A 45,437-nucleotide genomic window follows, 5' to 3' on the forward strand; every position below is an offset into this window, starting at 1 on the left:
CGATAGCTGCGACGGGTGTTGTCACGGGTGGCGGCTTGCAGGTAGCGATCCAGATCGGTCATGGGCTCTGTGCTCGAAAACGTACCGCGTTGGCGATTGAAAACCCGGTCTACAGCTCATCACACGGGGTAATACCAGTATATCCCGCATTAGTTATCACAAGTTTTTAACTTTATTCACGGCATGGTACATTGCTCATATTAGTGGTACGTACCACAGTATCAAATCGTAGGAGAACACATGGCACGTGGCGGCGTAAACAAGGCACTGGTGCAAGCGGCACGCTCGGCAATCCTCGCCCGGGGCGAACACCCGAGCATCGACGCAGTGCGGATCGAAATGGGCAATACCGGCTCGAAAACCACGATCCATCGCTATCTGAAAGAGCTCGATGACGGCGCCGAACCCGCGCCAGCACCTTCCAAACCGATCGATGATGAGCTGACAGCGCTGGTGGCGCGGCTGGCGCAACGCCTGAAAGAACAGGCGCAAGAACCCATCGACCAGGCACGCGCACAGTTCGAGCAACAACGAAAAGAGCTGGAAACCCAGCTGCACGAGGCCCGCGAGGCCAATACCGAACTGCAGCAGCAATACGAAATTCAAAGCCTGGCACTGACCCAGGAATCGGCGGAACTGCACGACACCCGCTCGATGCTGCAAACCGAGCAAACCCGCAACGCCGGGCTGAACCAGGCACTGGCCGATTTCGAATTGCGCTTGCAGGACAAGGACGAGCAGATCCGCTCACTGGAAGAAAAACACCTGCACGCCCGTGAAGCACTGGAGCACTACCGCAACGCCGTCAAAGACCAGCGCGAGCAGGAACAGCGACGCCACGAAGGCCAGGTGCAGCAGATTCAGATGGAGTTGCGTCAGGCCCAGCAAAGCGCACTGGTACGCCAGGATGAAATCACCCAACTGCATCGCGACAATGAGCGTCTGCTGACCGAAAACCGGGGCACGCTGCGGGAGTTGAGTCTGTTGCAGGAGCAACTCAAGCACACCAACAGCCGACAGGATCAGTTACTGGAACAGGTCACCCGCATCGACAGCGAACGCACCCTCCTCCAGGAACGCTTGCGCATTGCCTTGCTGGAAAGCCAGTCGCTCAAGCAGAACATTGACGAGCAGTCGCACATCAACAAAGCGCTGGAAGTTGAACTGATCAAGTTGCAGGCAAGCCTGGATGAAAGCGTGCGCCTGGCCGCTGTCGTTGCGACAGCGCCAGACGCATCAGCGCCACAGAAGAACGATTAACCCGCGACTGGCGTGCGCATGGTGACGAACTCTTCGGCGGCTGTCGGATGCACGCCGATGGTTTCGTCGAAGTCGCGCTTGGTCGCGCCCGCTTTCAGGGCAATCGCCAACCCTTGCACGATCTCGCCGGCATCCGGGCCGACCATGTGGCAACCCAGGACCTTGTCGGTCTTGGCGTCCACCACCAGTTTCATCAAGGTGCGTTCCTGACATTCGGTCAGGGTCAGCTTCATCGGCCGGAAACGGCTTTCGAAGATCACCACATCGTGCCCCGCCTCGCGCGCCTCTTCTTCAGTCAGCCCGACAGTGCCGATGTTCGGCAAGCTGAACACGGCGGTCGGGATCATCTTGTAATCCACCGGGCGATATTGCTCAGGTTTGAACAAGCGCCGCGCCACGGCCATGCCTTCGGCCAGAGCAACCGGCGTGAGTTGTACCCGACCAATCACATCACCGAGGGCCAGGATTGACGGTTCAGCGGTTTGATACTGTTCATCCACCTCGACAAAACCTTTCTTGTCGAGTTTGACCCCAGTGTTTTCCAGCCCCAGGTTGTCGAGCATCGGACGCCGACCGGTGGCGTAGAACACGCAATCCGCCTCCAGCTCACGACCATCCTTGAGCGTCGCCTTCAGGCTGCCATCGGCCTGTTTGTCGATACGCTCGATATCGGCATTGAATTGCAGGTCCATGCCGCGCTTGGTCAGCTCTTCCTGCAAATGTTTGCGCACTGCGCCGTCGAAGCCACGCAGAAACAGATCACCGCGATACAGCAGCGTGGTCTCAGCGCCCAGCCCGTGGAAAATCCCGGCAAACTCCACCGCAATGTAACCACCACCGACCACCAGAACGCGCTTGGGCAGCTCTTTAAGGAAGAATGCCTGGTTGGAGCTGATGGCATGCTCGTGCCCCGGAATCTCCGGAATCTGCGGCCAGCCACCGGTGGCAATCAGGATGTTTTTGGCGGTGTAACGCTCGCCATTGATCTCAACCTGATGCGGGTCGACGATTTTCGCGTGACCTTCATGCAAGGTCACACCGCTATTGACTAGAAGATTGCGATAAATGCCGTTCAGGCGATTGATCTCGCGATCCTTGTTGGCGATCAGCGTTGCCCAGTCGAACGTCGCTTCGCCCGGAGTCCAGCCGAAACCTTGCGACTGCTCGAAGTCTTCAGCGAAGTGCGCGCCGTAGACCAGCAGTTTTTTCGGCACACAGCCAACGTTCACACACGTACCGCCCAGGTAGCGGCTCTCGGCCACGGCGACTTTCGCACCAAAACCGGCCGCGAACCGCGCAGCCCGCACACCGCCAGAACCGGCACCAATCACATATAGGTCAAAATCGTAGGCCATTTCTATCTCCTCGGCAGGTCACCAGCATACCTGCGGGTGCCCTTTGGGCAAGCGTTGCAAACTATTTGGGGCCGAAAAATGAAAAAGCCACCCGAAGGTGGCTTTTCAATACAAGCAGCTCAGGCGCTATCAGTAAGCCTTGCCAGTCTTGTAGAAGTTCTCGAAGCAGAAGTTGGTTGCGTCGATGTAGCCTTCGGCGCCACCGCAGTCGAAACGCTTGCCTTTGAACTTGTAGGCCATGACGCAGCCGTTTTGCGCTTGCTTCATCAGGGCGTCGGTGATCTGGATTTCGCCGCCCTTGCCTGGCTCGGTCTGCTCGATCAGGTCGAAGATGTCCGGGGTCAGGATGTAACGGCCGATGATCGCCAGGTTCGACGGTGCATCTTCAGGTTTTGGCTTCTCGACCATGCTGTGAACGCGATAGATGTCGTCGCGAATCATCTCGCCGGCGATCACGCCGTACTTGTTGGTTTCCTGAGGATCGACTTCCTGGATGGCCACGATCGAGCAGCGGAACTGCTTGTACAGCTTGACCATCTGGGTCAGTACGCCGTCGCCTTCGAGGTTGACGCACAAGTCGTCCGCCAGTACTACGGCGAAAGGTTCGTCGCCAATCAGTGGACGGCCGGTCAGGATTGCGTGGCCCAGGCCTTTCATTTCGGTCTGGCGAGTGTAGGAGAACGAGCACTCGTCGAGCAGTTTACGGATGCCGACCAGGTATTTTTCCTTGTCAGTGCCCTTGATCTGGTTTTCCAGCTCGTAGCTGATGTCGAAGTGGTCTTCCAGGGCGCGTTTGCCGCGACCGGTAACGATGGAGATTTCGGTCAACCCGGCATCCAGTGCTTCTTCGACGCCGTACTGGATCAGTGGCTTGTTTACCACCGGCAGCATTTCTTTGGGCATGGCTTTAGTCGCTGGCAGGAAGCGAGTACCGTAACCGGCTGCTGGGAACAAGCATTTCTTGATCATATAAGTCCTTGAAAGGGCTGTGTGTACGAGTTCGGCGCAGTCTAATCAGGCGGCGTGCACCTTACAATGCCCCGCACTGGCTAACCGACGCCATCATAGAGAAATATTCTGATGGATAGTTCCGCAGATAAGCTGCACAACGTCTTATAGATAGCAGAGATCGACGACCTGCGCGGCCATCAGTCTAGCGACAATCTGCCCCACCCTACACCCATCGGCACCCGTTGAGGGCATTTGGCGCTATCATTGCGCACTTGAACCAGCCAACGAGGCAGATAGATGTCGGCAGCAAAAAGCGTCAACGGGTACCTGATCAATCAGGCGAAAGACGGCCAGTGGTGGATAGACAGCGTCGGCGGCGAAAATATTGCCGGGCCGTTCCCGACAGAAGCGTTGGCGATTGAAGTGGCATCGGTGTTGCAGGATCAACCCGCAGCACCCAAGCGGCGCGGCAAGGACAAGCCTTGAGCTGAACCTGGCGTGACCGCAGCCCTGTTTTTTGCAGGGCTTTTTTGTGATTGCCTGCAATGAAGTTAGCCCCCATCACTGACGACGACCACGACATGAAAAAATTCTTGCCACTGATTGCGGTATTGGCCCTGAGTGGCTGTGCCACGTCTGAAACGACTTACCTGAAAAATGGCGAGCAAGGCCTGACCATCGACTGCTCCGGGGAAGCCAACGACTGGGCCAGTTGCTACGAAAAAGCCGATGCCTCATGCGCCGGCACCGGTTATCGGATTGTTGGCACCGACGGCACACCTTCGACCAAGGAAAGCGACAAAACCCTGGGCGCCGATATCGGCAACTATAAAAACCGCAGCGTGGTGGTGGTCTGCAAGTAGGGTGCTCTGCCCTACATATGGATTTCGGCGAATTTGATCCCGAGCCCGCGCACGGTTTCGATCAAATCGTCGAGGCGACTGAAGGACTCGACTTCATCGTTGTCATCCACCAGAAAAAAACTGCGCCCGGCGCTTTTCTTGAAAAACACGATCCACTCCCCCGGATTCGCCGGGTTCTGAATCACATGGGTGGCAGAGATATGACCCTCTGCATGACGCTCCCGCACTTGCTCTCGTTTCATGCTCGACTCCAGAAATGACAATGCCGTCAAAGTGCGACTTTGACGGCATCGATGCTGACCGGGGGTAGTTTATCAGCCGGAAATGCACGCGGTGGCGGCATTGCGCACATCCCATGGGCGCAACGGCACATTGGAGATGCGCTCATGCAGCTTGATGCTGCTGCCGCCGGAGCGGTCTTCAATATCAAACACCGCTGCCGGCCCCGAGGAGAACTTCTGCGGAACAATAACCCGCATGCCATCCTTTTGCGGCTCGACTTGCAGGGCCCCACGGCTACTGGCCAACTTCTCGGTCAGGCACTGGGCGTACTCATGGGGTTTCTTGCCTGAAATCACGTTCATGGTAGGCAGCGAAGCAGTGATGTCCGAGACCGTCGCACATCCACTCACCGCCAATACCAACGGCACGACCAGAACACCCCATTTCATATGAAACCTCCGATAAAGACCCTCCGACAGCACAAATGCTGTTTTTCTCCAAGGCTCCCTGCTTTTATCGCTCATAGAATTCCAAATAACTGTTTTTAATTGTCAAAGCGGACCCCGACAGCCAGATAATAACCTGTTCGGGCTGATAAACTGCGCCAATCGCCCATGCTATCGTTTTGATTTTGTAGAAAAAGCCCTTCTGGAGGCGCCTCATGAAATTTATCCACCAGCGCGAGCACCTCAACGAAGACGACATCGTCGTCATTCAGTGCTCCCAAATGTGCAACATCCGCTTGATGAACGACGCCAACTTCCGCAGCTTCAAGAACGGCGGCCGTCACACGTATCACGGTGGCGCATTCGACACCTTCCCGGCCCGGATCACCGCGCCGAGCACCGGTTTCTGGAACATCACCATCGACACGGTCAACCGCCGGCCGATCAGCGTGACCCGCAAGCCGACGCTGACACACTCGATCAAGATCATCCGCCGCTCCAGCTCTAAGCTGAGCTGAGCCCACACCCGAACAGGCAGGTATGACCGTGGCCCAGACGACCAAATACGTTATCAAATACAAACTCAACGGCGAGCGTCGCTTCGAATTCGCCCAGCTTGAAAACGGCACCGCAGAAGAAGCCAAGGCTGCGCTGGACAAGCTGCATGGCCAGAGCGAAGACGTCATCAGCGAGATCAGCGTCAGCAAAGCGCTGTAACGCGATCTGGAGCGACAACATGGACGTCTGCTCCCCTCGCGAATTCGACCGCAAGCGCCGGAGTGACCGCTCTCGCAACGCTCACTAAACTGGCCGCCTCGACCTTTTGGTCAAGGAGTCAGAACCCTTGTTTACCGATCCGATTCACCACGATGCCCTCGACTGGGGCGCGCTTACGCAGCAACTCGACCAGGATGGCTGCGCGATCATCAAATCGCTTTTAAGCCATAAGACCTGCGATGAAATAAGCGCCCTGTACGACTGCCCCGAACCCTTTCGCTCGAAAGTGGTGATGGCGCGCCACGGTTTTGGCCGTGGCGAGTACAAATACTTCAGATACCCGCTGCCGGATCCGGTGGCCCGGTTGCGCAGCGCGCTCTACCCTCGACTGGTTCCCATCGCCAATCGCTGGTACGAATGCATGGACCTGCCGACCCGCTTCCCCGAATCCCATGAAGCGTTTCTGCAACGCTGTCATGCCGCCGGTCAGGAACGCCCAACACCTTTATTGCTGCAATACGGCCCGCAGGACTACAACTGCTTGCATCAGGATCTGTACGGCGAACACGTATTTCCGCTGCAAGTGGCGATTCTGCTGTCAGAACCGGGAGAGGACTTTACCGGTGGCGAATTTGTGCTGACCGAACAACGCCCACGGATGCAATCGCGCCCGCAAGTCATCGGACTGAAGAAAGGTGACGCGTTGATTTTTGCCGTCAGTCAGCGCCCAGCTAAAGGCGTTCGCGGCTATTACCGAGTGACCCTGCGTCATGGGGTGAGTCGCCTGCACAGTGGAAAACGGCATACCCTTGGAATCATCTTTCACGATGCGCTATGAGCCCATGAACCCGATCACCTTCGATCTGTTTGCCGACGCCGAACCCGAGCAGCAACCCAGGCGCGAGCAGATCGGCGAACAATCCTACGTCCTCAGGGGCTTTGCCCTGCCCTGGCTCGACCGGTTACTACCGGCGCTGGAGGCGGTTCTGACAGCGGCGCCGTTTCGGCAGATGGTCACGCCCGGTGGCTTTACCATGTCGGTGGCCTTGAGCAGTTGCGGCACCTGGGGCTGGACCACCGACCGCAACGGCTACCAATACACCCGCAACGATCCGCAGACCGGCGCGCCCTGGCCTGAAATGCCCGAGGTATTTTTCGAACTGGCCCAGGCGGCGGCGCGAGAGGCAGGGTTCATGGCGTTCGTACCGGATTCCTGCCTGATCAACCGCTATGTTCCCGGGGCCAGGATGTCGTTGCATCAGGACAAAAACGAAAATGCCTACACGGCCCCCATCGTGTCGGTGTCTTTGGGGTTGCCGGCGACGTTCCTGTTCGGCGGTTTCGAACGCAGCGCCAAAAGCCAGCGGGTGCCACTGTTTCACGGTGATATCGTGGTTTGGGGCGGCGTGGACCGTTTGCGTTACCACGGCGTATTGCCGATCAAGGAAGGCCAGCATCCGCGGCTGGGCGAACAGCGGATCAATTTCACTTTTCGTACTGCGCGATGATGCAGTCGAATTCGACCGCAAGACCCGGAGTGTAGCGTCGGTGCCGGCTGGTTAATCTGCATGAAACGGGTCAACGGACATGAAGCCATGACAACTCAATCGCCAACAATCGCCACCGAAAACGATCCTCGCTGGGCCGCCGTGGTCGCGCGCGATCCACGTGCCGACGGGCAGTTTGTGTATGCGGTGAAAACCACCGGTGTCTACTGCCGCCCCAGCAGCCTGGCACGCCTGCCGAAACCGCAGAACGTCGAGTTCTTCGACACGGCCGAGCAAGCTCAGGCGGCGGGCTATCGCCCCAGCAAACGGGCCGCGAAAGATCACAGCGACGTCGCCGCCCAACATGCCGCGACCGTGGCCGCCGCGTGCCGTCAAATCGAATCCGCCGAAACGTTACCGGCGTTGAATGAACTGGCGGAGGCAGCCGGTTTGAGCAGTTTCCACTTCCACCGCGTGTTCAAGGCCATCACCGGCCTGACACCCAAGGGCTACGCCACCGCCCATCGTTCACGCAAGGTTCGCGAGCGCCTGACCGATGGCGGCACGGTTACCGATGCGCTGTATGACGCCGGATTCAATTCCAACAGCCGTTTCTATGAGGCAGCGGATCAATTGCTCGGCATGACACCCGGCGACTATCGCGCGGCCGGGCAGAACAACGACATACGTTTTGCTGTCGGCCAGTGCTCTCTGGGAGCGATTCTGGTGGCACAAAGTGAGCGCGGAGTCTGCGCGATTCTGCTGGGCGACGACCCGCATCAACTGGTCTGCGACCTGCAGGACAAGTTTCGCCGCGCCAACCTGATTGGCGCCGATCATGAGTTCGAGCAGTTGATCGCCAAGGTCGTCGGCTTTATCGAAGCCCCGGCCCTCGGCCTGGACTTGCCGCTGGATGTACGCGGCACAGCGTTTCAAGAGCGAGTGTGGCAAGCCCTGCGGGAGATTCCCGCCGGTAGCACCGCCAGTTATGCCGATATCGCTAAGCGCATCGGCGCGCCGAAAGCCATGCGCGCCGTGGCCCAGGCCTGTGGCGCGAATAGTTTGGCGGTGGCGATCCCTTGCCATCGCGTGGTGCGTAGCGACGGCAACCTGTCGGGCTACCGCTGGGGCGTGGAGCGCAAGCGTCAGTTGCTGGAGCGTGAAAACGCGTCCGGGTCCTGAATGCCGATATAGACCGCCACGGACTCAGGCCCGGTGTAGACCTCGAAGTCCGTGGCGAACTTGCGGCGAACCCGTGGGTTGTCCTCGAAGTAGGCCCAGATAAAGCCCCAGGCCTGAATGACGCTATCGGGCATCGCCCCTTTGGCGCTGAACACCAGGTAATCGCCGCCCTCAACCTGAATCTGCGCAAAGCCCTCGGAGGGCGCGGTGACTGCCACTCCCGCGGTCACATCGAAGTGGCCCGACGCGTCGGACTCGTAGTTGGAATACACGCCGTACATAAAGGAATCCGGTTGTTTGTGGGCGATCTTGTCGAAAATATCCTCGACGAAAAAGCGTTCCCACATAGGGCCGATACGTGCGGTATCCGGCTGCTGCTCTGCTGCATTGCGGGTTCGCACCTGCAAACCCGAGACGCTGAAGGGCTGCACTTCGCGCAGTTTTACATCCATTGGTCGATATTCCTTGTCGCTACAGTTTGTCTGTTTGATTGATTGATGCTGAAACGATCAACGATTGACGTCGACCACCACCCGGCCACGCAACTGCCCGGCAAGCAACCGCGGCGCGGCGTCGATGGCTTCGCTCAAGCCGATTTCGTGGCTGATCAGCGGCAGCAAGGCGAAATCCAGGTCCTTGGCCAGGCGATTCCAGGCCAGTATCCGCCGGGCTTTGGGTTGGGTCACGCTGTTGATCCCGGCCAGGGTCACGCCGCGCAATATGAACGGTGCGACGGACGCCGGGAAGTCCATGCCCTGAGCCAGGCCGCAGGCGGCGACGGTGCCGTTAGCCTTGGTGCTCGCGCAAGCGTTGGCCAGTGTGTGGCTGCCGACCGAGTCGATCACCGCTGCCCAACGCTCCTTGGCCAACGGTTTGCCCGGCTCCGATAACGTGGCGCGATCAATGATTTCACTGGCGCCCAATTGCTTGAGGTAGTCGTGTTCGGAGGTGCGGCCAGTGGAGGCCACCACGCGGTAGCCGAGCTTGCTCAGCAGCGCGATGGCGAAACTGCCTACACCACCGTTGGCGCCCGTCACCAACACCTCGCCCTGTTCGGGGGTCACGCCGTTGTGCTCCAGCGCCAGGATGCTCAGCATCGCCGTGTAGCCGGCCGTGCCAATGGCCATCGCTTGCGCGGCGGTGAATGCCTTGGGCAACGGAATCAGCCAGTCGCCATTCAGGCGAGCTTTCTGCGCCAGCCCGCCCCAATGCCCTTCACCCACGCCCCAGCCGTTGAGCAGGACTTGATCACCGACCTTGTAGTCCGGATGACTGCTGACTTCGACAGTGCCTGCCAGGTCGATCCCCGGCACCATCGGGAATTTGCGCACCACCGGGCTGCTGCCGGTGATCGCCAGGCCATCCTTGAAATTCAATGTGCTGTAAGCCACACGCACCGTCACATCGCCCTCGGGCAATTGATCGTCAGCGATCTCTTGCAGCGTGGCCCGGTAACCGCTGTCATCTTTGTCGATCAGAATGCCTTTGAACATCACTGCCTCCAGGTGGAATCGCTCAGTTGTCGTGCTGTTGAAATAACACAGGGAACCCCATCACCGTACCCGACTTTAAGCCAATCCCCATCGGCTGGCGCCTTGCGGATCATCCTGTACGCATTAAAAACTCGACTGGCCTTGCGCCAGGCATTACTGATACAAACTTGCTTCTACCGTCCCTGCCCTGTTTCGACGTCGGAGAACACTGCACATGAGCCAATGGCCAGACACCCGCATTCTTGACCTGCTCGGGATCGAGCTGCCGATCATCCAGGGCCCTATGGCCGGCGCGACGACTTCGGCCATGGTGATTGCTGTGTGCAACGCCGGCGGCCTCGGCTCCATGCCCGCCGCAATGCTGAGCATCGAGCAGTTGCGCGAAGAACTGAAGACGATTCGCCAACACACCCAGCGTCCGTTCAACGTCAATTTCTTCTGCCACCAACCTCCGCCGCCGGATGAGCAGCGCGCCCGGGATTGGAAAAACCTGCTGGAACCGTACTACCGGGAATTGGGCGTCGACTTCGACGCACCGACGCCGGTGTCCAATCGCGCGCCTTTCGATAACGCGGCCTGCGAAGTGATCGAAGAGTTTTGTCCCGAAGTAGTGAGTTTTCACTTCGGCCTGCCGGAAAAATCGCTGCTGGATCGGGTAAAAGCCACCGGGGCGAAAGTTCTCTCCTCAGCGACTACGGTCGAAGAAGCCATCTGGCTGGAGCAGCATGGCTGCGATGCGATCATTGCGATGGGTTACGAGGCTGGCGGCCACCGGGGCATGTTCCTCAGTGATGACTTGAGCAGCCAGGTGGGTACTTTCGCGCTGGTGCCGCAGGTCGTTGATGCGGTGAAAGTGCCGATCATTGCGGCGGGCGGGATTAGCGATGCGCGTGGCGTCGCAGCGGCTTTCATGTTGGGCGCATCGGCGGTTCAGATAGGTACGGCTTATTTGTTCACGCCAGAGGCCAAGGTCAGCGCGTCCCACCACAAGGCGTTGCGCACGGCCAAGGAAAGCGAAACAGCGGTCACCAACATTTTCACCGGGCGCCCGGCGCGCGGGATTCTCAATCGGGTGATGCGTGAACTCGGGCCGATGAGCGCCAAAGCACCGGCCTTCCCCTTGGCAGGCGGTGCGCTGATGCCACTGCGGGCAAAAGGGGAAGCGGATTTCAGCAACCTTTGGGCCGGGCAGGCGTTCACCCTGGGCGTTGAACTGACTTCGGCAGAGCTGACCCGGCGATTGGCGGATGAAGGATTGGCCAAATTGATTCACCGCTAGGACGGGGGCCCGTAGCAGCAGGCTGCGCCAGCTGCTACAGGGCGCGCGTGAATTCCGACGTGCACATCCCATTCGTTCCGTTTACAGGCATTTCGCTATATATTCCGATATATAGCGTTTCACTCGCCTACCACGGAGCCGTTTCATGACCATGCGTGCCTCACGTTTTGCCCCTGTGTGCCTGTTCAGCGTGTTCGCTTTCGGGTCCGCCCACGCGGATGAAGTCCAGGTCGCCGTTGCCGCCAACTTCACTGCGCCGATCCAGGCCATCGCTGCCGATTTCGAGAAAGACACCGGGCACAAACTGGTCACCTCCTTTGGTGCAACCGGCCAGTTCTATACCCAGATCAAGAACGGCGCACCGTTCGAAGTGTTGCTCTCGGCGGATGACACCACTCCACAAAAACTCGAGGCCGAAGGCGACACCGTCAAGGGTTCGCGCTTCACCTACGCCATCGGCACGCTGGCGCTGTGGTCGCCCAAGGAAGGTTATGTCGACGCCAAGGGCAAGGTTCTGAGCGACAACCAGTATCAGCATCTTTCCATCGCCAACCCGAAAGCCGCCCCATATGGCCTGGCTGCCACTCAGGTGCTGGCCAAGCAAAGCCTGACCGACAAGGTCAAAGACAAGATCGTTGAAGGCCAGAACATCACCCAGGCTTACCAATTCGTGTCCACCGGCAATGCCGAACTCGGTTTTGTGGCCTTGTCGCAGATCTACAAAGACGGCAAAGTGACCAGCGGTTCGGCCTGGATCGTTCCGGCCAACCTGCATGATCCGATCAAACAAGACGCGGTGATCCTCAACAAGGGCAAGGACAACCCGGCCGCCCAGGCATTGGTTGACTACCTCAAGGGGCCGAAAGCCGCCGCTGTTATCAAATCCTACGGTTACCAACTCTAAATGACGCTATCGAGTGCCGATTATTCCGCGATCTGGCTGACCCTGAAACTGGCGTCCCTGACCACGGTTATCCTGCTGATCATTGGCACTCCGATTGCGTTATGGCTGTCGCGTACCCAATCCTGGTTGCGCGGCCCGGTCGGGGCGATCGTCGCCCTGCCCCTGGTGCTGCCACCCACGGTGATTGGCTTTTATTTACTGTTGGCGCTCGGCCCGAACGGGTGGATCGGCCACTTCACCCAATCGCTGGGGCTCGGCACCCTGACCTTCAGTTTTGCGGGGCTGGTGATCGGCTCGGTGCTGTACTCGATGCCGTTCGTGGTCCAGCCGCTGCAAAATGCCTTTTCCGCCATCGGCACTCGCCCACTGGAAGTGGCCGCCACCTTGCGCGCCAACCCCTGGGACACGTTCTTCAGCGTGATTGTGCCGCTGGCCCGTCCCGGTTTCATCACCGCGGCCATTCTCGGTTTCGCCCACACCGTCGGCGAGTTCGGCGTGGTGCTGATGATCGGCGGCAACATTCCCGACAAAACCCGCGTGGTTTCAGTGCAGATCTACGATCACGTCGAAGCCATGGAATACGCCCAGGCCCATTGGCTGGCCGGGGCAATGCTGGTGTTCTCCTTTGCAGTGTTGCTGGCGCTCTACTCCAGCCGTAAAACCAAAGCGGCCTGGAGCTGATCGATGATTCAAACGCGCTTGAAACTGAGCTATTCGGGATTTGCCCTGGATGTCGACCTGCAACTGCCTGGCCGCGGAGTGACTGCGCTTTACGGTCATTCCGGTTCGGGCAAAACCACTTGCCTGCGTTGCATCGCCGGCCTGGAACAGGCCGAGCAGGGTTTTATCCAGATCAACGATGAGGTTTGGCAGGACAGCGACAAGCGGATTTTCGTCCCGCCGCATCAACGCGCCGTGGGATATGTCTTCCAGGAAGCCAGCCTGTTCCCGCATTTGTCGGTGCGGGCCAACCTTGAATTTGGCCTCAAGCGCATCCCCCGCCAACAGCGGCGGGTCGACATGGCGCATGCCACTGAACTGCTAGGGATTGGCCATTTACTCGACCGCAATCCGCAGAATCTTTCCGGCGGCGAGCGCCAGCGTATCGGCATCGCCCGTGCCCTGCTCACCAGTCCCAAACTGCTGCTGATGGACGAGCCACTGGCGGCGCTCGATACCCAGCGTAAAAACGAAATCCTGCCGTACCTGCAACGATTGCACGATGAGCTGGACATCCCGGTGTTGTACGTCAGCCATTCCCAGGATGAAGTCGCGCGGCTCGCCGACCATCTCGTCCTGCTCAGCAACGGCAAGGCTTTGGCCAGCGGCGCCATCGGCGAAACCCTGGCCCGGCTCGATCTGCCGCTGGCGCTGGGCGATGACGCCGGCGTGGTGATCGAAGGGCACGTCAGCGCCTATGACGCCGACTACCAGCTGCTGACCTTGCAACTGCCCGACACCGACCTGAGCATTCGGGTCGCCCACGCGCCGATGACCAAGGGCCAGGCATTGCGTTGCAAGGTTCAGGCGCGGGATGTCAGCCTGAGCCTGCAAGGCGTCGAACAGAGCAGCATCCTCAATCGCCTGCCGGTCACGGTGATCAGTGAAGTCGGCGCCGACAACGCTGCTCACGTACTGATCCGCCTGAATGCCGCCGGCACACCGCTGCTGGCGCGAATCACCCGCTACTCCCGGGATCAACTGGGCGTGCACCCCGGCCAGCAACTCTGGGCGCAGATCAAGGCGGTGGCGGTGCTGGCCTGAACCCCGTCGCCGAGACGTATTCAAGGGGGCACTGAACCGACGAACGACCCACCAGTTTTTTGCATGATCGCAATGGGCTTCTATGCTTGATCTGAACACGAATAGCTTCGGTGACGCCATGGAAGACATTTTCGTTGTGAAACGCTGCAACAAGATCATTGTTCATGGCCGCCGGGCCGGAGAAACCGGTCACCCACCACCCGACGCCGCCGTCTGGTATCGCATCGTCGATACCCGCACTCGCGGCTTCATCGGTGATGGTTACGATCTTGAAGAGGACGCCAAGCGCGAATGTCGCCGGCTTAACGCTGCCAGTTCGCCGGTGTCGCACGGGCTGGCTTGACGCCGGCCGCTTTCATTTTCCGGGTCTATACTTGAAGGAGCTGAAGGACCAGCGACCCATCGGCAGAAAGCTCGCTCCCCCGCGGGCTTTTTGTTGCCCTTTAGCCGATTTCCTTGAACGGAGGTGATTGTCATGTCCGAGAAAGAGTCTATCGCCACCCTGCTCACCCTGCTTGACTCCCGTCAGGCCCGCCTTGCTGCTGCGTGCAAGGAGATCGCCGACTGGGTCGATCATCAAGGGGGGCATCCGACAGCGCTCAGGATTCGTGACCGCTTGAACGACATCGAGAAGGACACGCCGCAGATTCGCAGCGCGTTGTCTGCACTCAAACATGTCGAGCCGCCACTGCCTCGGTTCAAATCAGGCGACCGCGTTATTTGAGCCAGGGAAAGAGTCCAATTCAGCACACCTGAGCGGTGACCTCTTCGTCACCGTGGTTATGCCTGCCTGCCAGACTCGCGCTACATCCCAACCCGGCCCAGTTTGCCGGGCTTTTTTTGTGCACGCGGCGGCCATTTCACACCGTCTTCACAACCGAACTCCTACAGTTCACTTGCTCCTTTGAAAACATCCCCTGGCCCGCCCGCATGCGGGCCATTTTTTTGCCTGCCGTAACGCGAACGAACGCCCTCACCCGCTAGATGTCGAACGCTTACACATCACGAAGGAGTATGTCCCATGGTCACTCACTTCAAAGTCGGCGGGCACCTGGCCTGCGGGCACAAAGGCAGCAACCTGACTTCCAGCAGCATATTGAACCGGGTGAAATGCAGAAGCTGCCGCAACACCGATGCGTACAAGGAAGCACGCAAAGCCGAACGCAACGCCGCACGTCGGGCCGCACGCAAAGCCAAAGCCACCCATGCTGCCAATGACTGGCGCGCATCCTGGGTACAACGGCTGATCGAGATGCCCGGACTGCAACGGCTACCGCGTGGCTTTACTGGCCAGCCATTTGTATAGCTGACACGCCAGGCGTGAGAATTTCCTCTAGAAAATCGATAAACACATTGATCCGGCTGGATCCCCGGTGGTTGGGCAAGTACAGCGCGTTGATGCAGCTGCTCGCACTGCCGGGATTGACTTCGTAGTGTTCCAGCAATCGCGTCAGCCGGCCTGCGGCGACATCGTCGCGCACCAGCCAGTCGGCCAGCAGGGTCACCCCGCCGCCGGCGATTGCCGCTTCGCGCAGGATGTCGGCGTTGTTGCTTTGCAGGCGGCCGTGCACATTGAGCTGGATGGCTTCCTTGTCGCCCTGGAACGTCCAGCACTGGTGCGAACCAGCGTAATCAAAGCGCAGGCATTGGTGCTCGAGCAAGTCGCGAGGATGACACGGCGCCGTGTGGCGGCTCAGGTAATCCGGGCTGGCCACCACCCAGCGCTGGAAGGCCCCTACCCGTTTACTGACGATGTCTTCACTGACCACCGACGATCCGAGACGCACCGACACGTCGATCTGTTCGCTCAGCAGGTCACTGACCTGATCGCTCAACGACACACTTATTTCCAGTCCCGGATGGCGCTCGAGCAATCGGCCCAGATGCGGCGCGATGATCCGCCGACCAAACTCGACGGGCACGCTGATCCGCAGGCGTCCTTGCGCCTCGCTGCCACGGTCGGCAACCACGGCATCGGCTTCGTCGATGGCGTCAAGAATCGCCACAGCCTTTTCGAAATAGGTTTGCCCGGCGACGGTCACGCTGGTGTTGCGTGTCGTGCGGTTGAGCAGGCTGGCGCCCAGCTCGTTTTCCAGCCCCGCCACCTGGCGAGTGACCGAAGACGTCGAGATGCCGAGCTTGCGCGCCGCAGAGGAATAACCGCCGCAACGCACGGTTTCAACAAACATCTTCAGTGCCAGCAACTTGTCCATAAGCGGAATCCGGTCAAAAGGGAACGGTGGTGATTGTGCATCACCGTTCGCCAACCGTCTTGTATGACGGTGCTTCACCGGATTCCCCGGCGTCTGGCGCTCAGGCATTGGCCTTGCGGCCGAGGAACATCACCAAAGCCAGGGTCGGGAGCAATGCCACCGACGCGGCAGACAGGTTCCAGCCGAAGTGCTCGTAGAGCGGGCTCGCCACCAGCGATCCCAAGGCACCGCCAACGAAGATACTGGTCATGTACACGGCGTTGAGTCGTGCCCGGCTGTGCGGGTCGATGGCGTACACCTCGCGCTGGCCCAGCACCATGTTCAGTTGCACGGCGAAATCCAGCAGCACCGCACACACCACCAGCCACAGGTAGCTGCTGCCGGGCAGCGCAGCGATCAACAATGAAGCCGGTGCCAGCAGCAGTGCGACCCGTGTTCCGCGGTGGCCGTGGCCGGCATCGGCCAAGCGCCCGGCAATCGGCGCAGCGACTGCACCTACCGCTCCGACCAGGGCAAAAATCGCCACCTGCGCCTGGCTGAAACCGTGGTGACGCATCAGCTCAATCGGTGCAAGCGTCCAGAACAGGCTGAAGCTGGCGAACAATAACCCCTGATACAACGAACGTTGACGCAGCACCGGATGGCGACGAGCCAGGGTAAACACCGAGCCGATCAGCGCGGCATAAGTCGCCTGATGCGTCGGCACACGGCGCGGCAGCGCAGCCGCGGTGATCAGGGCGATGACGGCCATCAGTGCCGCCGCGCTGTAAAACACCCCGCGCCAGCCGAACACTTCCACCAGCAGGCTGGACAGCGGACGCGACAACAGAATGCCCAGCAGCAGCCCGCTCATGATATTTCCCACCACACGACCGCGTGTGGCTTCGGGCGCCAGGTGCGCCGCCAGTGGCACCAGAATCTGCACCGCAACCGAAGTAAGGCCGATCAGCAAGGAAAACACGAGGAACATCGACGGCGAGTGCGTCAGCCCGGCACACAACAGCGTAACGCTCGCCGCGAGGGTGAAACCCACGACCAGGCGCCGGTTTTCCATCAGGTCGGCCAGCGGCACCAGCAACAGCAGACCCAGCGCATAACCAAACTGTGTGAGTGAAACGATCAGGCTGGCATTGGCGCTGGACAGGCCGATCTGCGGCGCGATCAATTCGACAATCGGCTGGGCGTAATAGAGGTTGGCCACGACCGCGCCGCAGCAAAATGCCAGGAACGCGACCATCAGGCCGGAGAGTGAAGCAGGCTGTTCGGCCTTGGCCGCTGCTGCGGGGTTACCCGTGAGCATGATGACACCTCGTTGAGTTCGGGAAAGTGATGCCAAGGCTAAGGGCACGGGTCGATGCAGAGAATCCGTGCCCCCGGCAATGGAGTGATGCGCCATCCGCAACGACCCCGGCGTTGCTGTTGGCGCAAAGCGCTATTGCGCGACCTGGCAATACTCCGGCGCTTGCGCCTTCTCTACCCTTGGGCACTTGGCGCAGGGCTCTCCATCAGCGCCCTTCCCCGGTTGCTCAAGGAGCTGTTCATGACCCCGAATCCATCCTCGATGCGCACTGCGTGTCTCTCGCGTTGCAAATCCTCATGAAGGGCAACTTCCTGAGATCCAGCCCCCTCTGGATCATCGCGGCCGTCCTCGCTTCGATAGGCGCAATCGGCGCGGCGTTACTGATGTGGCGTCCGGCGATAGCACCGATTGAGCCCCCGCGAACGTTCGATGCCGCGCAATGGCAGCGCGGTGCGCGGGTGGTCGAAGCAGGCGATTGTGCGGTGTGCCATACACGTCCGGGCGGTCAATACATGGCGGGCGGGCTGCCGCTGGTGACGCCGTTCGGTACGCTCTACAGCACCAACATCACACCCGATCCGCAAACCGGTATCGGCCAATGGTCACTGCCGGCGTTCGAGCGGGCGATGCGTGAAGGGATCGCCCGCGATGGCCACTTCCTGTACCCCGCCTTCCCGTACGTGCACTACCGGCGCATGAGCGAAGGCGACATTGCCGACGCGTATGCGTACTTGATGAGCGGCCCTGCCGTGAACTCACCGGCCATGCAAAACCACATGAATTTCCCGATGAACCTCCGGCCACTGGTGTCGTTCTGGAATCTGCTGTTCCTGCATGCAAAGCCGCTGACACCTGTGGCGCAGCAATCCGAGGCGTGGAATCGCGGGCGTTATCTGGTTGAAGGCCCCGGCCACTGCGCGGGCTGCCATTCACCGTTGAACCTGATCGGTGCCGAGAAGTCTGGCGCAAGCCTTGCGGGCGGTGAGGTGGATGGCTGGGAGGCGCCTTCGCTGCTTGGCATGGCCCATCGCGCAAATCCGTGGAGCACTGAGCAGTTGGTCCACTATCTACAGGCAGAAGTGGTGGATGGGCACGGCACAGCCGCAGGCCCGATGCGCCCGGTCAGCCTCAGTCTGGCTCGCTTGCCGGTCAGTGACGCAGAGGCGATTGCCGAGTATTTACTGAGCCTGCAAACCAAGGCTGCGATCACCGAAATCCAACCCGGCGCCGGGAACGTTGAGACCTTGGACCAGACCAGCGGCGCCCTGCTGTTCGCCAGTGCCTGCGCCGGTTGTCATGCCCCTGCGGCGCCGATGCGCGAGATCGACGGGCGTCCGGCGCTGGATCGCACCTCGGCACTGCAAGCCCCAAGCGCACGCAATTTCCTGAAAACCGTGCTCGAAGGTGTGCCGGCAACTCCGGGCGTGCCCGGACCGGTCATGCCGCCGTTTTCCGCCAACCTGGACAACATACAACTCACCGCCCTGGCGTCATACCTGCGCCAGCAAGCCAGACCTGACCAACCCTGGACAGAGCTTTCTTCCACTATTGAAGCGATCCGTCAGGAGACGAAATGACCCAAGTCACGCTCAACGTCAACGGCTCGGCCCAAGCCTTGGAGCTGGAACCTGACATGCCGCTGCTCTATGCGCTGCGCAATCATTTGGGGCTGAACGGCGCCAAGTACGGGTGTGGTTTGGGCCAGTGCGGCGCCTGTACGGTCATCGTCGATGACAAACCGGTTTTTTCTTGCGTGACGCCCTGCGCGGGCCTTGAAGGCAAGAAGGTTCGAACGGTTGAAAGCCTCGGAACCGCCGAACGTCCCGGTCCTTTGCAAAAAGCCTTTATCGATAAACAGGCGGCCCAATGCGGCTACTGCATCGCCGGCATGCTGATGCGCGCGCAGTCATTGCTGGAGAACAATCCGCACCCGGACGAGCAGACCATTCGCGAGCACATGGCAGGCAACCTGTGTCGTTGCGGCACCCACCTGCGGATTATCGAGGCAATCAGCCTGGTGGCCGGGCAAAACGGGAGCGCGACATGACCGTGGAGAAAAAAGTCGACCACAGTCGCCGGGCTTTCTTGCGTGGAGGCGCCTTGCTGGTGGCGTTTACCCTGGTGCCGGCGGCGCGTCGTGCATGGGCCGACACCGAAGTGGATACGCTCGGCACGGTGGTGCTGGCGCCTGATCTGCCCGGCAGCCTGCGCACCAATCCCTACCTCGATGCGTGGATCCGCGTGGGCCCTGAAGGCATCACCGTCTACACCGGCAAGGTCGAATTGGGCACTGGCGTCAAAACAGCCTTGCTGCAAATTGCCGCCGAACGTCTGGAGGTTTCGCCGACGGCGATCAACCTGCTGACGGCCGACACTGCCCTGACGCCCAACGAAGGCTACACCGCCGGCAGCCACAGCATTTTCGACAGCGGCACCGCGTTGTTCAACGCGGCGGCGCAGGTGCGTGAGTTATTGCTGCAGTCGGCCGGGCGCAGCTGGGAGGTGGCGCCGCCACTGTTGACGACGCAGGAAGGCGTCATTCACGGCCCTGCCGGACAACGAATGTCCTACGCTGACGCCGTCAAAAACGTCGATCTGCACCTCTATGCCAAGTCCGAATCGCCGGCAATGCCCGCGACGGGCTTCAAGCTGATCGGGCATTCGCTGCAACGGCTGGATATTCCGGCAAAAGTCAGCGGCGGCCCTGCATTTGTTCAGGACATTCGTCTGCCGGGCATGCTGCACGCTCGGGTCATTCGCCCTCCTCGTCCCGGTTGCACGCTGGAAGCCTTCGACGCGGAGTCGATCAAAACGTTGTCCGGGGTTGTGCAGGTGATTCGCGACGGCAATTACCTTGCCGTGGTGGCGCGTGATGAATGGCAAGCGATCAAGGCCATGCGCCGCGGATATGAATCGGCGCACTGGAGCGGCGGACAGGCGATACCCGAGTCACGGGACATCCACACATTGCTCGAGCGCCTGCCTTCACGCCGCTACCCGATCAGCCACGAGGGCACACCACAGGAAGCGACCGACAACCGCTATCGAGCGCGCGTGACCAAGCAATACCTGATGCACGGTTCCATCGGCCCATCCTGCGCAGTGGCCTGGTTCAAGGACGGCACCCTCACCGTCTGGACCCACACCCAAGGCGTGTATCCGCTGCGCGCCGGGATCGCCGAAATGCTGCGGCTACCTCCCGACCGCGTTCGCTGTATCCACACCGAAGGGTCCGGTTGTTACGGCCACAACGGCGCAGACGATGCAGCGGCCGACGCCGCGTTGATTGCCATGCGAATACCGGGCACGCCGGTGCGGGTGCAGTGGATGCGCGAGCAGGAAAATCTCTGGGAACCCTACAGCTCGGCGATGGTGACTGAAGTGCAGGCCAATCTTGATGCGCAAGGTCGACTGCAGGACTGGAACTATGAACTGTGGACCACGCCGCATAACGAACGCATCGTCAACGCGGGCCGGTTGCTGCCGGCGCGACTGCTGGCCCGACCGTTCACCTCTGCGCCTTCAGTGCCCATCGCTCAACCCGAAGGCGACGGCGATCGCAATGCCGTGCCGCTGTACACGCTGGCATCCACGCGCATCAACATGAACTTCGTCACCGAGATGCCGTTTCGCACCTCTGCCATGCGCTCGTTGGGCGCGCACATCAACGTCTTCGCTATCGAGGCGTGCATCGATGAGCTTGCCGCCAGGGCCGGGAGCGATCCGGTTGCCTTGCGCCTTGCCCATCTGGCGGATCCCCGGGCGCGGGCCGTGGTGGAGCGCGTGCGCGACGCCATCGGCTGGTCGCAAAAAAACAGCGAACCCGGCGCGGGCATCGGCTTCGCGTTTGCCCGCTACAAAAACATCATGGGCTATTGCGCGATCGCGGTGCGCTTGCGCGTACATCCGCAGACCGGCGAGGTGCAGGTCGATCACGTCGTCACGGCGGTAGACGTCGGGCAAATCGTCAATCCCGATGGCCTGCGCAACCAGGTGGAAGGCGGGATCGTGCAGTCCACCAGTTGGACGCTGTATGAAAAAGTCGCCTACGACGCCGGGGGCATACGCAGCTACGACTGGAGTGGCTACCCGATCCTGCGCTTTTCGCAGGTGCCGAAAAAGGTCGACGTTCACCTGCTCGACCAACCGGGACAGCCGTTTCTCGGCGCCGCCGAAATCGTCCAGGGACCGATGGCCGCCGCCCTCGGCAATGCCGTGGCAAACGCTACCGGCCGACGCTGGCTGAACCTTCCTTTGACCCGCTCAGAGCAGCCGTCCTGACCCTGCGCAGCGTTGCGTTTCACGCAATGCAGCGTAGAGGCTGATGCGGATTATCAAGCGGCATGCAGCGGATTAACTTACAGCCATACGGTGCCTGGCCGAACGTCCATCGCCGCCCTGATCCCTCTTTTCGAAACCTGGAGAAATTCTATGACGCAGCAACTGTTCCAACCCATCGCATTGGGGCCATACACACTCCCGCACCGAGTGGCGATGGCGCCGCTGACACGCTCTCGTGCCGGGCAACCGGGCGATGTCCCGACGGCCATGAACGCCGAGTATTACCGTCAGCGTGCGAGCGCCGCATTGATCATCACCGAGGCGACGCAAATCTCCCGACAGGGCCAGGGCTATGCCTGGACCCCGGGAATCTACAGCGATGAGCAGGTACAGGCCTGGCGCGAAGTCAGCAGCCAGGTGCACGAGGCCGGCGGTTTGATCTTCATGCAACTCTGGCACGTGGGCCGCGTGTCGCACCCAAGCTTTCAGCCCGACAACGCCCTCCCGGTGGCCCCAAGCGCATTACCCGTGCCGGGCAAAACGTTCATCGTCGACGTGGATGGCAACGGTGTGTGGGGCGATGTGCCGGTTCCGCGGGCACTGGAAACTTCGGAGATCGCTGACATCATCAACGACTACCGCCGGGCCGCGCGCAATGCGCTGAGTGCCGGGATGGATGGCGTGGAAATTCACGCCGGCAACGGCTATCTGTTGGATCAGTTCATCAACAGCAACAGTAACCAGCGCGAGGATAGCTACGGCGGCAGCCTGGAAAACCGTGCACGGCTGTTATTGGAAGTGGTTGCTGCGGTTGTCGACGAAGTCGGCGCAGAGCGCGTGGGCGTACGCCTCACGCCAATGGGACGGTTCATGGGCATGGGTGATGAGACGCCGCAAGCGACGTTTGGCCATATCGTGCGTTCGTTGAACCAGTGGAATCTGGCCTATCTGCACCTCGTCGAGCCTGCCGTCGTCGGCACCGTCAAGGACGAGAACTTCGATCCGCGTTGGGATGCAATCATCAGCCAACTGCGTGCAGCGTGGGACGGCGTGCTGATGATCGCCGGTGGCTACGACCCCGAGACGGCGGAACAGGCCTTGATCGACGGCCGCGCGGACATCATCGCGTTCGGCAGACCGTTTCTGGCCAACCCTGACTTGCCACGGCGAATTCGCGACGGGTTGTCGCTCAATGCGCCGGACCCGAGCACCTTCTTTGGTGGCGATCAGCGTGGATACGTGGATTACCCGGTTTACTCCTGACGGGCTCAATGAAAAAAGCCGTCATAAACGACCAGCCATCTACCTTGGCGCGCCCGTCGGGCGCGCTGACATTTCCCGGGCATCAAGCGATCTGAATGACAACCTTTCCAAGCTCATCAGCTTCACGTGCATTCTCGAACGGATACAATCACGCCTGCTTCTTCACAACGCTCTTCGACAACGCCCTGACAGCGCAAACCCGCCTGTTTGAAACCGCCCATTCATTATTGAGGTAATGGTGACCCACTCTTCCGATCAACGTGCTGACGAAAAAAGCCTGCCTCGGTTATTGCTCGATCTGCTTTGGCAAATCGCCGTACTGTTGATCCCGATTTTCCTCGTGGCGGTATTGCCGCTGCTGTGGGCGCTCGGTGTGGTACTGGGTTGTGCTGCCTTGATGTGGCTGACGGCACGGGCCGGTTGGCTACGAACCGGCCGAGGGGCTGCCCGGGTCATGACCTCTGCCGCAATAGGCCTGGGTTTTAATCTGGGCAGGGCTTTACCGGCGTACTGGGACATTGCCGGGGCAGCGGCGGTGATGTTCTTCGGGCTGGCTTGCGTCAGTCACCTGGAAAGACGGTTTGGCCTGGTCGATAACACGCAGACCAAGTCGTCACCGCTATCGCCTGGTCAGTCTTCAGGCGCCAGTGCCTGGGGTGGGGATGAACCGCGACAAACACCCGAGGGCGAACCCATCAGGGTGTTCAACTACAGCGAAATCGCCATGGGCGGGCCCGTTCTGTGCGATTACCTGTTTCCCGATGGGGTGCTGCTGCAGGGCCTTGGGTCGTCGGCTCGATTCTCGGATGACGGGCGTTATTTCGCCGCGCCGTTACCCTCGCGCCAAGCCTGGGGGTTGGTGATTCTGGATCGAGAGTCGCGTCAGCTTTACCAGTGTTCGTGTGATGAATTCTGGGAACTGGATGCCTTTAACGACAGCACCCTGAGGGGGCGTTACAGCCCTCTGGTCGACAACGGCGCACGAGAAATCAGCCTGGAGCAACTGCTGACGACCGCTGAAAAAATCAGCCTGGTGCCCGTTGTTGACCTTTGGGTCGAGCCTGGTGAATGGCAAAAAAACCTTGCGCTCAAAACGTTCCGCCATACGTCCTCCGATGGTCAGCGACACATGGACGCCTTTCTGATGCTGCCGGCCAGCCTGCGCGAATTGCCACAACCTTGCGCCCCGCTGATGAGCCCGGAATACCGCGTGAGCATCAACGGTGAGCCCACTTCGTTGCTGATCAGGGCCGATACTTCAATCATCTGGAATCGCGATGGCCGCTCGTTCGCTTGCCATGCACGAATGGATGATGAGCAACCGCAACCCCTCGCATACTGGCTCTGGCACGTAGACCGCGAATGGCAAACATTGCCTTGCCCGTGGCGATCCGCCGACAGCGAACCCTCGATGGGTTGGAGCGACCCCCTGGAGCTGGACGACCACTACCTGCGGCTATCGTCCTACTTAGACTACCCGCAGCCTGATCGCGGTCGCTTTGGTTATGGCTTGTACAGCATACACAGCGACTGTGAGTCTCAGGTGGGCCATGATCCGAGCGGCCGGATGCAGGTTGCGCAGCGGCATCTGACTCGCGTGCGGTTGGCCGTGCCGCTGGAGGGTGATGGACAGCGAGGCGCGACGATGGTCGAGTCGGCACCATTGACGGGTAATACACGGGCTCGATTCAGCTGGCAGCAAGACAATAGCCTGGGGCTCGGGGGGTATACCTGCAGGATTGGGGATTGGGAGTTACCGGGCGTTTGGCTGCTCGATCATCGAGTTTCAGACACTGGACGTTACATCGCATTGATACCGTTCACCCTGCCGCCCGCCACAGCAGGTCATGTGGTGGTAGTCGACGCACAGCAACGACAATTGATCAACAGCCCTCCTCTGTTGGTCGCACGACTGTTGGACTTTCGTGGACCGAGACTGAGCGTGGCGGTGATTCGAGGTCGCCTGGATCAGGATCGGCAAAGCAGTCCATTGCAGCGTTTTGATCAATCGCCACCCGAGGCGGACGATGCCGCTGAATTTTGCCAGCATCGACAGGACTCACGGCTTTACTACGAGTGGTGTGAGCTGAATGTCAGCCAACAAGGCCTGAGTGTCCTCCCCGATTGGCGCCTGGTTGAACAGCCACAGTCTGCAATCGCCGATGGAAACTTCGTCCAGCCAGCACCGATGGATAACGATGCCGCTTGGTTGTTCGGCTGTGAAACCGAATACGCCGACAGTTGGCTACGCGTCGAGAGCCCCCGCCTGGGCGGGTATTTGCTGACGGCATCCGGTTGCGCCATCAGCGATCTCGCGCCCTCGATGATCTGGTCAGAGGATGCCCGTTATCTCGCACTGACTCGACTCCATACCAACGTCGACGATCACCACGGAGGTCGCTTGGCATGGCAGATCTTGCTGCTGGATGTCCAGGCGCGAACCTTGAGACATTCACCTCAGTGGCTCCACAATCGACCACAGTTTGAAGGTTTTAATGCCGATGCCTTGAAAGTGCGTCTATTTCTGCGCGACTGGGAAGCAGAGGATGAAAGAGACCTGGGCGCAATCAGCGCGATGAAGTTGAGCGACCTGCTGGCACTCCCCGCCGAGTCCCTGTGCCCACATTCGGGACTCTGGCTGACGAAGGATCAACTTTGTCATTCCGAAGCGTGGCAAGCATTGGATACATCGGCTTTAGCCCAATGGCGCTAGTCACGTTTGTCACTGGCGCCGACATGACGCGTGAAAAGATACAAAGCCGACTGAGGCATGTCCGATTGAGCCACGTCAATCGACACTGTGATCAGGCACATCGGCGATCAATGACTATGCTTTGGCGTGTGTACGAAGTGCTCTGACCCGAGATACATCGCGCTGTTCTCTCAGCCATCACATGGAAAGCCGACCTATGAAACCGATCCGCTCCCTTGCCTGTGTTGTTTCCCTTGTTTCAATCATGTCCACTGCCGGCTTTACGGCCCTTGCAGCCGATGTGCCGTTGGGGAGTAATGCCATGGAAGGTCACATCGTTACCCGAGTGCTGGCCGTGGATCCGGCGAATTATCAGGTCACCATCGAAGACGCCAACAAAAGCCCGGTGTCCATCCAGCTCACGGACGCAGCCAAGGCTCTGCACAACTTGAAAGTCGGCGACAAGGTCGATATCCACGTTATTCGCTCCATCGCCTACGTGCTCGACAGCAATGTCGACGGCGCGCCGGGCATCAGCGACGAATCAATGAGCATCCGCGCCACCAAGGACAATCCTAATCCGGGTGGTGAGGCGGTGCGCCGGGTCAAGGTCACGTCGAAGATCACTCATATAAACATGAAAAAGCACGAAGTGACCTTGCTTCCTCCAGAAGGAAAAATAATTGTCCTGAAAGTCGAAGATCCGCAGCTCCAGGCCCGTATGAAAAAGCTCCAGGTTGGTCAGACGGTCAGCGCCATTTACACCGAAGTACTGAAGGTCAAAACCTCACGCTAGCAACCCAGGCCAGGTCTAGAGCGGTATTTCAATCTCTGGGAAACCGGTATGGCAAATCCGCAAGATAAAGCCGAATCTGACGAGGATTTGGCTCAGATGATAATAGGGCGAGGGCCCTGCACTTATCTATTGCTGCTCTTACTAGGTTTGATCCTCCTGTTTCCCTTTCTTGAGGAAGGTATATTTGCTCGAACATTGCTCGGCATTCTGTTTTCAATTGTGTTGCTCGTGGGTGCTTTCGCCACCAGGCAGACTCGGAGAGGCTTCATCCTGAAACTGTGTCTGGCCTTGCTTGGGGTTGGCCTTCAATGGACGGCGTTGTGGGCTGAGAGTATCGCGATTCTTGACCTTGCCGGGCTATCTTACGTGACGTCTCTTGCCGTCTCGTTTAGCGGGGTGCTTCGCTATATTCTCAAGCGCGGGCCAATTACAGCCGACAAGCTGCATGGTGCGCTTGCGGGTTACATCATGCTGGCCTTCGTTTGGTCCTTCATCTATGCCCTGGTCGAGATATCCAGCGCTGGCTCATTCGGCCCTGCTCACCTCGACTTCGCACAGCCCGGCACTTTCTTCAAACTGATTTATTTCAGCCTCACAACACTCACGACCACCGGTTACGGTGATGTGATCCCGTTGACCAACCACGCCCGCTCACTTGTGATGGTCGAAGAATTCTCAGGCGTCTTTTACGTTGGCGTTGTAATCGCGCGGCTTGCCGGTCTTTATCCATCAAATCAGACCAGGTGACTCTCGATGCCTGAGCCACCTCCGCACATTGGATCACCCGAGGGGTATCACCGCTTCTGGCGAGCGCCTCCAGGCGATAGTCGTCGCCCATTTGAACCGACACTGCCGGGGTCTGGCGGGAGGCCGTATTCAGCGTAACGGGACTGGCCGAAAAACTGCACACCTTGCCGGCCACTTGGAGCCGCGAACATCAGGCGTTTCTTGATTTACCGGCAACGAACCGGCTGATGTCGAAGGCTTTGTTCTCTTGACCTCCCAGCACCCTCTGTTTATTGAGTGACCACAATCTTCCCGATCATCTGCGGGTGCAGCGCACAAAAATACTCGAACTCTCCCGGCGTATTGAACACCCAGGAAAAGCTGTCATTCGTATCCAGTGCCCCCGAGCGAAACACCTTGTGGGTTTCCGCCACCGTGTGGGGAATCTGGTCGTCATTCACCCATGTCACTTTGGTGCCCACGGCCACGGTCAAATCCTTGGGTGCAAACATGAACTCCTTGATATCGATCTTCACCTCCTGAGCCCACACCGGTATCGACAGCATCAGGCACAGCACCGCCAACAGTCGCGTTTTCATCTGACCGCCCTCCCCTAGACCAGTGTCGAATCAATCAGCGCCAGCGGATGATCGCCCTGTGTCGCTCGCACATCGGTGATCCCCAGATAGTTGCGCAATTGATCGGCAGCCACCGTCATCGGCCCCGGTGCCGGCGCCGCACCCGGTGCGGGTTGTGGATACGCCGTGCCACGGGCGGTATGGAAGGTGATGTTGCCTTCGACCTTCTGGATGACCTGATGGATGTGCCCGTTCAATACCGTCACTGAACCGTACTTGCGCAGCATCGCAATCGCCTGATCACCATCCTCGGTGCCCCAGCCCCACGGTTGATAAATCGTCCACAGCGGAATGTGGGTAAACACGACGATGGGCGTACTGGTCGTCACCGCCCGTAAATCATCAGCCAGCCAGGCCAGTTGATCGGCGCCAAGGGTGGCTTCATGGCCGGCCTGGAAGTTGAAGACATTGACCAGCGCGATGAAATGCACGCCGTGGTCATCGAAGCTGTACCAGCCATTGCCTTTGGTGCCCTTGCCGTAACGCTCCAGGTAAAGCTTGCCGCCACCCTCGTCGAGGGTGTCGTGTTCACCCGGCACGTAATGCACGGTGGACGGCAGGCCTTTGAGCAACTGTGCCGCCGTGTCGAACTCCTCGGGCTTGGACAGGTGCGTGATGTCCCCGGTATGCAGGATCAGCGAAGGCCGTTTTGGCAACTTGATGACCTTGTCGATCGCCACCTGTAACGTCTTGGCAGGATCCGGGTTGGCTTCCTTGTTGAAACCGATGTGCGAGTCGCTGATCTGTACGAAGTGGAACGTGCTGGCCAGTGCCTTGGGGTCGGCGACGTTGCCTGCCTCATCCAGCGCAAAGGCCCGGGGAATGCCGCCGCTCAGGGCCCAGATGACCCCTGCCCCGGCCCATGCCGAGCACTTGAGCAGCGTTCGGCGGTCAGGGTTCAGCAAGCCGTCGGTGCGCAATGGGTGTTTTGATTGAATGTCCATCGGTATGTCCTCGCTGGCGGACTACAGTGATGTAGCTGACACGAGGTAAACCTTGCGGGACGGGTGTTTATTCCGCGCCGGAAAACAAATTCTTTTCGGGGAATAAACGACCACGCATCACAGTTATAGGGGTGTGACGGTGCGGAAGCCACTATGAAGCGATTTGAGGACCTGATTGCGCCCCATCTGGACGCCGCTTACAACCTTGCGCGCTGGATCACCGGCAACGACAGCGCCGCACGCGATGTCGTGCAGGAAAGCGCCTTGCGTGCCTTCAGGTTTTTGCAGCGTTTCGCCGATGGCAACGCCAAGGCCTGGTTTCTGACCATCGTGCGCAACGAAAGCTACACCTGGCTCAAAGCCTCGGCCGGGCGCCATTGGGTTGCTATCGATGACGAGATCGGCGATGACGCAGGCGCACTGAGCCACAGCCAGACCCCGGAATTGCTGGCGATTCACACGGAAAACGCGGTGCTGATCCAGCAAGCGCTGCACGCCCTGCCGCCGGTGTTTCGTGAGGTGATTGTGCTGAAAGAACTCGAAGACATGCCTTACAAGGAGATCGCTTTGGTGGTCGATATCCCCATCGGCACCGTCATGTCGAGGCTGGCCCGGGCGCGCGCGATGCTCAAGCTCGAATTACTGAAGTTGCACGATCATGAATGAACTCGACTGCACGGTTTGCCAGACACGGCTGCATGGCTATCTGGATCAGGAACTCGATCCTGCGACGGCGACGGATGTGGCTGCGCATCTGGCCGTATGCGCGGAGTGCGCGCGGCTACATGACGAGATGAAACTGCTGAAGGTCAGTGTGAAGCGCCACGCGCCATATTACCCGGCGCCGGCATCGTTAGCGGCCGGCGTGTTTGCCACGGGTGCTCCCGCGACTCGCGCCGTCGAGCGCTGGCGGAAATGGTTCGCTCCGACGTTTTCTACGGCGGCGCTGGCCTTGGCAGCGGTGCTTTATGTGATGACGCCGGGCAGCGAGCAACCGCTGATGGACGAGGCTGTCTCCAGCCATGTCCGCTCGTTGATGGGCGAGCATCTGAACGATGTGGTGTCCTCCGACCGTCACACCGTGAAGCCCTGGTTCACCGGCAAACTCGACTTCTCGCCGCCGGTATTCGATTACTCGGCGCAGGGATTTCCATTACTGGGCGGGCGGCTGGATTATCTGCAACACCAGACCACGGCAGCCCTGAGTTACGGGAGGGCCAAACACATCATCAATGTGTTTATCCTGCCTGTGCCGGAGGCAGACAAGCCGCGGCAGACCCAGACGATTCGTGGCTTTAACGTGGTGTCCTGGCAAGTCAACCACATGCGCTTCGTGCTGGTTTCCGATGTGGAAAAAAGTGAACTGGAGGCGTTCAGCCAGCTGCTCAGGGACGGTGCTTGAGGGGAATCCATGGTTGACCGCGAGCAACTCCATCGAGATGGCTATGCGCTGCTTCGTCGAGCGATCCCGGCCGAGTGGCTGAGTGACCTTCGTGCCGTGTTCGATGCAGGCGTGAAGCCGGCGGACCAATGGCCAGTGCCGCGTGGCATGGATTGGCGCCATTCACTGTTGGACGTTGATTCGAAGGTACAGGCGGTGTGTCGTCTGCCGGAGGTGCTGGCGGTGGTGGGTGAGTTGATCGCAGAGCGGTTCTTTCTCTCGCAAGTGGAGGGTCGCGAGCCGCTTGCAGGTGGCGGTCATCAGCAACTGCACCGCGACTTGTCAGCCCAGCGGCCAGGCGACATTGTGAATGCCATTGCATATTTCGACGATTATGGCCCCGAGAACGGTGCGACACGTATCGTCCCCGGCAGCCATCGCCCTGAACAGGGAGAGCCGCCATTCGACTTCAATGACGAGTCCCGGTCTGTACAGCTTTCAGGCTACGCGGGTGACATCCTGGTGTTTGATGTGGATTTAGTGCACGCGGGCAGCCTGAACTCAATCGGCGCACGCCGTCGCTCCATCCTGATCAGTTATTTTGCGGAGACTTTATACGCGTCACACCTGGAAACGGTGAGCCTGCGAAGTATTCGGATGGACACGACCGATCGATTCGAGCCCTCGAATTTTTCTTTCTAGCGCTACATGGATTAAATAGGCCAGAACGAACATTGCGAGGACTGGCTTCTCGCCAGTCATGCATCATCGAAGGATGTGACGAAAGCCAGTGCGTTTAGTGCGCACTCAACAACGCAAATACACCCATCACTGCCCACAGTACAGACACATACTGCATGGGCACATAAAACAACGTGTGTTTCTTGCGAAAGACGACTTCGCCACCGCTGTCTTTATCAATGTAGGTTTTGCCCGGCTGGTTATTCAGCCGATGGCCAATATAAGCGTTGGCCGCCGCGCCAACCAATAGACCAACCCCCAACCCGAGCCCATTGGGGAGTCCCATGAAAGGCACCATGCAGAGCACCGGGACAAGAATCGAAAGAAGGCCCCATCCTTGCCAGACAATAAAAAACATAACACGTCCCTGGTTAATTTTTGAGGCGCGCAATCTAACAAAGAAAAAGGGATAACGGCAACAATATGAAATATATTTATTTGCGAATGAGCCTATTGAATTCATCGTTCAGGATCCCGATGGATATCTCGTAAGATTGGTGGAGTATTTAGGGGAACGCCCGGTTTGTTCAATCTGAACACAGACCAAGGTGACCGTCCGCTTTAAACTGTCGATTCAACCGGGCCAGAAGCGGTCGCTGTACTCTGAAAAATCCCCCCACCTGTTGTCTGCATGCTTACTGAGACGCATGACTTTGAACGGATAACCGCTGATGTTGAACTCCAAAGGAAGTACTAAAGCGCCTTGGCCTGCTAGCGAGCGAGATTGGGTGCAAGTGCGGAATTTCAACAAAAAGCTCGCCTGGTTGCCGCGCTTTCGAATTCGCAATCGCATCACCCCCCGTGTGGTCCAGGCGCTGTTGCGCGCTAGTCAAATGGCTGGTGCGGGTAAATTGCTCATGCATGGGCTCAAGGCTGAAAGAAAGATGGTTGGTCCAGGCGGTGTTCCAGTGCCTGTACGCATCATTAGGCCGAGAGGTAAGGCAAAGGGCGTTGTACTTGATTTCCATGGGGGCGGATGGGTAATCGGCAATGCCCAGATGAATGACAACTTTAACGTTGCCATGGTGAATACGTGCAACATTACAGTCGTCTCCGTCGATTACCGGCTTGCTGTATCGACTCCGGTTGAAGGCCTGCTGGAGGACTGCCTTTGCGCCGCTCGCTGGCTACTGAATGACAACTGTGGAGAGTTTGCTGATCTGCCCGTTATCGTCGTGGGTGAATCGGCAGGGGCACATCTTGCTGCGGCAACATTGCTGGCGCTAAAACAATGGCCCGGCTTGCTTCAACGGGTGAGCGGTGCGCTGTTGTATTACGGCATCTACGATTTGACGGGAACAGCAAGTGTTCGCGCGGCCCCCCCTGAGACGCTGCTATTGGACGGTCCTGGGATGGTTGAGGCTTTTCGCATGCTGACGCCGGGCTTGAATGACCAGGAACGTCGGCAGCCACCTTTGTCACCGTTGTACGGCGACTTTACGGACTTCCCGCCTGCGCTCATGTTTGCCGGTGAATTGGACCCCCTGAGAGACGACACACTCGAAATAGCCGATCGGTGGCAGAAATCGGCACCTGTTGAGGTGCACTTGTTACCGTCTTCTCCCCATGGGTTTATTCATTTTCCGACTGCGATTGCAGCTAGCGTGCTTGCATACAGCCGTGAATGGATAACGGCTCGAATCGACGCATTGAATTGTTGAAAATAATGTAGTCGATCTCTCACACTTCAACAGTTGCCGCGCATATGGATTCTTAAGGACCAATCTGGCTAGAAGCCCCCGCGCCTCATGCGCCCTAAGCCTGTTGCTCTACGAAGTAGCGACTGGGCACTTCTCCCAGCAACTGCTTGAAAACTGTCGCAAATGCACTTGAACTGCTGTAACCCAACAACATTGCGACCTGTGTGACCGACTGACCTTTTCCCAGCCGGACAATCGCTGCGAGCAGACAGGCTTGTTGTCGCCATTCGATGTAACTGATGCCTGTGTGAAATCGAAACTGTCGGGTAAAGGTACGGCGACTCATTCCCGCGCGTTGGGCCATATCATCGATTCCCACCTCCAGCGAAGGCTGGTCCAGAAACTCTCGACACACCCTTGCAAGACGTGGCTCCGCCGGCAATGGGGCGTTGAGCGAAAGCGCAGGCATCCCGGCAATTTCATGCAGCAACAACGCCATCAAATGGCCGTCTCGCCCTCGGCTTGAATAGAGCTCGGGTACATCGATTGCCTTCAACAGCAAATGCCGCAACAACGGCGACACGTCCAATACCTGGCATTGTCCCGGTAGCCCGAGTCGCTGCGCAGTGTGTTGGCGAATATAAGTGTTGTGAAGGGTGACAGGGCCACGCATCTGCATGGAGTGCGGGAGTTGCGCCGGAATCCAGATACCGCGATGAGGCGGAACCACCCAGTTACCGTCATCGGTAAACACTGTGATGACCCCACTGGCAGCATACGCAAACTGTCCACGCGGATGGTCGTGCAGCGGGAACAGTGTTCCGTCTGCGTAGTCACGTGCGGTGACGACAGCATCGCGCGGGGTGTTCTGGTAAGGAGATATGGTGATTTCCGGCATGGCCCGATTCTAATGAAAATTGGCCTGATACTGAAAGCGGGCCAGATGAATTGCTTGCATATTTCTCTAGGCTCGAGCATTTCCGCTGAGCGCTGGGAGAAGATTGACCATGCAGAAGAAACATCTTGTACTCGCCGTGTTGGTGACGGCTGTCTGGGGATTGAATTTTCCCGTAACCAAACTCGGACTTGCCGACATTGACCCGCTGCTGTTGACAGCGTTGCGCTTCGCGCTGGCTGCTTTGCCATGGGTATTTTTCGTGGAACGCCCACGCGTTGCCGTCCGGTGGCTGGCGGCCTACGGCCTGATTTTTGGCGTAGCCATGTGGGCCTTGATCAACCAGGGAATCGCTTGGGGGGTGCCGCCCGGTACCGCGTCGCTACTGATCCAATTCAGCGCATTCTTCACGCTGGGCTGGGGCGTACTCTTTTTCGGGGAACGCCTGGGACAGGCTCAACTGGTTGCAACCCTGCTGGCAGCCTTCGGATTGGGCGGAATTGTTTTATGCAGTCCGGGAAACGCGTCGAAGGCTGGTTTTGCACTCGTCATTGGCAGTGCAATGGCATGGAGCCTCGGTAACGTTGTCATCAAAGTATCCAAAGTCCGCGAGATCTTCGCATTCGTAGTATGGGCCAGCCTGTTTCCTCCCCTCCCGCTTTTGCTCATGACGTGGCTGTTGCATGGTTCCGCCCCCTTCATCGCCCTACCTTCGCAACTCGACGCAATGACGCTGTTTTCAATCGCCTTTCAGGTCTACGCAGCAACCCACTTCAGTTACTGGGGCTGGAACCTTCTGTTGCGTGAATATCCAGTGTCACGTGTGGCGCCATTGTCGCTGTTGATTCCGGTGTTTGGCATCTTCAGCTCAATGATCATCCTTGGCCAACACCCAAGCGCCTCTGATTGGCTATTGATCTTGTTGGTCTTACTGGCGATCGCCATAGGTTCGAGGCATATACAGGTGTTTCTATTCCGCCCTCGTGCGCGCTGACTACTGGACCAGCATGAAACGTTGAGGGTACGAGGATAAGGGACGGCGGGACAGCGGACAGGGTCGTACATCCAAATACGAAAGGGCGTGAAGGTAACCCCGACGAAGTGACTGAAGGTCGCGAATTGCGGAGCAGAGGTAGATTTTTGCGGTGCAAAGAAATAAGGGCTTGTATGAGAAACCTCATGCAAGCCCTTGATATTCATGGTGCCCGAAGCCGGAATCGAACCGGCACGCCCTTACGAGCGGGGGATTTTAAGTCCCATGCGTCTACCAGTTTCGCCATTCGGGCGGTAGCGCGGTAAAGCAGTCTGGAGACTGACCAGTTTCGACCTGGCAGTTCTGACGCTTGTGCAACAGAGGGGGAAATATATACATCCCGCCCCGGTGAAGCAAGTTCGCAAATCCCCTTTTCAAGACTAAATCTTGCAGGACTGCGGAAATAAAAAAACTCCGTAGATCATGGATCTACGGAGCTCGTTTAAAGTGGAGGCCGAAGTCGGAATCGAACCGGCGTAGGTGGATTTGCAATCCACTGCATAACCATTTTGCTATTCGGCCTCAAACATCTGATGCTCAGTACCGCAACACCAAACGTGTAAACTCGCATCTGGAAACAAGATTCTAATCTAGCTTCCAACCCTTTGAAATCTAAGGGGTTTTCGTGCTCCTGAATCAGGAATGGACGCAATTCTGGACTGGTTCGAAAGGCATGTCAAGAACTGGAAGAAAATAATTCCAGATGCGCTGACGCCAATACCCGGTTGCTTTCGAGACTAACACTTCAACGCCACACAAAGCGCTATCCACCGCAAGATGCGTGCTGCAACCGCTGCCGATACTCACTGGGTGTCTCATGCATTTCATGGCGGAAGTGCCGATTGAAATTCGACAAGTTGGCGTACCCCACTTCAAAACAGATATCGGCAACGCTGAAACTGCTTTGTGCCAGCAAACGACAGGCACGCTGGACTCGCAGTTTGCGCGTCAGGTCGACGAAGGTATGGCCGGTGGCGCGCTTGAAGAATTTGGAGAAAGCCGGCTCGTTCATGTCCAGGCGCCGGGCGATGACGGACATGCGCAGCTCCTCGGCAAGGTCGTTCAGGATGTAGTCGAAGACAATGCTCATGCGCTGGGCCGTCAGTGCGTCGAGCATGGGCGCGTATTGCAGGCTGGCAAGCGTCTGTCTCTCGCTGTCCGGGGCCGATGCCAGCAGTTGCAGCAACGACAGGAACAGGCACAACCGCTGCAAGCCTTGGCACTGGCCGATCTCTTCCAGCAGTCGGGCCGCTTTCTGGCGGGTATTGCCATGAAACTCGATGCCCTGCGCCGCCAGGCGAAACAGGTTTTGCAACTCGCTGAGTTCGGGGAACTTGTCGCGCAGTTGCATCAGCATCTGGCCATCGAACTGCAATACGACGTCACGGCCGGTGATCACCTCCCCTTTGCCCAGATCGCTGATCCAGTCATGAGGCAGGCCAGGGCCGATAAGGGCGACATGGCCGGCCTCGAATACGCCGATGTAGTCACCGGCCAACAGCCGACCGCTGCCTTCGCGAATCAGGTGGATCTCGAACTCCGGATGATGGTTCCAGCGCGCCAGGTCGAAAGGATAGTCGTGTTCATACCAACGAAAGCTGTGCTGGGGCTCGTTGAGAATGACTTCAAGCGCGGGCGGCTTGTCTGCGGTTGCGTGATGGTTCATCACCCTGGCGATTCCGTTTCTGTTGGTTTTATCAAAGTACCGCGAAGCCTGGGACGAGTCGAAGTCTCGCTCCCATGAGACTCGCACTAACGACGCCTGATGCCTAGCGCCCTGCAAGACCGCCACTGATGCTTTTTTTCCATGTATCCGGTTAAAAAAGTATCAGTAACGCGTATGCCGTTCATTTGTTTGACGCTCGGGTAGCTGCAATCCTGCGCTCACCCCGTTGCGGCTATGACTCGCGCCAAGGGTTACAACAACAATAAAGCTTCTGCCGCCCAAGGCGCAGAGCGGAGAACACGATGAAGATCATTCCGAAAGCGCTTTTTCTGTCCGCCGGCCTGTCCTCTACCCTGCTCTGCCAGGCTGGCGAAACGGTGACCATCGCCACCGTGAACAACAGCGACATGATCCGCATGCAGCGACTGTCCAAGACATTTGAACAACTGCACCCAGACGTGAAGCTCAACTGGGTGGTGCTCGAAGAAAACGTGTTGCGCCAGCGCCTGACCACCGACATTGCGACCCAGGGCGGTCAATTCGACGTGCTCACCATCGGCACTTACGAAACACCTTTATGGGGGGCCAAGCATTGGCTTGAACCGATAAAAGATCTGCCCGCCAGCTATGACCTCAACGATATTTTTCCTTCGGTTCGCCAGGGTTTATCGGTCAACGACACGCTCTATGCCCTGCCGTTCTATGGCGAAAGCACCGTCACCTATTACCGAACCGACCTGTTTAAGAACGCCGGCCTGAGCATGCCCGAGCACCCGACCTGGACGCAGCTCGGTGAGTTCGCCGGCAAACTGCATCAGCCGGATAAAGAACAGTACGGCATGTGCCTGCGCGGCAAGGCTGGTTGGGGTGAGAACATGGCGTTGCTGACAACCATGTCCAATGCCTTTGGCGCGCGCTGGTTCGACGAGCAGTGGCAGCCGCAACTCACCGGGCCGCAATGGACCGCCGCCGCCAACTTCTACGTCAACACCCTCAAGCAGTACGGTCCGCCGGGTGTGTCGAGCAATGGCTTCAACGAGACGCTGGCTCTGTTCAACAGCGGCAAATGCGCAATCTGGGTCGATGCCAGCGTTGCCGGCTCCTTCATCACCGACAAAACCCAAAGCAAGGTGGCTGACGATGTTGGTTTCGTCGCCGCGCCCACAGAAATCACCGACAAGGGCTCCTCCTGGCTCTACGCCTGGTCGCTGGCCATCCCGGCGACGTCCAAACACAAGGAAGCGGCCAAAGCCTTTGTGACCTGGGCTACCTCCAGGGAATACATCCAACTGGTCGCCGAGACGGATGGCATCAGCAACGTACCGCCGGGCACCCGTATGTCGACCTACAGTGACGCCTATTTGCAGGCGGCGCCCTTCGCCAGTGTCACGCTGAAAATGATGCAGAACGCCGACCCGGCGCACCCTTCGGCTCAGCCGGTGCCTTACGTCGGCATCCAGTACGTGACCATTCCCGAATTCCAGGCGATTGGTACGTCGGTTGGCAAGCTGATGTCCGCGGCGCTCACCGGGCAGATGCCGGTGGAACAGGCCCTGGCCTCCGCGCAGCAAAGCACCGAGCGCGAGATGAAGCGCGCCGGTTATCCCAAGTAGTAGTCCGCGTGGGAGCGGGCTTGCTCACGAAGGCAGTGCGTCAGGCAGCATCAATGTTGAATGCTCCGGCCTCTTCGCGGGCAACCCCGCTCCCACAGGGTTCTCCGCAGACTTGCAATGCCCTCAACGAGGGCGTCTTTATAGCTCTTACGAATGGATGGAAAAATGAAACGTCTAGAAGGAAAAAGTGCCCTGATTACCGGATCCGCCAGAGGGATTGGCAGAACCTTCGCGCAAGCCTATATCCGCGAAGGCGCTACGGTCGCAATCGCCGACATCAATCTTGAACGCGCGCAAGCCACCGCGACAGCGTTGGGGCCCAACGCTTATGCAGTCGAGATGGACGTGACCGATCAGCAATCCATCGACGCAGCCCTCACCACAGTGATTGCCACCGCTGGCAAGCTCGACATTCTGATCAACAATGCGGCGCTGTTTGATTTAGCACCGATTACAGAGATTTCTCGCGACAGCTACGAACGGCTTTTCTCGATCAACGTTTCCGGCACCCTGTTCACGCTACAGGCCGCAGCCAAGCAGATGATCCGCCAGGGTCACGGCGGCAAGATCATCAATATGGCCAGCCAGGCCGGTCGGCGCGGTGAAGCGCTGGTCGCGGTGTATTGCGCGACCAAGGCGGCGGTAATCAGCCTCACGCAATCGGCCGGTCTCAACCTCATTCCCCATCGCATCAACGTGAATGCCATCGCGCCGGGAGTGGTGGACGGTGAGCACTGGGACGGCGTCGATGCGCTGTTTGCCCGCTATGAAAACCGGCCGCTCGGGGAAAAGAAAAAACTGGCGGGACAGGAAGTGCCGTATGGACGCATGGGCACGGCGGATGACCTTGTCGGCATGGCGATCTTCCTGGCATCGGCCGAAAGCGATTACATCGTGGCGCAGACCTATAACGTCGATGGCGGCAACTGGATGAGCTGACTGGCCCCGGTAACAGGGCCAGCCAATGCCTCAAAGGCGAAACCGATCCACCGACTGCGAGAGCTGTCCGGCCAGGCTGGACAGTTCATCGGTGGTCGAGGCGGTCTGGTTGATCACCTTGCTATTGCCTTCGGACATGCCGGCAATCATTTCCACCTGGTGCGCGATTTCGTTGCTGGCCAGGCTCTGCTCACCGATTGTGCGGCTGATGTCATTGACCAGCTCCGTGGTGTTGAGCGTGGCCTGGAGGATTTCGCGGATGGCGCGCTCGACGTCGGCAGTCACCGCCATGCCCTTGTCGACCTGCGCGACGCCCGCCTCCATGCTGCTGACCGCCTCGCGGGTGCTTTGCTGGATGCGCGCGACCATGGCGGCGATTTCCTGGGTGGAGGCGCTGGTGCGGCCCGCCAGACTACGCACTTCATCGGCGACGACGGCGAAACCACGGCCCTGCTCACCGGCACGGGCGGCCTCGATGGCGGCGTTAAGCGCCAACAGGTTGGTTTGATCGGCGATGCCCTTGATCACCTGAATGATGCTGAAAATCCCCTCGGACTCCTTGTCCAGGGTGCGGATCACCTGGGCCGACTGCTGCGCCGAACGGGCAATCCCGTCCATGTCGCTGACCACTTGATGAATCACCCGACCGCCGTCCTTGGCCAGCTCTTCGGCCTGGTTGGCCATGTTCAGCGCACGCTCGGCATGCCGGGTAATTTCTTCGATGCTCGCCGTCATTTCGCTGGCCGCCGCGGCCATGGTGCTGGCGGCAACGCTTTGCTGCTGGCTGCTGCCCGCGACCTGATGGCAGCCGCTGCTCAACTGCTGGCTCATGCCGCTTACGCCGTGGGCGTTGCTGCGAACCACTTCGATCATGCCGCGCAGGTCACGCTGCATGGTCGCCAGGCTGCGAATCAAGGTGCTGGCTTCGTCCTTGCGGGTGGGCTCGACGATAGGCTCGCTCAGGTTGCCATGGGCGATGCTGTCGGCAATCCGGCTGGCGATCTGCAACGGCCCCATGATGCTCAGGATGACCGAGCGTCCCAGGGCGAGCAGCAGCAACAAGCTGGCAATGAGTACGGCGCCGAGGGTGAAGTTGGCACTGCTGATGGTTTGCCGAGTGCCCGCGCTGGTCTGTTGAGTGTTGGTTTCGATCAGCTCACTGAGGGTGGCCATCTGGTCTTCCAGTTGGCTGAACGCGTTATTGAACGTACCCAGTTGCTGTTGTGCGGAATCCGGATTATCCAGAGCCAGCCCGACAATGCGCTCGGCGGCACTGATGTACGTATCGAGGCTTGGCTTGATCTTGTCCAGCGCGGCCTTGAGGGTGTCGTTGACCGGCAGCTTGAGGTTGTCACCAAGCATCTCGCGAAAATGCGCGGCATGCTCATTGAGTGAACTGCGCACCTCGGCCTTGCTGCTGGGGCTCTTGCCCAACCCTACCAGCATCGCCGACAGCACATCGGCGCGCAGTGCATCGTGCATCATGTCGGCTTCGAGGTGGTTGCGCAGCGCGGTCATACTGACCTCGTTGTCACTCACCGCTTCAGCCATCCGTGTATTGCCCACATAGCTGACCAGACTCAAGATCAGGGCGGTGAGCAAGCCAGTGCCTATCAGCAAAATCAAACGTAATTTTATGGACACTCGATGGTTCCCCTGTCAGCAGGTGCGTGGTCGGCTAATTGCCTACTGTTGGGGTTATCGACTGTTCCAACCGGTTACTTAGACTTATTTCCACGCAAGCCGATTTTTGCGACCTACGGTATGCGCGGGCTCAATGCCCGCGAATGTAGTGCTCAAGTTGCCGTATCAAATCGGCCTGCTCGACGATGGCTTCCTTGACCAGATCGCCGATCGACAGCAGCCCGATCAATTCGCCGCCCTCCAGCACCGGCAGATGGCGCAAATGACTGTCGGTCATGACCTCCATGCAGCGCTCGATGCTCTGCAAACTGTCGGCAGTCACCACCGGCGCGCTCATGATCTCGCGCACCGGCGTGCCGACCGAAGAACGCCCCTGTAGCACCACCTTGCGCGCATAGTCGCGCTCGCTGATGACGCCGACCACCTGCCCTGCTTCGATCACGGGCAGCGCGCCGACGTTCTTCTCGGCCATCATTTTCAGGGCGTCGAGCACCATTTGATCCGGTGCGATGCTGTGCACCTGCTGGTTTTGCACGATCTTCAGTTTCAGCAACTGTGCGGCTGTTTTCATCAACGTTCTCCGATGCGGTTCAGGGCGACGGTCAAGCCGCCGCGACTTCCACGACGCCAGCGTTCAGACGCACCGGCCACACTCGCAGACGCTGTTCCGGATACTCCAGGCAACTGCCGTCTTCAAGACGAAAATGCTGCTTGTAGATCGGCGAAGCCACCACCAGATCGCCCTTGAGGCTGCCGATCAATCCACGGCCAATCACGTTCGCGCCAGATTGCGGATCATGGTTGTCGATGGCGTAAAGGGTGCGACCTTCGGCCTGCGGCAGGTAGAACAGCGCGACCTGGGCACCGTCGAGCCAGACGACGACGCCGGAATTGCTGACCAGATCCTGCTGGCTGCACACCGCCTGCCAGGCCTGGGCATTGGCCGCGGTGGCAAGGACATCGACACGCTGGGTAGTGGACTGGCTCATCAGGCATTCTCCTCGGTGACAGGGATAAGGTTGAGTTCGGCGGCCATGATCGGCCGGCGCTGACCGCGTTCCTGGACAAAATGGATGTCCGGGTCCGGGCGTTTATCGTTGACGAAGGTGCGGAAGCGCTTGAGTTTTTCCGGATCCTTGAGGGCATTGGCCCATTCGCATTCATAGCGATTGACCACCAGTTGCATCTGCGACTCAAGTTCCGCACCAAGTCCCAGGCTGTCGTTGATGATCACGTCCTTGAGGTAATCCAGGCCGCCCTCCAGGCTTTCGCGCCAGACCGAGGTGCGCTGCAATTTATCGGCGGTGCGGATGTAGAACATCAAAAAGCGGTCGATGTAACGGATCAGGGTTGCATCGTCCAGGTCGGTGGCGAACAGCTCGGCATGGCGTGGGCGCATGCCGCCGTTGCCGGCCACATAGAGGTTCCAGCCGTTCTCGGTGGCGATCACGCCGACATCCTTGCTCTGCGCCTCGGCACATTCACGAGTGCAGCCAGAAACCGCGAACTTGAGCTTGTGCGGCGAGCGCAGGCCTTTGTAGCGATCTTCGAGGGTCAGGGCCATTTTCACGCTGTCCTGCACGCCGTAACGGCACCAGGTGCTGCCCACGCAAGACTTCACGGTGCGGGTCGACTTGCCGTAGGCGTGCCCGGTTTCGAAACCGGCCTCGATCAGCTCGGACCAAATGTCCGGCAACTGATGCAACTGCGCGCCGAACAGGTCGATCCGCTGGCCGCCGGTGATCTTGGTGTAGAGGTCGTATTTCTTCGCCACCACGCCGATCGCGATCAGTTTGTCGGCGGTGATCTCACCGCCAGCAATGCGCGGCACGACCGAATAGGTGCCGTTTTTCTGCATGTTGGCCATGAAGGTATCGTTGGTGTCCTGCAACGGCACCAGCGAGGCGTCCATGATTGGCTGGTTCCAGCATGAGGCGAGGATCGAGCCCACTGCCGGTTTGCACACGTCGCAACCGGTGTGTCCACGGCCATGCTTGGCCAGCAGTTCTTCGAAAGTGATCACCCCTTCTACCCGCACCAGCGCATAAAGCTCCTGGCGGGTGTAGGCGAAGTGTTCGCACAGGCTTTTGTCGACACTGACGCCACGGGCAATCAGTTCATGCTCGAACACTTGCTTGAGCAGCCCCGCGCAACCGCCGCAACCGGTGCACGCCTTGGTCTGCGACTTGAGCAGGCCCAGGTCGGTGCAGCCGCCATCAATGGCCGAGCAGATCGAGCCCTTGGTGACGTTATGGCACGAGCACACCGTTGCCGACTCGGGCAACGCGCCCGGGCCCAGGGTTGGCGCGCCGGTGGAGGACGGCAGAATCAGGCTGGCCGGTTCCGACGGCAAGGCAATGCCGTTCTGCATGTATTGCAGCAAGGTGTCGTAATAGCTGTTGTCGCCGACCAACACTGCGCCAAGTACACGCTTGCTGTCGGCATCCACCACCAGGCGGCGATAGCTGGCCGTCGCTTCATCGATGAACTGATAACTGCGCGCGCCCGGTGTCTGCGCATGGGCATCGCCGATGGAGCCGACGTCAACACCGAGCAGTTTGAGCTTGGTCGACATGTCGGCGCCCTGGAACGGCTCGGCGGCTTGATTGCACAGCAGCGACGCGACGCCACGGGCCATCTGGTAACCGGGGGCGACCAGGCCGAAGAGGCTGCCATTCCAGGCGGCACACTCGCCGATGGCGTAGATGTGCGGATCGCTGGTCAGGCACTGGTCGTCGATCACCACGCCGCCGCGAGGACCAATGTCCAGTGCGCATTGGCGGGCCAATGCATCTTGCGCACGGATGCCGGCGGAGAACACGATCAGGTCGGCTTCAAGAAATTCGTCGTTGGCAAAATTCATCCGGTAGCGGTACTGCTCGCCGGCACTGATCGACTGCGTGCCACGGGACAGGTGCACACCCACACCGAGCCGCTCGATTTGCGCCTTCAGCGCCAGACCGCCCTGCTCGTCCAGCTGCACCGGCATCAGGCGCGGGGCGAATTCCACCACATGGGCTTCCAGGCCCAGGCTTTTCAGGGCGTTGGCGGCCTCCAGACCGAGCAGGCCACCGCCGACCACCACGCCACGCCGGGCATTGGCCGCCGCAGCACGAATCGCGTCGAGGTCTTCAAGAGTGCGATATACCAGGCGCGAGTCGCCTTCGGCACCTTCAATAGGTGGCACGAAAGGATAAGAGCCGGTGGCCAGAACCAGTTTGTCGTAGGCGACGCAACCTTGCGCGGTAATCACCTGGCGCCGGGCGCGGTCGATTTCCAGCACCGGCACACCCAAATGCAGGGTGACGCCCGGCGTTTGATACAGGGAGGCTTCGCCCAGGGCCAGCGATTCGGCATCGCGACCGCCGAAATACTCGGACAGATGCACACGATCGTAGGCACGCATCGGCTCTTCGCTGAAGACATGCAGGCGGTAGTGGTCGAGGGCGCCGCGCTCGATGAGCTGCTCGACACAATGATGTCCGACCATGCCATTGCCGATCACGATCAGCGTTTGCAGTTTGTTCAATGCGGCAACATTGGAATTCATAGTAAGCACCCAGCCAAAGCCAATCACGGATAAAAAAGCAAAAAAAAACGCCTGAAACCTCTCGGTTTCAGGCGTCTTTGCCTGTTCTTCGCGGTGTTCGACCTGGCGCCTTCGCCTGATCCACCGATGTTGCCCACGACCTGCTCGGCCGGTCGATCTTCGTTGATCGACGGGGCGGCCCACTGCGTGGACCTTTGAACGATGTAATGCAGCGATTGTGCCAGTTGCAGCTCGAGCGGTTTTAAACGCCATTTCAGTGAGGGTTTATCGGGGGTTAACGTGATTTCCCTTCAGGGTGATCGAGGCTCGGGATGATTCGGTTTTTGCCTTGGCATAGTGCAGACCATGCGCGACGGGCTTCATAAAAGTGCGTTTGCGTGTCTGATCTTCCGGTGTTGCGGTGGTATTGGCCTGCCCTCACCTGATAGCCTGAGCACCCTTGCCTGCATGTCTCTGATGGATCATCGGCGCGCGAAGACGCCGCGATGATCACTTCACCCCCATTCAATCAAGACAACGGTGACTCTCTTGATCAGCAGCACCCCTGCATTTGCCCGCGATATCGACGGCAAAGCCATTTCTGCCAAGGTCCTCGACGAGGTCCGGGAAGAGGTTCTGGCCCTGGCCCATCAGCAGATTTATCCCGCCCTGGCGGTCCTGTTGGTCGGCGACGACCCGGCCAGCCACGTGTATGTGCGCAATAAACTGCTGCGCGCCAAGGAAGTTGGTATCCGCTCCCTTGAATACCGCCTGCCGGAATCCGCCAGCCAGGCCCAGGTACTGGAACTGATTGCACAACTCAATGCCGATCCCACGGTGAACGGCATCCTGGTGCAACTGCCCTTGCCGGCTTCTATCGATGAGCAGGCAGTGATTCATGCCATCGACCCGATCAAGGACGTGGACGGTTTTCACCGGGAAAACGTCGGCGGACTGGTGCAAGGCTTCGAGGTTCTGACCCCGTGCACGCCCAGCGGCTGCATGCGCCTGTTGCACGAAACCTGCGGTGATGACTTGAGTGGTTTGCACGCGGTGGTCATCGGCCGGTCGAACATCGTCGGAAAACCGATGGCGACCTTGCTGTTGCAGGCTAACTGCTCGGTCAGCGTGGTGCATTCGCGCAGCGTCGATGCCCCGGCATTGTGCCGGTTGGCGGATATCGTGGTCGCGGCGGTGGGCCGGCCAGCGTTGATCGATGCCAGTTGGCTCAAGCCCGGCGCGGTGGTGATCGATGTTGGCATCAACCGCATCACCAGCGAGTTCGGCAACCGTCTGGTGGGCGATGTCGACTACGCCAGCGCCCGCACCGTCGCCAGCGCGATCACCCCGGTGCCCGGTGGCGTCGGGCCGATGACCATTGCCTATCTGTTGAAGAACACCTTGATCGCCAGCCGGTTGCAACGCGCGGCACAGGCTCGCGGGCAGCAGCCCGAAGACGACCTGGCGTTGAACTGAGCATTGATCTGACCCAAAAATCAGGATTGATGTCCAACTTTTGGGGGCAGATCAACCTGTGGAGCGAGGCTTGCCCGCGAAGCTTTTGGCGTACTTGAGAACGC

At 59.2% G+C, this 45,437-nt stretch carries 48 protein-coding genes, 2 tRNA genes and 2 pseudogenes (1 of these 52 only partly in view); 31 read left to right on the plus strand and 21 right to left on the minus strand.

The annotated features are described in order from the left end of the window. Positions 1–62, minus strand: partial view of a site-specific integrase gene (locus AC30D7_RS23120; RefSeq protein WP_490135616.1) — the start only. It extends 877 nt beyond the left edge of the window; 62 of the gene's 939 nt are visible here — the first part of the coding sequence; it begins with the start codon at positions 60–62; its stop codon lies beyond the left edge, outside the window. A gap of 178 nt (positions 63–240) precedes the next feature. Between AC30D7_RS23120 and AC30D7_RS23125 the strand changes: the two genes are divergently transcribed. Beyond that, positions 241–1,260, plus strand: a complete 1,020-nt coding sequence (locus AC30D7_RS23125) for a DNA-binding protein (RefSeq protein WP_490135617.1) — start codon at positions 241–243, stop codon at positions 1,258–1,260. Here AC30D7_RS23125 and gorA read toward each other — a convergent pair. Together gorA and galU are read right to left on the minus strand one after the other, a co-directional pair. After that, positions 1,257–2,615, minus strand: coding sequence for a glutathione-disulfide reductase (gene gorA / locus AC30D7_RS23130; RefSeq protein WP_490135618.1), 1,359 nt, complete (start codon positions 2,613–2,615; stop codon positions 1,257–1,259). The two genes, AC30D7_RS23125 and gorA, sit on opposite strands and share 4 nt — an antisense overlap. A 129-nt stretch (positions 2,616–2,744) precedes the next feature. Further along, positions 2,745–3,584, minus strand: coding sequence for a UTP--glucose-1-phosphate uridylyltransferase GalU (galU, locus tag AC30D7_RS23135; RefSeq protein ID WP_003182953.1), 840 nt, complete (start codon positions 3,582–3,584; stop codon positions 2,745–2,747). A 279-nt stretch (positions 3,585–3,863) separates the two neighbouring features. On the opposite strand from galU, the gene AC30D7_RS23140 reads away from it, so the two are divergent. Both AC30D7_RS23140 and AC30D7_RS23145 read left to right on the plus strand, forming a co-directional pair. Next, positions 3,864–4,052, plus strand: a complete 189-nt coding sequence (locus AC30D7_RS23140) for a hypothetical protein (protein ID WP_007935646.1) — start codon at positions 3,864–3,866, stop codon at positions 4,050–4,052. Positions 4,053–4,147: 95 nt separating this feature from the next. Further along, positions 4,148–4,429 (plus strand): hypothetical protein, encoded by a 282-nt coding sequence (locus tag AC30D7_RS23145; protein ID WP_490135650.1) that lies wholly within the window; start codon positions 4,148–4,150, stop codon positions 4,427–4,429. 11 nt (positions 4,430–4,440) lie between these two features. On the opposite strand, the gene AC30D7_RS23150 is transcribed toward AC30D7_RS23145, so the two are convergent. Together AC30D7_RS23150 and AC30D7_RS23155 are read right to left on the minus strand one after the other, a co-directional pair. Beyond that, a complete protein-coding gene (locus tag AC30D7_RS23150; RefSeq protein ID WP_007935641.1) occupies positions 4,441–4,671 on the minus strand; it encodes a hypothetical protein in 231 nt (76 codons plus the stop codon). Between the two features lie 72 nt (positions 4,672–4,743). Beyond that, positions 4,744–5,100: a hypothetical protein gene (locus AC30D7_RS23155; RefSeq protein WP_490135619.1), complete on the minus strand. Its 357-nt coding sequence runs from the start codon at positions 5,098–5,100 to the stop codon at positions 4,744–4,746. A gap of 212 nt (positions 5,101–5,312) precedes the next feature. Here AC30D7_RS23155 and AC30D7_RS23160 point away from each other — a divergent pair, with 212 nt between their 5' ends. The 5 genes from AC30D7_RS23160 (at position 5,313) to ada (ending at position 8,483) form a co-directional block, all read left to right on the plus strand. Beyond that, positions 5,313–5,615, plus strand: a complete 303-nt coding sequence (locus tag AC30D7_RS23160; protein ID WP_007900033.1) for a DUF1883 domain-containing protein — start codon at positions 5,313–5,315, stop codon at positions 5,613–5,615. Positions 5,616–5,643: 28 nt separating this feature from the next. After that, positions 5,644–5,814 (plus strand): hypothetical protein, encoded by a 171-nt coding sequence (locus tag AC30D7_RS23165; RefSeq protein WP_086945763.1) that lies wholly within the window; start codon positions 5,644–5,646, stop codon positions 5,812–5,814. 127 nt (positions 5,815–5,941) lie between these two features. Continuing rightward, positions 5,942–6,652 carry a 2OG-Fe(II) oxygenase gene (locus tag AC30D7_RS23170; protein ID WP_490135620.1) on the plus strand — a complete coding sequence of 237 codons (711 nt, stop codon included), beginning with the start codon at positions 5,942–5,944 and terminating at the stop codon, positions 6,650–6,652. Further along, the gene (gene alkB, locus AC30D7_RS23175; RefSeq protein ID WP_204125353.1) at positions 6,642–7,322 is read left to right on the plus strand and encodes a DNA oxidative demethylase AlkB; all 681 of its coding nucleotides are present in this window, start codon (positions 6,642–6,644) and stop codon (positions 7,320–7,322) included. The genes AC30D7_RS23170 and alkB overlap by 11 nt, the downstream gene beginning before the upstream one ends. Positions 7,323–7,409: 87 nt before the next feature. Beyond that, a complete protein-coding gene (gene ada, locus AC30D7_RS23180) occupies positions 7,410–8,483 on the plus strand; it encodes a bifunctional DNA-binding transcriptional regulator/O6-methylguanine-DNA methyltransferase Ada (protein WP_490135621.1) in 1,074 nt (357 codons plus the stop codon). On the opposite strand, the gene AC30D7_RS23185 is transcribed toward ada, so the two are convergent. Together AC30D7_RS23185 and acuI are read right to left on the minus strand one after the other, a co-directional pair. Beyond that, positions 8,447–8,935, minus strand: a complete 489-nt coding sequence (locus AC30D7_RS23185) for a GyrI-like domain-containing protein (RefSeq protein ID WP_490135622.1) — start codon at positions 8,933–8,935, stop codon at positions 8,447–8,449. The genes ada and AC30D7_RS23185 overlap by 37 nt on opposite strands. A 57-nt stretch (positions 8,936–8,992) precedes the next feature. After that, complete coding sequence (acuI, locus tag AC30D7_RS23190; protein WP_490135623.1) at positions 8,993–9,976, minus strand: acrylyl-CoA reductase (NADPH); 984 nt, start codon at positions 9,974–9,976, stop codon at positions 8,993–8,995. 214 nt (positions 9,977–10,190) lie between these two features. Here acuI and AC30D7_RS23195 point away from each other — a divergent pair, with 214 nt between their 5' ends. The 7 genes from AC30D7_RS23195 to AC30D7_RS23225 all read left to right on the plus strand — a co-directional run bounded on the left by AC30D7_RS23195 (position 10,191) and on the right by AC30D7_RS23225 (position 15,229). Further along, positions 10,191–11,255, plus strand: a complete 1,065-nt coding sequence (locus AC30D7_RS23195) for an NAD(P)H-dependent flavin oxidoreductase (RefSeq protein WP_490135624.1) — start codon at positions 10,191–10,193, stop codon at positions 11,253–11,255. A gap of 151 nt (positions 11,256–11,406) precedes the next feature. After that, positions 11,407–12,159: a molybdate ABC transporter substrate-binding protein gene (modA, locus tag AC30D7_RS23200; RefSeq protein ID WP_490135651.1), complete on the plus strand. Its 753-nt coding sequence runs from the start codon at positions 11,407–11,409 to the stop codon at positions 12,157–12,159. Further along, positions 12,160–12,840 (plus strand): molybdate ABC transporter permease subunit, encoded by a 681-nt coding sequence (modB, locus tag AC30D7_RS23205; RefSeq protein WP_018929058.1) that lies wholly within the window; start codon positions 12,160–12,162, stop codon positions 12,838–12,840. 3 nt (positions 12,841–12,843) lie between these two features. Continuing rightward, the gene (modC, locus tag AC30D7_RS23210) at positions 12,844–13,923 is read left to right on the plus strand and encodes a molybdenum ABC transporter ATP-binding protein (protein WP_490135625.1); all 1,080 of its coding nucleotides are present in this window, start codon (positions 12,844–12,846) and stop codon (positions 13,921–13,923) included. A gap of 82 nt (positions 13,924–14,005) precedes the next feature. Beyond that, positions 14,006–14,266, plus strand: a complete 261-nt coding sequence (locus tag AC30D7_RS23215; RefSeq protein ID WP_490135626.1) for a hypothetical protein — start codon at positions 14,006–14,008, stop codon at positions 14,264–14,266. 132 nt (positions 14,267–14,398) lie between these two features. Continuing rightward, entirely contained in the window at positions 14,399–14,647 is a 249-nt protein-coding gene (locus tag AC30D7_RS23220) for a hypothetical protein (RefSeq protein ID WP_018929055.1), read from the plus strand. Positions 14,648–14,944: 297 nt separating this feature from the next. Then, positions 14,945–15,229: a hypothetical protein gene (locus AC30D7_RS23225; RefSeq protein WP_019578779.1), complete on the plus strand. Its 285-nt coding sequence runs from the start codon at positions 14,945–14,947 to the stop codon at positions 15,227–15,229. Here AC30D7_RS23225 and AC30D7_RS23230 read toward each other — a convergent pair. Together AC30D7_RS23230 and AC30D7_RS23235 are read right to left on the minus strand one after the other, a co-directional pair. Further along, on the minus strand, positions 15,207–16,136 hold the full coding sequence (locus AC30D7_RS23230; RefSeq protein ID WP_490135627.1) for a LysR family transcriptional regulator: 930 nt from the start codon (positions 16,134–16,136) through the stop codon (positions 15,207–15,209). The two genes, AC30D7_RS23225 and AC30D7_RS23230, sit on opposite strands and share 23 nt — an antisense overlap. A gap of 100 nt (positions 16,137–16,236) precedes the next feature. Beyond that, positions 16,237–17,436, minus strand: a complete 1,200-nt coding sequence (locus AC30D7_RS23235) for an MFS transporter (RefSeq protein ID WP_086945554.1) — start codon at positions 17,434–17,436, stop codon at positions 16,237–16,239. A 272-nt stretch (positions 17,437–17,708) separates the two neighbouring features. On the opposite strand from AC30D7_RS23235, the gene AC30D7_RS23240 reads away from it, so the two are divergent. The 7 genes from AC30D7_RS23240 (at position 17,709) to AC30D7_RS23270 (ending at position 27,215) form a co-directional block, all read left to right on the plus strand. Beyond that, positions 17,709–19,013, plus strand: coding sequence for a c-type cytochrome (locus tag AC30D7_RS23240; RefSeq protein WP_490135628.1), 1,305 nt, complete (start codon positions 17,709–17,711; stop codon positions 19,011–19,013). Then, positions 19,010–19,483 (plus strand): (2Fe-2S)-binding protein, encoded by a 474-nt coding sequence (locus AC30D7_RS23245; protein ID WP_490135629.1) that lies wholly within the window; start codon positions 19,010–19,012, stop codon positions 19,481–19,483. Before AC30D7_RS23240 ends, AC30D7_RS23245 begins: the two co-directional genes overlap by 4 nt. Then, on the plus strand, positions 19,480–21,717 hold the full coding sequence (locus AC30D7_RS23250) for a xanthine dehydrogenase family protein molybdopterin-binding subunit (protein WP_490135630.1): 2,238 nt from the start codon (positions 19,480–19,482) through the stop codon (positions 21,715–21,717). The genes AC30D7_RS23245 and AC30D7_RS23250 overlap by 4 nt, the downstream gene beginning before the upstream one ends. Positions 21,718–21,867: 150 nt before the next feature. Next, entirely contained in the window at positions 21,868–22,980 is a 1,113-nt protein-coding gene (locus tag AC30D7_RS23255) for an alkene reductase (RefSeq protein WP_490135631.1), read from the plus strand. Between the two features lie 235 nt (positions 22,981–23,215). Further along, positions 23,216–25,693, plus strand: a complete 2,478-nt coding sequence (locus AC30D7_RS23260) for a hypothetical protein (protein ID WP_490135632.1) — start codon at positions 23,216–23,218, stop codon at positions 25,691–25,693. Between the two features lie 196 nt (positions 25,694–25,889). Beyond that, positions 25,890–26,468: a hypothetical protein gene (locus AC30D7_RS23265; protein WP_490135633.1), complete on the plus strand. Its 579-nt coding sequence runs from the start codon at positions 25,890–25,892 to the stop codon at positions 26,466–26,468. Between the two features lie 48 nt (positions 26,469–26,516). Continuing rightward, on the plus strand, positions 26,517–27,215 hold the full coding sequence (locus AC30D7_RS23270; RefSeq protein WP_490135634.1) for an ion channel: 699 nt from the start codon (positions 26,517–26,519) through the stop codon (positions 27,213–27,215). A 269-nt stretch (positions 27,216–27,484) separates the two neighbouring features. Here the strand turns inward: AC30D7_RS23270 and AC30D7_RS23275 are convergent, their stop codons facing one another. Together AC30D7_RS23275 and AC30D7_RS23280 are read right to left on the minus strand one after the other, a co-directional pair. After that, the gene (locus AC30D7_RS23275; RefSeq protein WP_490135635.1) at positions 27,485–27,793 is read right to left on the minus strand and encodes a cupredoxin domain-containing protein; all 309 of its coding nucleotides are present in this window, start codon (positions 27,791–27,793) and stop codon (positions 27,485–27,487) included. Between the two features lie 14 nt (positions 27,794–27,807). Beyond that, positions 27,808–28,776, minus strand: a complete 969-nt coding sequence (locus tag AC30D7_RS23280; protein WP_490135636.1) for a metallophosphoesterase family protein — start codon at positions 28,774–28,776, stop codon at positions 27,808–27,810. A gap of 153 nt (positions 28,777–28,929) precedes the next feature. Between AC30D7_RS23280 and AC30D7_RS23285 the strand changes: the two genes are divergently transcribed. Genes AC30D7_RS23285 through AC30D7_RS23295 form a run of 3 tightly spaced genes read left to right on the plus strand, consistent with a single transcriptional unit; the run spans position 28,930 to position 30,859 of the window. Continuing rightward, on the plus strand, positions 28,930–29,442 hold the full coding sequence (locus AC30D7_RS23285) for a sigma-70 family RNA polymerase sigma factor (RefSeq protein WP_490135637.1): 513 nt from the start codon (positions 28,930–28,932) through the stop codon (positions 29,440–29,442). Continuing rightward, positions 29,435–30,178 carry an anti-sigma factor family protein gene (locus AC30D7_RS23290; protein ID WP_490135638.1) on the plus strand — a complete coding sequence of 248 codons (744 nt, stop codon included), beginning with the start codon at positions 29,435–29,437 and terminating at the stop codon, positions 30,176–30,178. The genes AC30D7_RS23285 and AC30D7_RS23290 overlap by 8 nt, the downstream gene beginning before the upstream one ends. Positions 30,179–30,187: 9 nt before the next feature. Next, positions 30,188–30,859 carry a phytanoyl-CoA dioxygenase family protein gene (locus tag AC30D7_RS23295; protein WP_490135639.1) on the plus strand — a complete coding sequence of 224 codons (672 nt, stop codon included), beginning with the start codon at positions 30,188–30,190 and terminating at the stop codon, positions 30,857–30,859. 94 nt (positions 30,860–30,953) lie between these two features. Here AC30D7_RS23295 and AC30D7_RS23300 read toward each other — a convergent pair whose 3' ends face one another. Next, positions 30,954–31,256 carry a hypothetical protein gene (locus AC30D7_RS23300; protein ID WP_490135640.1) on the minus strand — a complete coding sequence of 101 codons (303 nt, stop codon included), beginning with the start codon at positions 31,254–31,256 and terminating at the stop codon, positions 30,954–30,956. A 97-nt stretch (positions 31,257–31,353) separates the two neighbouring features. Between AC30D7_RS23300 and AC30D7_RS23305 the strand changes: the two are divergent. Both AC30D7_RS23305 and AC30D7_RS23310 read left to right on the plus strand, forming a co-directional pair. Beyond that, positions 31,354–31,434 (plus strand): annotated as a pseudogene (locus tag AC30D7_RS23305) (VOC family protein); the annotation flags it as partial. A gap of 135 nt (positions 31,435–31,569) precedes the next feature. Beyond that, complete coding sequence (locus AC30D7_RS23310) at positions 31,570–32,559, plus strand: alpha/beta hydrolase fold domain-containing protein (protein WP_490135641.1); 990 nt, start codon at positions 31,570–31,572, stop codon at positions 32,557–32,559. Positions 32,560–32,653: 94 nt separating this feature from the next. Here the strand turns inward: AC30D7_RS23310 and AC30D7_RS23315 are convergent, their stop codons facing one another. Further along, positions 32,654–33,436 carry an AraC family transcriptional regulator gene (locus AC30D7_RS23315; protein WP_490135642.1) on the minus strand — a complete coding sequence of 261 codons (783 nt, stop codon included), beginning with the start codon at positions 33,434–33,436 and terminating at the stop codon, positions 32,654–32,656. A gap of 109 nt (positions 33,437–33,545) precedes the next feature. On the opposite strand from AC30D7_RS23315, the gene AC30D7_RS23320 reads away from it, so the two are divergent. Further along, entirely contained in the window at positions 33,546–34,427 is an 882-nt protein-coding gene (locus tag AC30D7_RS23320; RefSeq protein ID WP_490135643.1) for an EamA family transporter, read from the plus strand. A 205-nt stretch (positions 34,428–34,632) separates the two neighbouring features. Here AC30D7_RS23320 and AC30D7_RS23325 read toward each other — a convergent pair. The 3 genes from AC30D7_RS23325 to AC30D7_RS23335 all read right to left on the minus strand — a co-directional run bounded on the left by AC30D7_RS23325 (position 34,633) and on the right by AC30D7_RS23335 (position 36,132). Beyond that, positions 34,633–34,719, minus strand: a tRNA-Leu gene (locus tag AC30D7_RS23325). 195 nt (positions 34,720–34,914) lie between these two features. Then, positions 34,915–34,988 (minus strand) — tRNA-Cys (locus AC30D7_RS23330). Between the two features lie 241 nt (positions 34,989–35,229). Then, positions 35,230–36,132, minus strand: coding sequence for a helix-turn-helix domain-containing protein (locus AC30D7_RS23335; protein WP_490135644.1), 903 nt, complete (start codon positions 36,130–36,132; stop codon positions 35,230–35,232). 302 nt (positions 36,133–36,434) lie between these two features. Here AC30D7_RS23335 and AC30D7_RS23340 point away from each other — a divergent pair, with 302 nt between their 5' ends. Together AC30D7_RS23340 and AC30D7_RS23345 are read left to right on the plus strand one after the other, a co-directional pair. Further along, a complete protein-coding gene (locus AC30D7_RS23340; protein WP_490135645.1) occupies positions 36,435–37,745 on the plus strand; it encodes an ABC transporter substrate-binding protein in 1,311 nt (436 codons plus the stop codon). 165 nt (positions 37,746–37,910) lie between these two features. Next, on the plus strand, positions 37,911–38,684 hold the full coding sequence (locus AC30D7_RS23345) for an L-iditol 2-dehydrogenase (RefSeq protein ID WP_490135646.1): 774 nt from the start codon (positions 37,911–37,913) through the stop codon (positions 38,682–38,684). Between the two features lie 30 nt (positions 38,685–38,714). Here AC30D7_RS23345 and AC30D7_RS23350 read toward each other — a convergent pair whose 3' ends face one another. The 5 genes and pseudogenes from AC30D7_RS23350 to nirB form a co-directional block, all read right to left on the minus strand. Continuing rightward, positions 38,715–39,578, minus strand: a complete 864-nt coding sequence (locus tag AC30D7_RS23350) for a methyl-accepting chemotaxis protein (RefSeq protein WP_490135652.1) — start codon at positions 39,576–39,578, stop codon at positions 38,715–38,717. Next, positions 39,573–40,328, minus strand: a pseudogene (locus tag AC30D7_RS23355) (MCP four helix bundle domain-containing protein); the annotation flags it as partial. The pseudogene AC30D7_RS23355 and the gene AC30D7_RS23350, both read right to left, overlap by 6 nt. A 130-nt stretch (positions 40,329–40,458) precedes the next feature. Then, positions 40,459–40,899, minus strand: a complete 441-nt coding sequence (locus AC30D7_RS23360; protein WP_105345881.1) for a CBS domain-containing protein — start codon at positions 40,897–40,899, stop codon at positions 40,459–40,461. A gap of 31 nt (positions 40,900–40,930) precedes the next feature. Then, positions 40,931–41,317, minus strand: a complete 387-nt coding sequence (gene nirD / locus AC30D7_RS23365; RefSeq protein ID WP_490135647.1) for a nitrite reductase small subunit NirD — start codon at positions 41,315–41,317, stop codon at positions 40,931–40,933. Next, positions 41,317–43,878, minus strand: a complete 2,562-nt coding sequence (gene nirB, locus AC30D7_RS23370) for a nitrite reductase large subunit NirB (protein WP_490135648.1) — start codon at positions 43,876–43,878, stop codon at positions 41,317–41,319. The genes nirD and nirB overlap by 1 nt, the downstream gene beginning before the upstream one ends. Before the next feature lie 528 nt (positions 43,879–44,406). Here nirB and AC30D7_RS23375 point away from each other — a divergent pair. Then, positions 44,407–45,333 (plus strand): bifunctional 5,10-methylenetetrahydrofolate dehydrogenase/5,10-methenyltetrahydrofolate cyclohydrolase, encoded by a 927-nt coding sequence (locus AC30D7_RS23375; RefSeq protein WP_490135649.1) that lies wholly within the window; start codon positions 44,407–44,409, stop codon positions 45,331–45,333. Positions 45,334–45,437 lie beyond the last annotated feature (104 nt).

The organism is Pseudomonas sp. DF5 (genome assembly GCF_058148225.1).

Excerpts from the sequence above, each read along its gene's own strand:
- AC30D7_RS23185 (WP_490135622.1), bottom strand. The coding sequence starts at position 8,935 with ATGGATGTAAAACTGCGCGAAGTGCAGCCCTTCAGCGTCTCGGGTTTG.
- AC30D7_RS23245 (WP_490135629.1), top strand. The coding sequence starts at position 19,010 with ATGACCCAAGTCACGCTCAACGTCAACGGCTCGGCCCAAGCCTTGGAG.
- AC30D7_RS23320 (WP_490135643.1), top strand. The coding sequence starts at position 33,546 with ATGCAGAAGAAACATCTTGTACTCGCCGTGTTGGTGACGGCTGTCTGG.
- AC30D7_RS23160 (WP_007900033.1), top strand. The coding sequence starts at position 5,313 with ATGAAATTTATCCACCAGCGCGAGCACCTCAACGAAGACGACATCGTC.
- AC30D7_RS23250 (WP_490135630.1), top strand. The coding sequence starts at position 19,480 with ATGACCGTGGAGAAAAAAGTCGACCACAGTCGCCGGGCTTTCTTGCGT.
- AC30D7_RS23345 (WP_490135646.1), top strand. The coding sequence starts at position 37,911 with ATGAAACGTCTAGAAGGAAAAAGTGCCCTGATTACCGGATCCGCCAGA.
- AC30D7_RS23155 (WP_490135619.1), bottom strand. The coding sequence starts at position 5,100 with ATGAAATGGGGTGTTCTGGTCGTGCCGTTGGTATTGGCGGTGAGTGGA.
- AC30D7_RS23315 (WP_490135642.1), bottom strand. The coding sequence starts at position 33,436 with ATGCCGGAAATCACCATATCTCCTTACCAGAACACCCCGCGCGATGCT.
- AC30D7_RS23310 (WP_490135641.1), top strand. The coding sequence starts at position 31,570 with ATGTTGAACTCCAAAGGAAGTACTAAAGCGCCTTGGCCTGCTAGCGAG.
- gorA (WP_490135618.1), bottom strand. The coding sequence starts at position 2,615 with ATGGCCTACGATTTTGACCTATATGTGATTGGTGCCGGTTCTGGCGGT.
- AC30D7_RS23260 (WP_490135632.1), top strand. The coding sequence starts at position 23,216 with ATGGTGACCCACTCTTCCGATCAACGTGCTGACGAAAAAAGCCTGCCT.
- AC30D7_RS23235 (WP_086945554.1), bottom strand. The coding sequence starts at position 17,436 with ATGCTCACGGGTAACCCCGCAGCAGCGGCCAAGGCCGAACAGCCTGCT.
- modC (WP_490135625.1), top strand. The coding sequence starts at position 12,844 with ATGATTCAAACGCGCTTGAAACTGAGCTATTCGGGATTTGCCCTGGAT.
- nirD (WP_490135647.1), bottom strand. The coding sequence starts at position 41,317 with ATGAGCCAGTCCACTACCCAGCGTGTCGATGTCCTTGCCACCGCGGCC.
- AC30D7_RS23150 (WP_007935641.1), bottom strand. The coding sequence starts at position 4,671 with ATGAAACGAGAGCAAGTGCGGGAGCGTCATGCAGAGGGTCATATCTCT.
- AC30D7_RS23270 (WP_490135634.1), top strand. The coding sequence starts at position 26,517 with ATGGCAAATCCGCAAGATAAAGCCGAATCTGACGAGGATTTGGCTCAG.
- modA (WP_490135651.1), top strand. The coding sequence starts at position 11,407 with ATGCGTGCCTCACGTTTTGCCCCTGTGTGCCTGTTCAGCGTGTTCGCT.
- AC30D7_RS23350 (WP_490135652.1), bottom strand. The coding sequence starts at position 39,578 with ATGCAGCGTGACCTGCGCGGCATGATCGAAGTGGTTCGCAGCAACGCC.
- AC30D7_RS23145 (WP_490135650.1), top strand. The coding sequence starts at position 4,148 with ATGAAAAAATTCTTGCCACTGATTGCGGTATTGGCCCTGAGTGGCTGT.
- AC30D7_RS23195 (WP_490135624.1), top strand. The coding sequence starts at position 10,191 with ATGAGCCAATGGCCAGACACCCGCATTCTTGACCTGCTCGGGATCGAG.
- alkB (WP_204125353.1), top strand. The coding sequence starts at position 6,642 with ATGCGCTATGAGCCCATGAACCCGATCACCTTCGATCTGTTTGCCGAC.
- AC30D7_RS23340 (WP_490135645.1), top strand. The coding sequence starts at position 36,435 with ATGAAGATCATTCCGAAAGCGCTTTTTCTGTCCGCCGGCCTGTCCTCT.
- AC30D7_RS23335 (WP_490135644.1), bottom strand. The coding sequence starts at position 36,132 with ATGAACCATCACGCAACCGCAGACAAGCCGCCCGCGCTTGAAGTCATT.
- AC30D7_RS23285 (WP_490135637.1), top strand. The coding sequence starts at position 28,930 with ATGAAGCGATTTGAGGACCTGATTGCGCCCCATCTGGACGCCGCTTAC.
- AC30D7_RS23290 (WP_490135638.1), top strand. The coding sequence starts at position 29,435 with ATGAATGAACTCGACTGCACGGTTTGCCAGACACGGCTGCATGGCTAT.
- AC30D7_RS23265 (WP_490135633.1), top strand. The coding sequence starts at position 25,890 with ATGAAACCGATCCGCTCCCTTGCCTGTGTTGTTTCCCTTGTTTCAATC.
- AC30D7_RS23220 (WP_018929055.1), top strand. The coding sequence starts at position 14,399 with ATGTCCGAGAAAGAGTCTATCGCCACCCTGCTCACCCTGCTTGACTCC.
- modB (WP_018929058.1), top strand. The coding sequence starts at position 12,160 with ATGACGCTATCGAGTGCCGATTATTCCGCGATCTGGCTGACCCTGAAA.
- AC30D7_RS23280 (WP_490135636.1), bottom strand. The coding sequence starts at position 28,776 with ATGGACATTCAATCAAAACACCCATTGCGCACCGACGGCTTGCTGAAC.
- AC30D7_RS23255 (WP_490135631.1), top strand. The coding sequence starts at position 21,868 with ATGACGCAGCAACTGTTCCAACCCATCGCATTGGGGCCATACACACTC.
- AC30D7_RS23225 (WP_019578779.1), top strand. The coding sequence starts at position 14,945 with ATGGTCACTCACTTCAAAGTCGGCGGGCACCTGGCCTGCGGGCACAAA.
- AC30D7_RS23215 (WP_490135626.1), top strand. The coding sequence starts at position 14,006 with ATGCTTGATCTGAACACGAATAGCTTCGGTGACGCCATGGAAGACATT.
- AC30D7_RS23295 (WP_490135639.1), top strand. The coding sequence starts at position 30,188 with ATGGTTGACCGCGAGCAACTCCATCGAGATGGCTATGCGCTGCTTCGT.
- AC30D7_RS23360 (WP_105345881.1), bottom strand. The coding sequence starts at position 40,899 with ATGAAAACAGCCGCACAGTTGCTGAAACTGAAGATCGTGCAAAACCAG.
- AC30D7_RS23300 (WP_490135640.1), bottom strand. The coding sequence starts at position 31,256 with ATGTTTTTTATTGTCTGGCAAGGATGGGGCCTTCTTTCGATTCTTGTC.
- AC30D7_RS23125 (WP_490135617.1), top strand. The coding sequence starts at position 241 with ATGGCACGTGGCGGCGTAAACAAGGCACTGGTGCAAGCGGCACGCTCG.
- acuI (WP_490135623.1), bottom strand. The coding sequence starts at position 9,976 with ATGTTCAAAGGCATTCTGATCGACAAAGATGACAGCGGTTACCGGGCC.
- AC30D7_RS23140 (WP_007935646.1), top strand. The coding sequence starts at position 3,864 with ATGTCGGCAGCAAAAAGCGTCAACGGGTACCTGATCAATCAGGCGAAA.
- AC30D7_RS23230 (WP_490135627.1), bottom strand. The coding sequence starts at position 16,136 with ATGGACAAGTTGCTGGCACTGAAGATGTTTGTTGAAACCGTGCGTTGC.
- ada (WP_490135621.1), top strand. The coding sequence starts at position 7,410 with ATGACAACTCAATCGCCAACAATCGCCACCGAAAACGATCCTCGCTGG.
- nirB (WP_490135648.1), bottom strand. The coding sequence starts at position 43,878 with ATGAATTCCAATGTTGCCGCATTGAACAAACTGCAAACGCTGATCGTG.
- galU (WP_003182953.1), bottom strand. The coding sequence starts at position 3,584 with ATGATCAAGAAATGCTTGTTCCCAGCAGCCGGTTACGGTACTCGCTTC.
- AC30D7_RS23275 (WP_490135635.1), bottom strand. The coding sequence starts at position 27,793 with ATGAAAACGCGACTGTTGGCGGTGCTGTGCCTGATGCTGTCGATACCG.